At 43.9% G+C, this 57,671-nt stretch carries 43 protein-coding genes (1 of these 43 only partly in view); 16 read left to right on the top strand and 27 right to left on the bottom strand.

Annotated elements, in window-relative coordinates; genetic code table 11:
- Both JWH17_RS09355 and JWH17_RS09350 read left to right on the top strand, forming a co-directional pair.
- Positions 1-379: the 3' portion of a nitroreductase gene (locus JWH17_RS09355; protein ID WP_205222342.1), read on the top strand. Its footprint begins 290 nt before the window's first position; 379 of the gene's 669 nt are visible here — the last part of the coding sequence; the start codon falls outside the window, past its left edge; it ends in the stop codon at positions 377-379.
- Positions 380-815: 436 nt separating this feature from the next.
- Complete coding sequence (locus JWH17_RS09350) at positions 816-1,157, top strand: TraR/DksA family transcriptional regulator (protein ID WP_205222341.1); 342 nt, start codon at positions 816-818, stop codon at positions 1,155-1,157.
- Between the two features lie 72 nt (positions 1,158-1,229).
- Here the strand turns inward: JWH17_RS09350 and JWH17_RS09345 are convergent, their stop codons facing one another.
- From JWH17_RS09345 to JWH17_RS09315, 7 genes are all read right to left on the bottom strand, one after another.
- The gene (locus JWH17_RS09345) at positions 1,230-2,645 is read right to left on the bottom strand and encodes a cobyrinic acid a,c-diamide synthase CobB (RefSeq protein WP_205222340.1); all 1,416 of its coding nucleotides are present in this window, start codon (positions 2,643-2,645) and stop codon (positions 1,230-1,232) included.
- A 39-nt stretch (positions 2,646-2,684) separates the two neighbouring features.
- Positions 2,685-3,374 carry a lysophospholipid acyltransferase family protein gene (locus JWH17_RS09340; RefSeq protein WP_205222339.1) on the bottom strand — a complete coding sequence of 230 codons (690 nt, stop codon included), beginning with the start codon at positions 3,372-3,374 and terminating at the stop codon, positions 2,685-2,687.
- The gene (gene uvrB / locus JWH17_RS09335) at positions 3,367-5,412 is read right to left on the bottom strand and encodes an excinuclease ABC subunit UvrB (RefSeq protein ID WP_205222338.1); all 2,046 of its coding nucleotides are present in this window, start codon (positions 5,410-5,412) and stop codon (positions 3,367-3,369) included. Before uvrB ends, JWH17_RS09340 begins: the two co-directional genes overlap by 8 nt.
- 353 nt (positions 5,413-5,765) lie before the next feature.
- Positions 5,766-7,643 carry a bifunctional acetyl-CoA hydrolase/transferase family protein/GNAT family N-acetyltransferase gene (locus JWH17_RS09330; protein ID WP_205222337.1) on the bottom strand — a complete coding sequence of 626 codons (1,878 nt, stop codon included), beginning with the start codon at positions 7,641-7,643 and terminating at the stop codon, positions 5,766-5,768.
- A gap of 66 nt (positions 7,644-7,709) precedes the next feature.
- On the bottom strand, positions 7,710-9,827 hold the full coding sequence (locus JWH17_RS24340; protein ID WP_205222336.1) for an acetate--CoA ligase family protein: 2,118 nt from the start codon (positions 9,825-9,827) through the stop codon (positions 7,710-7,712).
- A gap of 12 nt (positions 9,828-9,839) precedes the next feature.
- Positions 9,840-10,490 carry a CBS domain-containing protein gene (locus JWH17_RS09320; RefSeq protein WP_205222335.1) on the bottom strand — a complete coding sequence of 217 codons (651 nt, stop codon included), beginning with the start codon at positions 10,488-10,490 and terminating at the stop codon, positions 9,840-9,842.
- Positions 10,491-10,514: 24 nt separating this feature from the next.
- The gene (locus tag JWH17_RS09315) at positions 10,515-11,498 is read right to left on the bottom strand and encodes a histone deacetylase family protein (RefSeq protein WP_205222334.1); all 984 of its coding nucleotides are present in this window, start codon (positions 11,496-11,498) and stop codon (positions 10,515-10,517) included.
- A 52-nt stretch (positions 11,499-11,550) separates the two neighbouring features.
- On the opposite strand from JWH17_RS09315, the gene JWH17_RS24595 reads away from it, so the two are divergent.
- Entirely contained in the window at positions 11,551-12,006 is a 456-nt protein-coding gene (locus tag JWH17_RS24595; RefSeq protein ID WP_205222333.1) for a thioredoxin family protein, read from the top strand.
- Positions 12,007-12,420: 414 nt separating this feature from the next.
- On the opposite strand, the gene JWH17_RS09305 is transcribed toward JWH17_RS24595, so the two are convergent.
- From JWH17_RS09305 to JWH17_RS09295, 3 genes are all read right to left on the bottom strand, one after another.
- Entirely contained in the window at positions 12,421-13,023 is a 603-nt protein-coding gene (locus JWH17_RS09305) for an acetate uptake transporter (RefSeq protein WP_205222332.1), read from the bottom strand.
- A gap of 968 nt (positions 13,024-13,991) precedes the next feature.
- Positions 13,992-14,657 carry a ferredoxin--NADP reductase gene (locus JWH17_RS09300; RefSeq protein WP_205222331.1) on the bottom strand — a complete coding sequence of 222 codons (666 nt, stop codon included), beginning with the start codon at positions 14,655-14,657 and terminating at the stop codon, positions 13,992-13,994.
- Positions 14,654-15,226 (bottom strand): cob(I)yrinic acid a,c-diamide adenosyltransferase, encoded by a 573-nt coding sequence (locus JWH17_RS09295; RefSeq protein ID WP_205222330.1) that lies wholly within the window; start codon positions 15,224-15,226, stop codon positions 14,654-14,656. The genes JWH17_RS09300 and JWH17_RS09295 overlap by 4 nt, the downstream gene beginning before the upstream one ends.
- Positions 15,227-16,381: 1,155 nt before the next feature.
- Between JWH17_RS09295 and JWH17_RS09290 the strand changes: the two genes are divergently transcribed.
- From JWH17_RS09290 to JWH17_RS09280, 3 genes are all read left to right on the top strand, one after another.
- Entirely contained in the window at positions 16,382-17,461 is a 1,080-nt protein-coding gene (locus tag JWH17_RS09290) for a CoA transferase subunit A (RefSeq protein WP_232371006.1), read from the top strand.
- Positions 17,462-17,525: 64 nt separating this feature from the next.
- A complete protein-coding gene (locus JWH17_RS09285; protein ID WP_205222329.1) occupies positions 17,526-18,311 on the top strand; it encodes a CoA-transferase subunit beta in 786 nt (261 codons plus the stop codon).
- 303 nt (positions 18,312-18,614) lie between these two features.
- Positions 18,615-19,124 carry an NUDIX domain-containing protein gene (locus JWH17_RS09280; RefSeq protein ID WP_205222328.1) on the top strand — a complete coding sequence of 170 codons (510 nt, stop codon included), beginning with the start codon at positions 18,615-18,617 and terminating at the stop codon, positions 19,122-19,124.
- A 20-nt stretch (positions 19,125-19,144) separates the two neighbouring features.
- Here the strand turns inward: JWH17_RS09280 and JWH17_RS09275 are convergent, their stop codons facing one another.
- The 3 genes from JWH17_RS09275 to JWH17_RS09265 all read right to left on the bottom strand — a co-directional run bounded on the left by JWH17_RS09275 (position 19,145) and on the right by JWH17_RS09265 (position 24,713).
- Positions 19,145-20,038, bottom strand: coding sequence for a carbon-nitrogen hydrolase family protein (locus JWH17_RS09275; protein WP_205222327.1), 894 nt, complete (start codon positions 20,036-20,038; stop codon positions 19,145-19,147).
- Positions 20,039-20,236: 198 nt separating this feature from the next.
- Complete coding sequence (locus tag JWH17_RS09270; RefSeq protein WP_205222326.1) at positions 20,237-23,533, bottom strand: hypothetical protein; 3,297 nt, start codon at positions 23,531-23,533, stop codon at positions 20,237-20,239.
- A 991-nt stretch (positions 23,534-24,524) separates the two neighbouring features.
- A complete protein-coding gene (locus JWH17_RS09265; protein ID WP_205222325.1) occupies positions 24,525-24,713 on the bottom strand; it encodes a hypothetical protein in 189 nt (62 codons plus the stop codon).
- Positions 24,714-25,684: 971 nt separating this feature from the next.
- Between JWH17_RS09265 and JWH17_RS09260 the strand changes: the two genes are divergently transcribed.
- The 7 genes from JWH17_RS09260 to JWH17_RS09230 all read left to right on the top strand — a co-directional run bounded on the left by JWH17_RS09260 (position 25,685) and on the right by JWH17_RS09230 (position 34,648).
- Positions 25,685-26,701 (top strand): CoA transferase subunit A, encoded by a 1,017-nt coding sequence (locus JWH17_RS09260; protein ID WP_205222324.1) that lies wholly within the window; start codon positions 25,685-25,687, stop codon positions 26,699-26,701.
- Positions 26,702-26,751: 50 nt separating this feature from the next.
- Entirely contained in the window at positions 26,752-27,591 is an 840-nt protein-coding gene (locus JWH17_RS09255; protein WP_205222323.1) for a CoA-transferase subunit beta, read from the top strand.
- A gap of 228 nt (positions 27,592-27,819) precedes the next feature.
- Entirely contained in the window at positions 27,820-28,224 is a 405-nt protein-coding gene (gene mce / locus JWH17_RS09250; RefSeq protein WP_205222322.1) for a methylmalonyl-CoA epimerase, read from the top strand.
- Between the two features lie 168 nt (positions 28,225-28,392).
- Positions 28,393-30,546 carry a methylmalonyl-CoA mutase gene (scpA, locus tag JWH17_RS09245; protein ID WP_205222321.1) on the top strand — a complete coding sequence of 718 codons (2,154 nt, stop codon included), beginning with the start codon at positions 28,393-28,395 and terminating at the stop codon, positions 30,544-30,546.
- Between the two features lie 92 nt (positions 30,547-30,638).
- Positions 30,639-31,628 (top strand): methylmalonyl Co-A mutase-associated GTPase MeaB, encoded by a 990-nt coding sequence (meaB, locus tag JWH17_RS09240; protein WP_205222320.1) that lies wholly within the window; start codon positions 30,639-30,641, stop codon positions 31,626-31,628.
- 296 nt (positions 31,629-31,924) lie between these two features.
- Positions 31,925-34,231, top strand: a complete 2,307-nt coding sequence (gene mrcB, locus JWH17_RS09235) for a penicillin-binding protein 1B (RefSeq protein WP_205222319.1) — start codon at positions 31,925-31,927, stop codon at positions 34,229-34,231.
- 6 nt (positions 34,232-34,237) lie between these two features.
- On the top strand, positions 34,238-34,648 hold the full coding sequence (locus JWH17_RS09230; RefSeq protein ID WP_205222318.1) for a tetratricopeptide repeat protein: 411 nt from the start codon (positions 34,238-34,240) through the stop codon (positions 34,646-34,648).
- Positions 34,649-35,157: 509 nt separating this feature from the next.
- On the opposite strand, the gene JWH17_RS09225 is transcribed toward JWH17_RS09230, so the two are convergent.
- From JWH17_RS09225 to JWH17_RS09160, 14 genes are all read right to left on the bottom strand, one after another.
- The gene (locus tag JWH17_RS09225) at positions 35,158-35,604 is read right to left on the bottom strand and encodes a CBS domain-containing protein (RefSeq protein WP_205222317.1); all 447 of its coding nucleotides are present in this window, start codon (positions 35,602-35,604) and stop codon (positions 35,158-35,160) included.
- Between the two features lie 82 nt (positions 35,605-35,686).
- Positions 35,687-37,105 (bottom strand): NADH-quinone oxidoreductase subunit N, encoded by a 1,419-nt coding sequence (locus JWH17_RS09220; protein ID WP_205222316.1) that lies wholly within the window; start codon positions 37,103-37,105, stop codon positions 35,687-35,689.
- 15 nt (positions 37,106-37,120) lie between these two features.
- Positions 37,121-38,653, bottom strand: coding sequence for a complex I subunit 4 family protein (locus JWH17_RS09215; RefSeq protein WP_205222315.1), 1,533 nt, complete (start codon positions 38,651-38,653; stop codon positions 37,121-37,123).
- 12 nt (positions 38,654-38,665) lie between these two features.
- Positions 38,666-40,579: an NADH-quinone oxidoreductase subunit L gene (gene nuoL, locus JWH17_RS09210; protein ID WP_205222314.1), complete on the bottom strand. Its 1,914-nt coding sequence runs from the start codon at positions 40,577-40,579 to the stop codon at positions 38,666-38,668.
- Positions 40,580-40,583: 4 nt separating this feature from the next.
- Positions 40,584-40,880: an NADH-quinone oxidoreductase subunit NuoK gene (gene nuoK / locus JWH17_RS09205; protein ID WP_205222313.1), complete on the bottom strand. Its 297-nt coding sequence runs from the start codon at positions 40,878-40,880 to the stop codon at positions 40,584-40,586.
- Positions 40,877-41,386 carry an NADH-quinone oxidoreductase subunit J family protein gene (locus JWH17_RS09200; RefSeq protein ID WP_205222312.1) on the bottom strand — a complete coding sequence of 170 codons (510 nt, stop codon included), beginning with the start codon at positions 41,384-41,386 and terminating at the stop codon, positions 40,877-40,879. The genes nuoK and JWH17_RS09200 overlap by 4 nt, the downstream gene beginning before the upstream one ends.
- Positions 41,387-41,390: 4 nt before the next feature.
- Positions 41,391-41,915, bottom strand: a complete 525-nt coding sequence (locus tag JWH17_RS09195; RefSeq protein ID WP_205222311.1) for a NuoI/complex I 23 kDa subunit family protein — start codon at positions 41,913-41,915, stop codon at positions 41,391-41,393.
- Positions 41,916-41,927: 12 nt separating this feature from the next.
- The gene (locus JWH17_RS09190) at positions 41,928-43,214 is read right to left on the bottom strand and encodes a complex I subunit 1/NuoH family protein (protein ID WP_205222310.1); all 1,287 of its coding nucleotides are present in this window, start codon (positions 43,212-43,214) and stop codon (positions 41,928-41,930) included.
- A gap of 11 nt (positions 43,215-43,225) precedes the next feature.
- Positions 43,226-44,764: an NADH-quinone oxidoreductase subunit G gene (locus JWH17_RS09185; RefSeq protein ID WP_205222309.1), complete on the bottom strand. Its 1,539-nt coding sequence runs from the start codon at positions 44,762-44,764 to the stop codon at positions 43,226-43,228.
- A gap of 44 nt (positions 44,765-44,808) precedes the next feature.
- Positions 44,809-46,053: an NADH-quinone oxidoreductase subunit NuoF gene (gene nuoF, locus JWH17_RS09180; RefSeq protein ID WP_205222308.1), complete on the bottom strand. Its 1,245-nt coding sequence runs from the start codon at positions 46,051-46,053 to the stop codon at positions 44,809-44,811.
- Between the two features lie 12 nt (positions 46,054-46,065).
- On the bottom strand, positions 46,066-46,572 hold the full coding sequence (locus JWH17_RS09175; RefSeq protein ID WP_205222307.1) for an NADH-quinone oxidoreductase subunit NuoE family protein: 507 nt from the start codon (positions 46,570-46,572) through the stop codon (positions 46,066-46,068).
- Positions 46,569-48,284 carry an NADH-quinone oxidoreductase subunit D gene (locus JWH17_RS09170; protein WP_205222306.1) on the bottom strand — a complete coding sequence of 572 codons (1,716 nt, stop codon included), beginning with the start codon at positions 48,282-48,284 and terminating at the stop codon, positions 46,569-46,571. Before JWH17_RS09170 ends, JWH17_RS09175 begins: the two co-directional genes overlap by 4 nt.
- A 1-nt stretch (position 48,285) precedes the next feature.
- A complete protein-coding gene (locus JWH17_RS09165) occupies positions 48,286-48,798 on the bottom strand; it encodes an NADH-quinone oxidoreductase subunit B (protein WP_205222305.1) in 513 nt (170 codons plus the stop codon).
- The gene (locus JWH17_RS09160) at positions 48,789-49,148 is read right to left on the bottom strand and encodes an NADH-quinone oxidoreductase subunit A (RefSeq protein ID WP_205222304.1); all 360 of its coding nucleotides are present in this window, start codon (positions 49,146-49,148) and stop codon (positions 48,789-48,791) included. Before JWH17_RS09160 ends, JWH17_RS09165 begins: the two co-directional genes overlap by 10 nt.
- A 1,215-nt stretch (positions 49,149-50,363) precedes the next feature.
- Here JWH17_RS09160 and glgB point away from each other — a divergent pair.
- From glgB to JWH17_RS09145, 3 genes are all read left to right on the top strand, one after another.
- Positions 50,364-52,292, top strand: coding sequence for a 1,4-alpha-glucan branching protein GlgB (glgB, locus tag JWH17_RS09155; protein WP_205222303.1), 1,929 nt, complete (start codon positions 50,364-50,366; stop codon positions 52,290-52,292).
- Positions 52,293-52,337: 45 nt separating this feature from the next.
- Positions 52,338-55,916: an OmpA family protein gene (locus JWH17_RS09150; protein ID WP_205222302.1), complete on the top strand. Its 3,579-nt coding sequence runs from the start codon at positions 52,338-52,340 to the stop codon at positions 55,914-55,916.
- Positions 55,917-56,260: 344 nt separating this feature from the next.
- The gene (locus tag JWH17_RS09145) at positions 56,261-57,565 is read left to right on the top strand and encodes a CDP-alcohol phosphatidyltransferase family protein (RefSeq protein ID WP_205222301.1); all 1,305 of its coding nucleotides are present in this window, start codon (positions 56,261-56,263) and stop codon (positions 57,563-57,565) included.
- Positions 57,566-57,671 lie beyond the last annotated feature (106 nt).

Raw genomic sequence — 57,671 nt, 5'->3', positions numbered from 1 at the left:
ACTCTACGATGCCCTGAATATAAAACGGCAGGATAAAGTCGCCCGCCTTACCCAATGGGCTGCAAATTACCAGGCATTTGGTGCACCTGTGATTCTTTTTTTCTTTCTGGATCCGGTTATGAAAAAAGGTTCTTTTCTTGATTACGGCATGTTCATCCAGTCTATTATGCTAGCAGCCGTTGAAGAAGGCCTTGCGACTTGCGCTCAAGCCGCATTGGGCCAATTTCCGAAATTAGTGAAAACATCACTGGGATATGACCAAAAAACGATTCTTATTGGTGGAATGGCTCTTGGATACGAGAATAAAGAAGCGCTGGTCAATAATTACAGAACACCGCGCGAAGAGGTTGAGGTGTTTACCCGTTTTTTTGACGAATAACAGGACCAGCAAACACATAATGATGATCCAACATTCTTCCTAATCGCATTGTGTTTTTGTTGCTGTTAGTCTTTCGAAAAAAGAAGCTATTCATAACTCTATTTTAACGGCTGTAATAACAATCCCATACCCACGCTCCTCTTTTCTACAAATTTCTCCGCCAGACTCAGGAATGATGCAATCCATTTTTTCTGCCATATATGGGACACAGAGAAAGGTAAACAGCTCGCCTACATGCATTTTGCCCAGACGTGCCCGCACGTCATCAAAGCCCCATCAACAGTCTTTTCTATAATCTATATCTATCCGAACACGTTTTCTCATAATTTTACCGATAAAGAGTCTATTGAATGGATGAACTTTCCGGCTGAAATCAGTATAATCACCCCTTTGGATAACAAGCTGGTTACAATCTCACTTTTTATGCCCTGATAGTATGAATAATATAGACCTACCTCATTACAAAAAAGTCCTTCTCCAAAAGCAAAAAGATATCCTTGCCATGCAGCAAACAGCAAACGATTCAACCCGCCCGGTTGATCTTGATCAATCCAGTGTCGGCAGACTGTCAAGGATGGATGCGATGCAGTCTCAGGCCATGGCACTGGAAAACAAACGCCGTCGGGAAATTGAACTCACCCGTATTGATGCGGCCCTTGAGCGGATAGAAGAAGGAGAATACGGTTACTGTGCTGCCTGTGATGAAGAAATTGCCCAACGTCGCTTAAATCTTGATCCGGCAAATCCCTTTTGTGTACAGTGTGCTTCCAAAATGTAACAACAAGCACCTGCACAATCCACGTTTCCACAATGTTCATAAGAAACCAGAGCTTTTCAGCTCATTGCTCTTTCACCCAACGAACTTTTGTTGCTGATATTTGCGTGCCGCTTTAAGTAGCCCTTCAGCCCAAAGCGGAGTTCCAGGAGCAAGCACATGGGTATACATGGCCAACACATTATGTTTCTTTAAACCGTCTCGTCCGTTAATAAACCCTGTTCCCCTTTCCATCTTGAGTACCAGATCATCATCAGTGCCGTCCCACTGCTCAACAGTTGAATACCTGAACTCGTGACCTTTAATCTCCGTACCAACAGGATAAAAACTATTGTCGCCTTCAACCGTAAATGCTGAATACCCATGGGCCTGCGGTTTAACTGACAGCCCGAATTCAACAGGAAAGACTCCGGTTAAGGGATATTTTTTTCCTTCCATACAGATTGATCTTCCTAAATAAATGAGCCCACCGCACTCTGCATAAACGGGAAGCCCACTTTCTGCTGCCATACGGATAGACTCACGAAAAGATCTATTTTCCGCGAGCTGCCTCGCACTGGTCTCAGGAAACCCGCCTCCAATATACAAGCCGTCGAGGTTGTCGGGCAGAGTTTTACTGGAGATGGCATCAATGGTTACCAACTTCGCTCCTTGATTTTTCAACATCTCAAGATTCTCTTCATAATAAAACTGAAATGCCATGTCCCGCAGCACCCCAATGACGACATCTTTTTGGGTGCGTACATCCGGGGATACTCCTGCTACAGGCCTCCTAGGTATTCGACGCATGGCTGCAGTAAGCTCCTCCAGATCAAAGTTAGAGCGAACCAAATCTGCCAAAGTGCAGACTGCCTCGTCAGCATTTTCATATTCTTGAAGCGGCGTCACCCCCAGGTGTCGCATGGGGAAAACATCGTGTTTCAACCTTGGCATGATGCCCAGCACAGACAGGGGAGTATATTTTTCAATGGTTTGTCGAATAATAGATTCGTGGCGTGGGGTAGCAATTTGATTAAGAATGACCCCGGCAAAACGGACATTATCATCAAAAGCGCAACAACCAAGTACCAAAGCTCCGATGGTTCGGGTCGTTTTGGAACAGTTCACCACCAAAAGTACTGGTTGATCCAGCTGTTTAGCAAGAGTTGCGGTGGAAAACTGCCCTTCTGCATTGACCCCGTCGTATAAACCTCGATTGCCTTCAATGATTGCATAATCACTCTGCCCTAGATGAGTATGAAAGCTATGCAGCACACTCTCAGCAGACATAAGATAAGGGTCCAGGTTGTAACACGGGGTCTTAGCTGCAGCTGTCAACCAGCCGGCGTCAATGTAATCAGGGCCTTTTTTGAACGGGACAACAGTAGATCCCTGGTCCAGCAGGGCACGAGTCAAGCCGACGCTGACCATTGATTTTCCGGAACCACCGCTTAAACCGGCAACAATAAGACTCTTTACTTCACGGCATTGTGCAGTGGCAGAAGATCGCATAATAAGACATTAGATAAAGGTAAAGTTGATCTGAAAAAATCATGATGACGGTGTTTCCTTACCGTCGTGGGAGTGTTGCCCGGTCTCGCCCCAGGCGAGATCATACAAATCGTTGAGTTGTTTTTCCAACATTTGACGATATTCTTCAACCTGCTCTCCGTTAATATCTGCGGGAATACTTACAGGTTCTCCATAGCGCACAAAAATTGTGGAAAAAGGAAGGGGGACCACTGTGCGGTCCCAGCTTTTAAAGGCAAAGTAACGGCTGGCTGACCAGACAATCGGCAAAATGGGAGCACCGGACTTACTTGCCACCAAAATACAACCAGCCTGGGCCTTCCTTGCCGGTCCCTGCGAGCCATCAGCCACAATAGCCGCATTATGCCCCCTCTGCACCTCTGCAATAAGAGCTCGCAACGCCCTTATTCCAAACCGATTGGAAGAGCCTCGGACAGGAATATGTCCCATGAGTCTGGCGACTTCAGCAATATATTCACCGTCGCGACTGGCACTTACCATGGCAGCCGCCGGAAACTTTCTGAGATAATAAAATAAATAGGCAAAGGAATAGTGCCAAAACACTGCCACTGCAGCTCTTGCCGCAGCGCATTTTTCAAGGTGCTCAGTCCCTGTAACGCGCACTCTGCAGGTTCCGAACCACACCTTGGTCAACCCTACAAAAATCCTAGGCACTACCCGTACTGATATTCTGTACCAAAAATCAGCCAACTTCAATCTCCAGCATTTTCAAGGCATTAATCTGATCTCTATAGGCTGCCGCCGCCTCAAATTCTAATTTTTCTGCGGCTTCAAGCATTTTCTTTTCCAATTGAACTATCTCTGCTTGCAGTTCGTCCACTGTATGATACACGGTGGACGACTCGGCGGTAACAAGCTTATCGCTAATTATACCCTCTATATCTTCTTCCCATCCCGACGCTTTCAAGTGCTCTACAATGGAATCCTTGATACCGGAAATAACGGTTGTCGGTTCTATACCATGCGCCTTATTGTATGCGTCTTGGATAGATCTGCGCCGGTTTGTTTCATCAATGGTATACTGCATGGACCGAGTCACTTTATCAGCATATAAAATGACCTGTCCCTGAGCATTTCGGGCTGCACGCCCACAGGTTTGCACCAGAGAACGTTCGGAACGAAGAAATCCCTCTTTGTCGGCATCAAGAACAGCGACCAGCGAAACCTCCGGAATATCAAGTCCCTCGCGAAGCAAGTTGATCCCGACAAGCACATCAAACTCTCTGTTGCGCAAAGCTTTTATCAACTCAACCCTTTCAAGGGTTTTGATATCAGAGTGTAAATACCTCACCCTGACCCCTAATTCATCGTAATATTCAGTCAGGTCTTCCGCCATTTTCTTGGTCAAGGTCGTCACCAGGACAGCCTCGTTACGACTGCCGCGTAATCGAACTTCTTCCAACAGGTCATCAACCTGGGTAGAAGCCGGACGCACTTCAATATGGGGATCAAGTAATCCTGTCGGCCGAATTAATTGTTCAACAATCCTGTCTTGGGCATGGTCAAGCTCATAGTCTCCCGGTGTGGCCGATACATAGACCACCTGATGGACCCTTTTCTCAAACTCGTTAAACTGCAAGGGCCGATTATCAAGTGCTGAGGGCAAGCGAAAACCAAAGTTGACCAGAGTTTGTTTCCTTGACCTGTCGCCATTATACATACCACGAATCTGCGGTACCGCAATATGCGACTCATCAATAATCATAAGATAATCATCGGGAAAGTAATCAAGCAGGTTGGGAGGCGGGGTCCCAGGCGCGTTACCTGTCAGGTGTCGACTATAGTTTTCGATGCCATTGCAATAACCAAGCTCTGCAATCATTTCCAGGTCAAACATGGTTCGTTGTTCCAGCCGCTGCTCTTCTACCAGTTGATTATCATGATGCAGCTCCTCCAAGCGAAATCGAAGTTCCTCTTTGATAGACCGCATGGCAGTGGTCAGATTGTCCTGGCTGGTAACAAAGTGGCTACCAGGGAAAACAGTTGTTTCATGTACATCTTCCACCACCACTCCTCGTAAGGGGTCGATAATGGAAATGGCCTCAACAGTATCCCCAAAAAACTCTACCCTGACAGCAAAATTATCTTCATGTACAGGAAAAATATCAATTACATCGCCACGAACCCTGAAGGTTCCCCGGTGGAAGGAAATATCATTCCGTTCATACAACATAAAAACCAGCCGCCTTTGCACTTCCTCCATAGGGTAATCTTCCCCCACTTCAAGAAAAAGGTGCATGTTCTTGTACTCATCAGGCGAACCAAGACCATAAATACAGGATACAGATGCCACAATCAATACATCCCGACGGGTTAGCAGCGATCGAGTGGCTGAGTGACGCATCTTATCAATAGCATCATTTATGGACGAGTCTTTCTCTATGTAAGTGTCTGAAGCAGGGATATAGGCTTCCGGTTGATAGTAATCATAGTAGGAAACAAAATACTCCACTGCATTATTGGGAAAAAGCTCACGAAACTCGGAGAAAAGCTGGGCGGCAAGGGTCTTATTAGGAGCAAGTACCAGTGCCGGTCGCTGGATAGCGGCAACCACCTGCGCCATGGTAAAGGTTTTGCCGGAGCCGGTTACTCCGAGCAAAACCTGGTCCCGAACCCCTTCATTGATTCCGGTCACTAATTTTTCAATGGCTGCCGGCTGATCACCGGAAGGAGTAAAGTCGGTAACAAGCTCAAAAGGTGTATCAGTATTGTAATGCTGGCTACTCACGGTATCCGTTGCCTTATGCTTCAGTGCGTAAAAAGAAAGGGAGGAAGATACAAGCTATTTGCGAGAAAGGCAACTGGCCCGGCCTGGATTTCTCGTCAGTTCAGGCGGCGTCAGGTTCATTTTTTTAGCAATGAATAGGTAAGCGAAGACTCCGGGTAAGCGAAGACTCCGTCAGCTGCTTATATTTATTGCCGAAACACTGAAAAAAATAATGCCGGATGGCCTGAACTATGACGAACATTGTGAAAATAAGCAACTCAATGTAACGTCGAATAACACACTGTGCATGAAAATTCAGGCCACGTTGTTGATTGTGTATTCTCTCCTGCCCGAAACCACCACAAGGATCACATTCAAAATTCCATATCAAAACTATAAACACCTTCTTCAATCTTGCTCTCGACCCTCAACCCTGAATTGTTAAAAACATTCTGCATCCGCTTATTGTCAAGTAAGACTTCGGCTGTAAAACCAGCAATACCGTTTCTTTTTGCAATTTTGATAAGGTGTTGAAAGAAAAAGGTACCTAATCCCTTGTTTTGCCAGTTATCACGTACAATAAAGGCCACCTCGGCCATATTCGTTTTTTCATTAAGGTAATACCTGCCGACGGCAACAATCTGATCACCACTTGCTTCGGGAATGGTGCCGACGATACACACATCACGACGGTGATCAATGTAGACAAAATCCTGAATGTGGCGGTGGGTAAAACGTTGGTTACTCATGAACCGGTAATAGATGGTTTCCTGGGAAAGATTATAAACCAAATCGCGCATATGGGGCTCGTCTGTAGGCCGGATGGAACGAATAGCGACATTGGTGCCGTCAGGCATCAGGTAGGCTGCTATCATGGCCTCCTCACCGGGCACGAAGAAACGGCTGCCGAAGCGGGCCAAATCAGGCCGAAGATATTTGGCATCAACCGCCTCTTTAAACAGTTGCTCCCTGTAATCCGGATGAGCAATAGAAATCAATGCCATCACTCTTTCCTGGATAGATTTGCCGTGAAGATAGGCAACACCATATTCGGTCGCTATATAATGAACAGTACCACGGGTTATGACCACCCCTGATCCAGGGCGGAGGGTGGTGACTATCCGCGAACCGGTACCGTATTCATCAAGAGAAGGTAGACAAATAATGGCTCGCCCCGCCTCAGATTTAGAGGCCCCGCGGTTGAAATCAATCTGGCCACCAATACCGGAATAGAAACTGCCACCCACGGAATCAGAGCAAACCTGGCCGGTTAAATCCACCTCCAGGGCCATATTCACCGCCACCATTCGTTTTTGCTTACCAATCACGGCGGGGTCGTTAATATATTCGGTCGGTCGAAAACTAAACAAAGGATTATCATGGATAAAATCATAGAGTTTCTTTGATCCCATACAAAAACTGGCCGTGATTTTCCCTTTATCTATGGTTTTCCTTGCCCCGGTAACAGCACCGGATTCGATAAGCGGGATGATAGTATCTGAAATCATTTCCGTATGAAATCCGATATCTTTTCGTTCATGGAGAAACTCCATGACCACCTGTGGAATTCGTCCGTACCCGGGTACACGGCCAAGACCAAGCTCGATGGTGGAACCATTGGGAATTAACGCTGCTACTTCCCTGGCTATCTTCCTGCTTATTTCGTTGGGTGGGTCTATCTGGCGTTCAAGGATTGGGTGGTCCACAGGGACTAAAATATCCAGATCATAAACATCTACCAAGGTATCGCCGTGGGTCCATGGCATATTTGGATTCACCTCTGCAATAACCAGAGAGGCATTGTCAGCAGCACTGCGAACAATATCCACCGATATTCCCAAACTGACCTTACCTGTCTTATCAGGCGGCGTTACCTGAATAAGCGCAATATCTATGGGCATGATTCCGGTATTCAACAAATCGGGAATATCAGACATTAGAATAGGGGTATAATCACCGAGCCCTTCTTGAATAACTTCGCGAATATTAGAGCTGATAAAAAAGGCGTTAATAGCAAAACATTCGGTCATTTTCTTTTCGGCATAGGGAGCGTTTCCCTTGGTGATGAGTTGAATAATCTCAACATTAGCCAATTGCCCTGCCCGCCTGGTCATGGCAGTAATGAGCATTTGCGGCGCGCCGCATCCTGTCCCTATAAAAACCCTCTGTCCCGGCCGCAAATGAGCAAGCGCCTTGGTTGGAGTCGAGATCATATCGCTGTATTTTTCTTGCCAATCGGTATCGTATTCCATGGTGTTCCTAGGAGTAAAAGGAAGAATTCGCTGCGTTCTATCCCGAATTGCTCATCCGGGTCGGGGTTACCAGCTTGTTTTGGGGCGCAATGGTACAGAAGTCGCAAAGGTCATTCTTGCATCTGCAACAACAGGTTCATTGCCGAGTTCCCCGACAATGAGCGGATTGATGTCAATTTCATTTATCTGTGGAAAGTCGGTAGCCAGCTGACTTATTCGCTGCAAACACACAGCAATGGCATTAATGTCCACCTCCTTGATACCTCGCTTCCCTTTTAGCAGTTCGTAGGAACGTGTGGCTTTCAGCATCTGCACCGCCTCTTCTTCGGTAATAGGTGCAAGGTGAAAGGCCACGTCTTTCATCATTTCCACGAAAATACCACCAAGACCAAACATAAGCATGGGCCCAAACTGAGGATCACGGGTCATACCGAGAATCACTTCCATTCCGCTTTCAGCCATTTTTTCCACATATATGCCTTCAATATGTGCTTCCGGTGCATGCTTTTTAATCCGTAACATCATCAATTCAAAGGCATCAGCAACGGCTTGACCGGAGCCGACGTTTAGCTTCACCCCTCCCATATCAGATTTGTGGACAATGTTGGGAGAAACAATTTTCATTGCAACCGGAAAGCCGATAAATTTGGCAATTTCCACCGCTTGCTCAGGACTGACGGTTAACCTCCCTTCCAGGGTATAAAAGCCGTAGGCTTTTAAAATATCTTTAGACTTGACCTCGCCCAAACGCAATCTACCGGTTCGCTGCCTTCTGGTAATAATCCTTTCCACACGGCGTCGATTAACTGGAAACCTAACCACATGCCTGGCTGGTCTGTTTTTCCAAGCCCCATAGTTATACATTGTCCTCAGTGCAGCCACAGCACGTTCCGGTGTGTCGTAGAAGGGCAGTCTTCCTGCTGCCATTTCCGTTCTGCTAGGCATCATATCATCACCGCCAAGAAACGAGGCAAGTACCGGCTTGCTGAAATCCTGGGTTGCAGCGATAATTCGCGCTGTATCTTTAGGGTGCTTCAAATACTGTGGTGCAAGTAGAAAAAGAATCGCATCTACACTTTCATCTTTTAATGCCTCTGTTAACAGGTTGGCATAATCGTCAGGCTCGGCATCAGCAGAGACATCAATGGGATTATTCACCTTGGCTGCGGCAGGAAGAATATGTTGAATGGTTGTTTTCAGATTACTGCTTATTCCAGCAACTTCGAGCCCTTCCTTCTCCACAGCATCAGCGGCGATGGTTCCTGGTCCCCCAGCATTAGTTATGATAAAAACACGGTTGCCTTTCGGGCAGGGTTGCATGGCCAAAGCTGCAGAATAATCAAACAAGGCCTCAAATGTGTCTGCACGGCAAATGCCGGCACGTTTAAAGGCCGCCCCATAGGCTGTATCTTTGCCACTGACCACACCAGTGTGAATGGATGCAGCCCTTTTCCCGGCAGCAGTTGTGCCTGCTTTTAAAATAACCACCGGTTTTTTGGTACTAGCCGCTTCTGCGGCCTTAACAAAACCATCGCCATCGCTGATATCCTCAAGATAACCGACGATGACTTTTGTCTGTTCATCTTCGGTAAGCGCCTCCAGCACTTCCACTTCGGTTATATCGGCTTTATTCCCAATGGATATTGATTTCGAGACACCTAATTCCCGGCTTTCGGCAAGGTCCATCATGGAGGTACACAATGCACCTGATTGGGAAAAAATGGCCATGCTTCCCGGTTTAGGTCCCCGCTTAGAAAAAGACGCATTGAGATTATTTTCAGTATTGATCAGGCCCAGACAGTTCGGCCCCAGAAGACGCACATTCCCCCGCCGACAAACCTGTACCAGTTCTTCTTCCAGCTCCTTCCCCTTGACCCCACTCTCCTTAAACCCGGATGCAACCACGACCACTGCGGTCACCTTCTTGTACACAGCCGACCTTGCCGAATCAGGTACCTGTTCTGCAGGTACAGCTATGACAGCCATATCTATTGCGTCGGGGTAGTCGTTAATTTCAGGATACACTTTGAGTCCCAACAACTCCCCTCCCGCTTGATTTACCGGGATAATCGGCCCCTCAAATCCACCGTTGACAATATTTTTCAGAACCTCATATCCAACCTTTCCGACAGTTTTAGATGCTCCAATGACTGCTATTGACTGAGGATAGAATAGTCTTTCCACAACAGACCTCTTTTAGAGTTTAGGGACATGAATGGTGAATCCGGCTGCTTCTATAGCCTTATGTACAGCACGAATATTGTAGGTATTTATGCGAAGATAAATCATTGGTGGTTCCTGTTCGGTCCCTTTAGCCCTGATAAGACGGGTAAAAGCAACATGGGTCTTCTCCATCGCCTTGACTATTTTACTTAACGCCTCTGCATCACCGTCATCCTCAATGGATACCAGTGCGGATCCTTTTTCTCCCAGCCCAAAAAGAAATCGATAGGCCTTCATTAAATCCATCGCCGAAAAAATACCTATGACCTGGCGACTATCGTTAAGCACAGGAAGTGCGCCGACATTCTCAGCCTGAAGAAGCAAAAGAGCTCTATCAAGGGTTGACAGACGGTTCAGTGAGAGACAATCAACGGACATAACCACTGAAACCGGCGTATTATTTACTTTTTGTTCAACATTCCGGCGTTCCTTGCTTCGTGCTACAGTGGACGGGGTCGCAGAACGCAAATCTCGGTCAGTCAGCATGCCCAGCAATACTCCATTGTCGTCCACCACAGGAATATGGCGAAATTTATGGGTATTGAGTATCTCGATCGCTTCGGGAACCGTTTGCTCAGGCCCGATGGTAATGGGAGTTGGTGTCATGTAATAATGGACAAACATTGTATTATTTACTCCTCTAATCCTTTACAAGCCTGGGTTATGTTCCTGCCGATACCTGACAATTCCCTGAAGGAACAAGGCGGCACAACTCCCTAATTTTTCGATATTGTACCCACCCTCCAGCAAAGAGAGCAATCTCCCCTGAGTAAAAGTGTGAGCTAACTCTGCGACAAACATTCCTAGTTCCAAATATATATCGGTTGAAAAAGCGAGGCCTGACATATCATCGTCGACATGGGCATCAAAGCCTGCGCCGACAATTAGAGCCTCCGGTTGAAATCGTTCAAGAAAAGAAACAATGGCGGCAAAGGTTTCTCTCACCTGCTCATCGCCTGCTCCAGGAAGGAGGGGCAAGTTGAGCAAGGTTCCCTTCCCTGCTCCGAGCCCATTCTCCTCCGGCCATCCTGTTCCGGGATAACTGAAACTGGGATGTTCATGAATGGAAATATAGGCGGCATCCGGATCTTCCTCAAAAGCAGTCTGAATACCATTGCCGTGATGGGCATCAAAGTCAAGAATACAGATCCGTTTACGATGATATTGCTCCTGCCAGTAGCGAGCAGCGATCACGCAGTTATTAAAAAAACAAAACCCAAAAGGCATATTGGGTTCTGCATGGTGACCGGGAGGTCGGTTCAACCCAAATACGACGGTCCCACTATCTGCCTCAACCTTATCTACCCCTACAAGTCCGGCTCCTGCAGAAAGGGTTGCAATATCATAGGATTCATATCCAACCTGATTATCAGGATGATCGATATAAGTCTTCCCCTTTAACACAGCCTCCTCAAAGCGAAACAACCAACCTTCGGTATGAAAAACAAGTAATTGCGAACGGGTGGCCGGCCGTGGTGACATGCTTTTTAAAAAAGGCTGTAAGGGACTCTCCTGCAGTGCATCTGCGATGACCTGTAACCTTTCTGGTATTTCAGGGTGTTCCCCACCGCCGGTATCATGTTTACTGTAAGCCGGGTCACTGATAAGAGTGACAGAGATGTCATTTCCCATATGGTTAATTGTTTGTTAATGTCCTGAAAGCAATTTACTGGAAGAAAACAATATGAGACTCTTTCTCATGTTATCATGTTATATTATTACCGCAACCTGTATAAAGCACAAACAATTCTTTAAACACCCAATCCAAATGACACTGAAAAAAACACGGGGCCGCCTCTTCAAATCCGCCCTCTGTCCAAGATGTCGCCACACAGAAAAAGTCCTCAACCAAATTAGCGAACAGAAGAAAAATCTGGAAATTTATTCGGTTGATGTAGCGCGTCACCCCCTGTTGAGCTTGCAAAGTAAAGTGCTAATGATCCCAACCATCATCCTAGACAACAAAAAACGATTATCTGGCTTTTTTTCTTACAGAAGAGCAGATCCGGTCCTTCCTGCTAGAAAACACGTAATATGTCAGAATACAAATACTATTCTTTCTCATTGTTGTAAGTCGGCACCCTCCTCTCAAAAGAAAATAGACGATCTACAATTTATTACTTCGTTACAGACTGCTTAACAACAACGGTTGTCCATGGCAAATTAATATAAGAACCCACAGTTACGTCTTCTTTACACAACACTTTTTCGCATTTTTTAAAGAGCCCTGTATCGTTCAATCACGCCGAGGTTTGTATAGGTGGCAGACAGTTACTCCTATAATAACCTATAACAACAAGAAAACTATTCTACTTCAGCAGCCTTTTCTGCTAAATCCCAAGAGCCAGTTTTTTGAAAAAAAAAACGCCTCTACTACAAGAAATACTGTAGTAGAGGCGACAAGCAACAAAGCCATTCCCCTTTATTACTCTTCTTGGGGACACTGTAAATAAGCAGTGAACTGCATGGATTTGCCTAAATTCTTCACAACATTTTCAACAAAGAAAAAAGACTCTCTGCACATCCATAAGTTCACTATTAGATCAGCGTGCCATCATCCTTTTTTTGCCCATGCCTTGCCAACAGGTAAGACATCTCTACCAAAAACCTGCAAAAATATTACATGTGCCATCATATAATATGCTCCCATGGCACAAAGAACCAAGTCAAGAGCGACAAATGTTTTAATGCTTTTCATTCCGGCCAAAATTTCCAAATCAAGGCCTATAAAGCCGATAAGAAGTGTTGTGAACGTAAATATCATTGCCGTATGAACCGCAAATGAACCGATCCATAAAATTACCGTATAACAGGTATACGCTACCAAGAACCAACCAAGATCCCCTGCTCCAATTTTAAGGTGTGCACCAACCCAGCTATTTGGAGCGCCTTGTAAATCTAATAACAGAAAAATGAATGCAAGGGCGATCCAGAACGCACCGTAGGATGAGAAGGCACTGTAGCCAAAATTATTTCCGGCTTTAAATTCCTGAAGACCTGCCAGAAGTTGGGCACCACCACCAAAAGCAAGTGCACAACAAAAAATTACTCCTGTTCCGCATAAGCCAAGATTGTGAAATTGAAGCAATAAAGTCGTAGTAGCAAAGCCTGCCAGTCCAACAACTGCGGGATTTCCTTGGGGTGTTGCATCAGCCATTTCGTTCTCCTTGATGATGTGGTTACCTTTTCTCACTTATGTGAGTTTTTTTTGCTATCGTTAATCCTTATGAGATTACGAGTAGCGTTAATTTCCTTAAACAATTGCTTAAGATCGAGACAACAAATCCTCCCTTCATAAAGTGTTAATTGTTTTTAGATCTATCCAACATTACATATAGCAATATCGATTCTTTTTTATGCAAAGTATTGACTTCTCCACAGACTCTCTCGCCGAGAGTGTAGCCAAGGTTCCGCGAAAGGCAATAATGCAAAATAGCAGGATGGAGCAAAATCTAGAAAAATGCTGCAAAGAAGCAACACCATGCATGCAGGCAGTGTACCATTGATATAAAGAGAGTCTGCTGCAGATTGAATAATTGTATAAACTCTCCATACAATCATGAAGCAGCCAATATCAATCAAGCTGAGATGATAAATAGAAATCTGTTGAACAACAGGTGTTCATGGTTTGGACTTTTAATGACCGTTGAGGCAGAAAAAGTGCCAAAGTGTACGATACCGGATCAAAGATCTCGGCGGATGATGAATACAAAAACGTTGAAGAATACATCCTACAGAACCCTCCTTGATGAAGTGTTGTTGATAGGACAGGAACCTATAAAAATGGGACGGGACAAAAACCGAAAAACCGGAATAATCAACAGGTAATTTTTTTTTGGTATAGAATCTTTTGAGACTCCAAAATTAACCTATGAGCATCCCGACTTACTCTGAATTTTATCCCCCTTAAAGGCGCCTATGCGTCATTGGTACATTTTCTATACCAAACCAAACCCGATACAGTCAAGGGTTGTTTTGTATTTATCCAATATAATAATAAAAGAAAAAATCAATACGGAGCATCGATAACAGGTTAACCGAGTCTTTTACCGTCACCAAAAGGAGACATTTACGTTTCCCCTGAAAAACGCATCAGCGAAGGAATAATTAAATTTCTATCTGTGTTTAGTAAAACCCTTCGCTATATATGTTTGCATCAGGAAAACGGGTATCAATGACGTGAGTAACATCTTTTATCATATCCCATTTACCGCACAAGTAGAATTCATATTGACCAACCGGCAAAATATCTTTGATAAAACCAGTCACGTGCCCATCATAGCATGTGCTGCTGTTTTTCATGCAAGCTTCAACAGATAAACATTTTATATAATGAAGCGCAGTTCCTTCAAAAAGGCTATTATAATGAAGACTCTCTTGATTGCGTACACCGTATAGCAAAAAAGCAGCATTCATACCACTGGCTATCATCGAGCAAAAAGGAGCTATCCCAGTACCTGTTGCTACAAGCACTCGTTGTTTTTGAGTCGGCCTTTCGACCAAATATCCACCAGGTCCGGTCATTTTCAATTCCGTACCAATGGGAATTCCAGCAAGTTGCTTACTGACCACCCCTCCCTTCATTTCTTTAACAAGAAATACCAAGCAACTGTCATTTTCCGGCGAGACTATAGTATAATCACGCTCTTCCCCGCCCATATGAAAAATTACATGCTGGCCGCTGCGAAAAAAGAAATCCTCAGGCTTATTGAAAGTTACTTCATAGGTGTCCTGAGATAACCACCTACGTTTTTCCAGAGTTACTACAAAATTAGACCTGCCTTTTTTCATGGTTGTCGCCATACTTGATCAGGTCTACCTTCAGCCTTATTAGCAAACCTGGCAACAACAAACAAATAGTCTGAAAGGCGGTTGAGGTAGACTAAAATAACCTGTAATGCACTATCAATTTTACTTCCTTTTTCCTCTTCAACCAGTTGCGTAACTTTTCGTTCACACCTTCTACAAACAGTGCGGCCAATATGTGCCCAGGAAGCACCTGGAGTTCCTCCAGGAAGGATGAATTCCTTAAGTGGTGTCAATTCTGCTGTTAACTCATCTATTTTATTTTCCAAATCTTTGACGACGGACTCTTCAAGTTCTTCTAAAAAATCAATGGCAGAAGACTCCGGAGTAGTAGCAAGCCAAGCACCTGCTTGAAATAATCGGGCCTGAATATGCAACAACTCATTTTTTATGCTTTCGGTATTCTCTGGTAGATGGGAATGAATTGCGCCAATAACAGAATTCAACTCATCCAGATCACCATAGGAATCGATGCGCAAACTATACTTCGCAACACGTTCACCAGAAAATAAACTTGTCTTTCCTTTATCCCCACCACCGGTATACACCTTCATTTCTCTCTCCTTGTTTCGTGTTGTCTCCTGCTCGCCCACTCTCGCAATTTACTCACATAGCATCTTTTATATTTACAACGCCTGTTTTTTGCATTTACCACACATCCGAGGTGATATTCACCAGGAATCACCTACAATCTTCATTTTTCTAAATTGTTATCTGCCTTTTACACTCTCTTTTTGTCCCTAAAAAGACCTTCCTAGCTTCTAATAAAAAATATTATTCAACATTACAACAAGTTAACTAAAAATTATCGAAAATATAAGCCGAAAAACCAACCCAATTCAAATAAACTGAACAGATGCATAAGCAATTTAGATACACGAGCCATTGGTTTTTAACTTCTTAATATAAGGTACAATGACGAAATAAAAGTATGAGAGAAAACAATAGGTTCTTTATTTTTAAGTTGACAAAAACCTTAACTTAAAATAGGAGGATTCTAGCAGGTAGATTAAGCCCAATGGGAGTGTAAGGTTTTTTGGGTCTTTGTCAGAGTTGCAGAACGCCTGCCTGTCTTTTTTACAATTTTTGACTATCAAAACAGTAAATTATGCAGCGGGTGGTTTTTGAGGTGTTTTTTGGCAATACCTGGCGTCATATCCGAGGACATAATTTCATTTTCCCAAAAGCCTCTTTTACCCATAATAAAAAGGGCTTTGAGAAAATGAAATTATTGTTTAGCTGTTCCTCAGAAGTAGATTCGTTCTGCAAATATGACAAAAATCCGTTTTGTTTTTTCTCTGCTTATTCTGTACTGATACTGCAATATTATATTAATTCACAACTAATCTGCTGACCTGTTTTTTATAGGATTATAAATAACAATCAGCAGGTTGGAGTATTCGATTGAAGAATTTATAAAATCAGGTATAAGATTGTTCGTAGAACGATTCTGTGATCAATGTCCGTTACCGGATGCGACGCTAGTCGGAGAGCATTTAGTTTTGCTTCACTCGACCAGTTTATTAAAACGAATTTCAATATCGTTTGTATTATTTTATATTTTTTGCTGCAGCATTAGAATTTTGAGAGGAGATCATAACCCGATTATTGTTGCGAAGCTGCTGTTAACCTCGCTAACTGCATAATCGGTTTTGATGTAAAAATAAGGCATGGGTAAAATCTTATTAATTTAGCAGCGTAAGGAGATCATGATGACGGAGACAGCAAGTTCCTTGATCAAGAACGTCAGCCAACTCGGAGAAGAAGAGCTCAAAAAACGCGATGTCCCATTTGAGTACTGGGGGCCTACTCCAAAAGAAGCACGGAAAGCAGCAGTCGGTAAGAAAAAAGGGCTGCACGATAAAAGAACAACCCTTAAAGAAGCTGTCTCAAAGTATGTTAAAGATGGCATGAACATTGGTCTCGGCGGCTTCGTAAACACCAGAACACCGGTTGCTGCCGTTCATGAAATCATTCGCCAGGGCTGCAAAGACATTACTCTTTCCATGCAGTCCAACTCAATCTGTGCCGAATTGTTAGCAGCTGCCATGATTCTGGATCCGGATCACGTCTCTGTGAAACGTGTTGAAATGGCTTGGTGGGGATATGAGGTAATTGGTATTGCACCAATTTTCCGTTATCTTGTTAGCCGTGGAGAAATCCTTGTCGATGATTACACCAACTATGGTATGTCAGCACGTTTTAAAGCTGGATCCTTAGGTCTTCCGTTTATACCTACCCGTGACCATGGTGGTAGTGATATGGAACTGGTAAACCGTGGTAAAATGATTAAATGCCCATTCACCAACGAAAATATTTACTTGGTGCCGGCATGCAACCCTGATGTTGCCCTGATCCATACCCAGGTTGCCGATATGCACGGTAATGCACGAATTTTCGGTGCACTCTGTACATGTCCTGAAATTGCAATGGCCGCTAACCACACAATTCTGACAGTTGAACAGGTTATCCCTAACGAAAACATCCGCAAATATCCTAACTTGACAGAAATCCCATACATGATCGTAGATGCAGTTGTCGAGCAACCATTAGGCGCATATCCAGGTGCAGTTTATGGGTATAACTGGTTTGACATGCCGGAGATCCTTGAATTCAGAAAGGGATGTGATGAATTCAGAAAAACAGGAAACAAAGACGGCATGCAAGCTTACTTTGACAAATATATCTTCGGTTGTGAAACGTTTGACGACTTTCTCGCCACACGTCCTTACAGCAAAATTAAGGAGATGAAACAAAACGACGGTGTTCAGCCGATTCTGATCGACTAACGCGCAACATACAACAAAAACACAAGATTTATCTAATAGCTTGTAACCTTAAGGAGGATGTATAATGCCTGATTATGGTCCATTTGAAATGATTGCGTACGCCGGTTCGAAGGTCTTAGAGGATGAAACCGTAGTTTTTGTTGGTACAGGACTACCAATCATCGCTTCTCTGCATGCTCAGTTGACGCATGCCCCGCAACTGCAAATGATTTTCGAGGCGGGGTCTCTTGGTGCTCAACTTGATCAGGGCTTACCGCTTTCTGTTGGTGATACGAAAGCATTCCGTAAAGCTCTTTATGCCAAAGGTTTATGCGGTGCTTTTGAGTTAACCCAACGCGGATATTCCGATTACGCTTTTATCGGCGGTGCGGAAATCGATATGTACGGTAACCTGAACTCTACATTCCAGGGTGGAACCTACAGTGAATCCAAAGTTCGCTTCCCTGGTAGTGGTGGTGCTGGTGCGATGTCTGCAAACTGTGAAAAAACCATTGCTATTATGGCACTGGAAAAACGTAGATTTACAGAAAAACTGCAATTTGTCACCAGTATCGGATACGGTGACGGCTCTCCTGATTACAGGGAAAAAGCTGGTGTATACGGTTCCGGACCTTACCGCGTCATCACCAATGAAGCGCTCTTTGGCTATGACAAAGATACTCGCAGAATGATGTTACTTGAGGTTCTGCCAGGATTAACACCTGCGGATATTCAAGAAAAGGTCGGTTTTGAACTGCTCATTTCACCAGATCTTAAAGAAATGGCAGAGCCTACAGAAGAAGATTTGCGGTTGCTTCGAGACGAGTGCGATCCAGATGGTTATTTCCTGAAGCGTGTTGTTAAAAAATAATTCCACTCAGTTTAACACTGAAACTCTGGCGTAAAGTAAAACGGCTGAAAGACAATATGTCTTTCAGCCGTTTTTTATTGTATGTGTGCAATTTCATGCCTTAGGTCATGAAAAGTAAAAACGGGTTGAACACACTTAATTTAGATGTCTTTGTCAAATATCCTTTTCTTTGACAATGCGCTATTCGAATAATTGCTTACAAGCCTTTTTTAATCTTCCCTCCACCCTGAATTTGTATAAATGAATAATGACTCCTCGTTTGAAAAAATCGTAAATCGACACTCTCTTTTTTCTGGAAAATATATGCAACTTGAACGGCTGGATGTCCACCTTCCGGATGGAAGGGAAGCCACCCGTGAAATAGTGCGGGTACGGGATGCTGTTGCGGTTTTACTGTTAGACGATGACCAGAATATTCATCTTGTTAGACAAACGCGCCCTGCAATAGAGAGGACACTTATCTCAATTCCAGCCGGGTTGATTGATGAAGGCGAAAGTGAGGAAGAGGCAGCTAGGCGAGAATGCGAAGAAGAAACAGGGTATGTTCCCCAACGTTTGCATAAAATCGTTAAATATGCTCATGCCGAAGGATATTCTACCGGGTTTATCACTCTCTTTCTTGGGCTCGATCCAATACATTCCGGAAATACCAAACAGGATGCATCGGAATATATTGAGCAGGTCAAAATGCCGTTTCAGGAACTGTATGAAAAGGTATCCAATAATGAAATAATAGATTCAAAAACGCTGCTGAGTGTTTTGTTTGTGCATCAGCAGTATCAGCAATTCCTGCACTCCAACTCAAAATATTGATTTTAAGCGAAAAATTTGATCTAATAGCCGGGTGGCAAATTCTTAAACTGACGACGCGGATTCCCCCCTGCATCCAGGTAATATTCAGTGTTGCCTTCCTGGGCAGCATCAAGGTCGGCGACCGGAAGCCGGACAACCTGAACAGCGAAGAGGTCTTTTCCTTCATGACGGTATAGTGTTCTGCGGAAAGGTTCATAATAGGGTGTTACGGCAAGGGATCCTCCATAAAAACCTGTGTTACAAATAACCACATTGCAGAAAACGGTCTTTGAAAGCGACTCTGCCAAATGGCTAAATGATTCAATATCACGATTATAGGCAAGAACGAAAAGGTGGTGAATTTTTCCCCGATAAACCATGTATCTTTCAACATCCATAAAATCATAACAGATACAGACACCAATGCGCCCGAATTGACCGGCATCAAACATCCAAATGGTCTGATCGGCTTTAAAATCAAACCCTGATTGTCCGATGCCAAGCTGTTCTGCAGGGGCCATGTACGTTTTCCCGAAATAAAACGTACTGCAACGTTTACTAGTCCGGTTCTTCGGCCACTCTTGTGGAACTATAACCAGGGCCTGATTCCCTACGATCTTATTTCCATGGTCAAGGGTATAATCCATACCGGCAATCACGATTGAACCAAGTTCTCTGCACATGTCCAGCAATCGACTACGAAAGCAAAGTGGCACTGCCAACTCGGGAAGAATAGTAAATTGCGGAGGTTCATCCATCTCAGACAGAATATGGAACCCATGCCGAATCTCTTTCCAGACATGATCTGACTCAGCAGGAGTCATTTTTGGATAATTCTTCCACGCAACCTGAGCATTGGTTGTCGTCTGTATCAGTCCTATCGTGAGAAAATCAGACAGTGAACTTCTCGTGTTTCCAGTCTGTATTTCCGACATATTCTCCCCCAAAAAAATGGTCGATGATCACGGAGATCGTAAACTCCCCGGCATATAATTATCTCGAAACTGTAACTGATCGAAGGTGCCCTAAGTAGGATTGATCGTTGCTTAAGCAAATAAGTGAACAAAGAGATCGTCCGTGCAGCCTAACTATCGGTAAAACGAGACTATTCATAGATAGTGTGCGCTGATCAGTTATCCAAAGTCAGTTGCCCAGTCCGGACGAGTAAAATGTTCCAGTTTCACCGGTACCAATTGCCGTGGCACCCGATGCTGAAGGGTCATCTGGTACTCTTCCAATACCTGTCTGGCTTTTTGAACACAGGATTGGAAACGAGCCAAATCAAGTATTTGAGGTGGATCTTGTGCCGTATCGTCATCATATTTTCCCTGCTGACAAGCATCCACTAGAGCTGTCTCCAACTGACGTGGCAAAAGACACGCTTCTAGAATCGCATGTGTCCAGGACGAGAAAGGAACATTTCGCATTCTAGTACTTACCAAGGGGAGGTACTGCCATTCATGCCCCCTTACATTCCACATCGCCGGCCAGTCAAATGAATGGGTCACCAGCCCCAGAAGCAACAGGCCGAATCCACGAATCATAGGAAGTTCCGGGTTAACATTATCAGCAGTTTGTAAATCAAACATATAGCGATAATCAGTAATTTGTTCCGCCTCCCTCAGTCCTATTGAAAACGTCTTCTCACGTATCTGATCGCGCCAATGGTCCCATGTTAATATTGTCTCCCCCTCTTCGATCCACTTGGTAGGTACAAGAAAATTCAAAGGATGAAGGGGGTAGCAGTCACTGTTTCCACCCTGAAGAAACGATTTTACCTTTTCAGCTATCTGGTCGGCTATTTCAAGGGCTGTCCATTCTGTGACCCGTGGGTCAAAAGCATTTTCTCGATACTTTTGATTACTCCACTCCCCCCACCGGGCAAGTGTCATCCATGCATCGTCACTGTCTTTATGTACGATCGAACATACCTTTTTTTCGCCAGAGCTAGCCGCTAAACCACGCTCTTTTTCATAGCGGAGAGGACTAGTCCCTTGAAGTAACTCATAGAACCATCCAGCACAATTATTCCGATAAAAAGTTCCTTCTGCCAAGCAGGCATCAATCATTGTTTTTACTCCCACTGCTCGTACAGCTTCTCGGGGATAGCGAAACAACATTTGTCGGCCACAGGGAACATCTATTTCAAATTTGCCTACAGCAGCTTTCCATATCGGCCCAGGATTCGTCCTTTGGGGGCTATTGAGCCTGGTTTCAGCCCACCACGCCCATACTGAAAGTGGAACAGACGTCTCTGCAGCCCATTTTTCAGGAAGGGAGGTCCAGTCAATACCACCACATTTGGCTACACGTTGCTCCATCAACTTGAAATCGTCGTCTGTAACCAGTTCGTTGTCCGCGTTTCGGAGATACATAAGAGCACTGCCTAGCCCACATTGCAGCAAATGCAGAGAATGAAGTTCATAAAATGTTGACTCTGCATCTACCGGCAGGGTGACCGGCTGCAGCAAAAGGGTTTTTAAATACGAATATGCTGCTTGACGCCGATAAATAAGATGATCTTTTTGCGACATGTTCAAAGAGCATTGCACAGCCTGATTTGCCATCAGTCGATAAACCATTGCCCACACATAACCTGCACCCAGGCGATCATGTCTGTATAACGCCTCTAACTCTTTATGAATCAGGGTCAGATCGGTCTGTCCTGAAAAACGGCAATACTCCAGCAGGTAAATCCACAGATTTAATTTCATGGGGTTATTGCGGACTGCTCTTAACAGCATCAAAAATATGCGCATCTTATTTTTGAACTGTCTTCCCATATTCTTGGCAGCGATGAGTTGGTGCTCTTGATTAAGCTCAGCAATCTTTTGCTGTACCTGTTGGATATCAACACGTACGGTTTCTGCGTCCTCGGCTTCCGGCCGCAGGCTTTTTAAACGCTTGTGAAGTGATGTTTCACGTAAACGTGCCTCAAAAAGCTGGCGTTCAAACAGACACAGATTCGCCTGATTCCCTATAATTTCCTGTGGGACAGACCAGGCGAGCTTATGAGCAATATTGTCAACCTGAAAATCGTCATTGATGACAGAGCCGGTGCTGTGACCAAGCAGGAGATTCTCCATTTCATCAATATAATGCATTTTTTCCCTTTGCTGCAGAAGGTCAAAATTCAGGTCTGTAAGGTTGGTCAACAATCTCAGGGTTCTGGTTATCGCTGGTAGTGGATTGGAATTATCTAAAAGCGTCTCTTTTGCTGCTTGTTTCCTATATTCCTCCAGTAATTTTCGTTCATTAGGAGTTGCTTGGCCATGCTCCCAATATCTGGAAAATGACCTGGGCTCAACAGATTGCCAGTCTGGTACAATTCTAGAGCCGTGCTTTTCACAGAGTGTCTGGTAATCTTCGACCCAATTAACAAGGCCTGAGAAGGTACGGGAGAGAAAGCAGTGGTTGTAGCCAAAACGAAAGTGAGCTATATTTTTTCCCTGTATGCCAGGCTGCAATGTTGAGCCGGAAAAAATTTGGTGGTCTGTTATCGAACTGTCCACAACCATCAGAGCTATATTTTTGAGAAAATCGGCAACAGCCAACCCCTCAGGTATGGAATCTATGCTATTTTCTACCCGTGAGAGCTCAAATTCTGCATGCTTCTTTTGGTCCCAATCATCCAGGTCAAGTCTGAAATCCAAGAGTTGGGAGGCAAGTTGATGAATCTGGGGTTTGAATTCGGTTGAAAAGTTGGCAAGATTATCCAGAATAGTTGAAAGGTTACCTTCTGAGAGAGTTGTATTAAACGACAGTTGTGCCCGGTATACCCTATGATTATCATCAGAGGGCCAGTAACCGTCCAGCAAATAGGGCAGTTGTTGCCTACCCTCAAAATAACGCTCCTGTTCAAATACCTTACGCTCAGAATCCTCAAGGTCTTCAGGATCTAGCAAGCCGGCCATTGCTCTTGCTGTAAGAAAAATATGACGTTGATACAGTGACCAGGTTAAACTTGAATTGCGATAGAGGTATCCATCAGAGTGCCTGTAGCGACCATTCTTGCTGACAATAATATTTTTTTTTTCCTCCTCCCACGTTGACCTATAGAGACGGCCACCATAGCTCCAGGGTGGCATCTGCCAATCTAATCCCGGTCCGATAACATTTACAAAGGCAATCCAGGCAACCTGGTCGCGGATGGAAATATCAAATATGTGCCCATTTGACTCCCTCTTTTTGTCATGCGACGGTAGAGGTAAAGGACGAATTGGACTGGCTCTGTACGTTAACCTTTTGAACTGTGCGCCAATGGCATCTAATTCTGCCTGCAGGTTTGCTTCAAAACAAGCCAGCCGACTTTCGTCTGTCCAGCAATGAGTGGCCTGCAGATATTGCTGGTACTTCAACCATGCCCAGTACAGATTTTCAGGACATGCCAGTAATGTCTCGAGCGGAAGGTGTGTGTGTGATGTTACCATGGGATTGCCTCCACCGTTGTACCTATTTGGAATCATGACTTCCATTTCCCTCAAACACAAGATTATGTCAACAGGTTGTCAATAAAAATGGCAGTATACAGTTCAATTAATACAACCAATTTAAAAAAATTAGTTGTCAGACGAACAGTGTTTTTCACAGGTCTGATAATCAATTCAGCCCCGACAAAGCCTAGCTCAGACTTGAAAGTGATCCGCAGGAGTGTTCAAAGGTTCTCTGCGTCGAAGGTACAGTGTCTGGAAAGTAGCTTACGATTATAGAGAAAATATTTTCGCCAAATAATAGAAACACAGAAGAAATACTGGTGATGTGGCCGTGAGTAGAGAATGTTTTCCTGCAATAACCCACCAAACTAGACAACATGTTTAGCATGACAGCTTGAGTTGGCAAGCAAGGAACGAGACGACGAAACCAGCGATCCCGGCAGAAAAAGACTAGCAGGTACTCGTATTGACAATTGGAACAGTCAGTGTACACTATTAAATCCCTATTGCAGATCTCTATACTTCAAGCAGTCCCTGACTACATCGGAGATAACCGGGCCATAGACCCCATACTCCCTTGCAATTCGATCATCACGCACGTGCTCGAAACTTTCGAATGGATCTTAGAGCAGGCGATACAACGGTGACTCGGCCGGCTGGCAGGGGCGATAAAATACGGGTGTGTGCTGGTAAACTCTATGTTCTCCCATGCAAATATAGAAACATAATCCGCACCACCTCTCCCCGAAGCCGTCATAATGACCAACTACAAAAAAAGTTCCTTTTTCAATAAGCTCCTCAAATCCGACATGAATTTTTGAAATAACGGTTCCGGCATTTCCAGGCTGCAACAGTTAGTTTTTAGAATCATTGTAGAAAGCAAAGCAATGAGGTTTTCCGCAACTATGACTAAGAGCCCTATTTTCATAAAGGCTCAAAAACTGGTTATCGGCACAACGCCCAAATTGAGCACTATAGCGATTGACGGTTACTCTAACCTCTCTAGTTTTGCCTTCTCCTTTTCAACCCAGCAGGCCTCACAGATTGGATTTCTGTCATCATCACTTCTTTCTACCATAATATGAGGATGTAATAAGGGCAGTTCTTCTCCACATTCATTACAGGTGACTATTAACCCTTGCAGTTTGCCTTTTGACGAATGGTTCTGCTTTTTCATACAAACCTCCTTTTCTCCTTTTTAACAGTTTTCCATCGAAACTTTAAAAGATAAGAAGCAAGCTTCCGAAGTCATGGAAAAGAGGACCCAAAAAATATTTCACAGTATATTTCGTTCCTTATATCTTTTTATAATTATCATTACAAATCAGGGAGCTCACCGTCAAGCAATTTTCTAATTTTATAATAAAAAAGAATATTTACCTAATTTCCGGCAAGGAAATGAACCCAGTCCTTTGACAATAAAAATCATGGAACAGGATCGTATCACTCACAATTTGCAGTGCTCATAAATTTGTTTGTTTTCAAATTACAATTTATTATGGTCAAACCATTTTATTTTTGCACCAAACGAACTTTTCGAACAAATTGAACTCTTTCATAAATAATATAGATAAAGAGTCGTAAAAACGCATATCTTCCTATAATAACGTTGATTGGCGAAGAAAAAAAATGAGAGAAAACAGTAGCTTCTTTATTTTTAAGTTGACAAAAAGCTCGACTTAAAATAGGAAAATCCTAGCTGGCAAATTAAACTTAACGGGGGTAAGTTTTTTCCTGCCAATACTATATCGATACTGTAATTCTATAAAATCAAAAACAACTCTCCTAGCCTGTTTTATGTTAAACTGGATACTCGTAGAAGGAGCTATACCGAAACCAACTTATTGGTTCGATTAACCTCGTAAAAAAGAGTAAAAAACCATTTTAAAAATTGTCAACTACTTAGCAGATCAGCTACTTAAACCAAAAAGGAGCAATCGTAAAAAAGTGTTTGAAAGTTTGACAAAAATAGTCTTGCAAAGAATTCAACGAGTTCCACTAGCCACGACTTTAAAAAAAGCCATGATATAACTAGCTGCTTTGGCAGCTAGTTATATCATGGCTTTTTTTTGTGCAAAAAGTACTGAGAAACATTTTGTTTCTCCGGATTAACAAGAAAGCTTGTGATGGACAGGAAGAGATAGAAAATTGGAAAATTACGCTGAAATGTACTGGACAGGTTTATCTCCCGATGAAGCAAGGGAAGCGCTTGTCAACAAAGACAAGTCCATGAAGGACAAGCGAATGACGCTGAAAGAAGCGGTAAGCCAATTTATAAAAGACGGCGATAACGTAGGTGTTGGAGGCTTTGTAAATATCCGTCAACCCATCGCTATCACCCATGAAATGGTACGTCATGGTTTCAAAGATCTAACCCTTTCCTGGCAGTCCGCCGGTATGGCCCCTGACTATCTCGCCGGCGCAATGATGCTCAACCCCGACCACTTTTCTATCAAGCGCATTGAGCTTGCTTACTGGGCTCACGAAGCATTTGGCCTATCTCCGATGTTCCGTTTTCTTGCTGAGCGCGGCATGCTAGAAATTGAAGACTGGAGTAACTACAATATGTCAGCAAGGTTCAAGGCTGGTTCCATGGGCCTACCCTTCATTCCAACCCGTGGTCCTCTTGGCGGTGACATTCCATCTAGTTGCAGAACCAAAATTATAGATTGCCCTTTTACCGGTCGCCCAATTGCTCTCCTGCCGGCGAGCAATCCTGATGTTGCAATTATTCACGTTCAGGTAGCCGACCAATACGGTAATTGTATTATTCGTGGTACTGACGCAACCTGTGCTGAAATTGCCATGGCATCAGCGCATACCATCGTCACCTGTGAGCAACTCGTCTCCCATGAACTGATTACACAAACTCCGAAAGATGTTGGTATTCCATTTGTTGCCGTTGATGCAGTTGTTGAAGTGCCATTTGGAGCATACCCAGGTGCGTGTCGTCGTCACTATTACTTTAATGGTGATCATATTAGTGCATTCCACGCCGGAGCTACTGAAATGTGCAAAGGTGGTGCACCTGATACTTTAAAGACCTATTACGATGAATATATCTACAACACAAAAACTTTTGAAGATTTCATCGCGAAGTTTCCGGTTAAAAAATTGATAGCAGATCAAAAAGCAGAGTCTTTCAACTGTGAACGATTGGCCTGAAAATCGAAATTAACCGAAAATTATTGTTAAAATAATAGACTAGGAATCACATGACAGCTTCTAAAGATTACACCGCTCAAGAAATAATCGTTGTGGCTGGTGCTAAAGTATTAGAAGATAATAAAATAGTATTTGTTGGAACCGGCCTTCCTATGGTCGCTTCACTGCTGGCCAAACAAACCCACGCTCCAGGCCTCATCCCGGTTTTTGAAGCTGGTGCGGTCGGTCCTCCGTTAAATGTCGGATTACCAATTTCTGTTGGTGATTCAAAAACATTTACCGGAGCGTCGTTTGTTGGTGGCCTGAATGCTGCGTTTGAACTCACTCAACGAGGATTTGCTGATTTCGGTTTTATTAGTGGTGCTGAAGTTGATAAGTATGGTAATCTCAATTCTACCATGATCGGTGACTTCCCTGCAGGATACCAGACGCCAAAAGTAAGGCTACCCGGTAGTGGTGGAGCAAGTGATATGGCTGCATCCTGTGAACGAACTATTTTGATCGTTCCCCATGACAAACGTAAATTCACTGAAAAACTGCAATATGTAACCAGTCCCGGTCACCTTGATGGATCTCCTGGTGCTCGTTTCGATGCAGGATTGCAGGGCAAAGGACCTTATCGACTCATCAGTACAAAAGGTATCTTTGATTTTGAAGAAGAATCAAAAAGAATGCGTCTGATACACTATTTCCCGGGTGAAACAATTGAATCTGTTCAAGCGGCAACTGGTTTTGAGCTGCTAGTAGCGCCTGATGCAAGTGAATTTGCACCACCAACAGAAGAAGAAGTAAGGATGATTCGTGAAGACATTGACCCTAATGGTGCATTTGTAAAACGAGCAAAAAAGAAAGTAAATAAGAATATCAATTTAACAGCACAACAAATGTAGCACTGCTTTTTCCGGTTTAACTACCCTGCAAAGTACTTTTCAGAGGTGAAACTGCTTTAGCCTGGTAGTAGTACCACCCGATATATTCTATTTTATTTGTGAAATATCACGGAAGTATCCATTCAAATATATAGTAATATTATGCTTATTTGAAAGTGATTCTTCTAAAAAGGAAAAATTATTCTGCATCAATAAAGTATGTAGAAGGTAAAAACAGGGAGAAATAACATGAAAATAGAAAAAATTGATCACCTTGGTATCGCGGTTCCTAGCATTGAAGATGGAAAAAACTTCTGGTCAGATGTGCTTGGACTTGAGTTGGAAGGGGCAGAAACAGTTGAAGAGCAAAAGGTCACAACAGCATTTTTCCCTGTAGGAGAAAGTGAAGTAGAACTGCTTGAATCTACATCTCCGGATGGACCGGTTGCTAAATTTATAGAAAAAAAGGGCGCTGGATTTCAACACGTAGCATTCCGTGTAGCAGATATTAATGAAGCACTTGATGAACTGAAAGAAAAAGGAATTAAATTAATTGATCAAACCCCTCGTATTGGAGCTGGTGGAGCACAGATTGCATTCCTGCACCCAAAGGCGACTGGTGGAATACTGGTAGAACTTTGCCAAAGAGATTAAAAATATTAAAGCCTCTCACCTCGCGGCAACGAGATGAGAGGCTCCTTTTTGCTTAATTTCCCTTTTTTTTCTGAACTGAAAAGTAAACATTAACTTTTTAGCGTAGAAAAATCAGTTTGTTTTAAGCTTTAACTAACGGGAACCATCCCACAAACAAGGAGTAAGGACATGGCACAAAACCCTAATTACAACGAATGGGTGGAAATGGCGACCAAGCAGATGAAAGGCAAATCGCCTGATACCCTGACTTGGAAATCACCTGAAGGTATTGATGTAAAATGCCTCTATACTGCCGCAGATATAGAAGGAATGGATACTGTTGGCTCCCTGCCTGGTATGGCTCCCTATACCCGTGGACCAATGGCAACCATGTATGCTGGACGTCCTTGGACAATCCGTCAGTACGCAGGATTCTCCACTGCTAAGGAATCAAATGCTTTTTATCGTCGTAACCTGGCAGCCGGTCAGAAAGGTCTCTCTGTAGCCTTTGACCTTGCAACCCATCGTGGTTACGACTCAGACAACCCACGCGTTGCCGGTGATATTGGTAAAGCAGGTGTTGCGATTGACTCTATCGAAGATATGAAAATCCTCTTTGATGGCATCCCGCTTGATAAGATGTCAGTTTCCATGACCATGAACGGAGCTGTTATTCCTATCCTCGGTATGTGGATTGCTGCAGCCGAAGAATCAGGAGTAAAACAGGAACAACTGAACGGAACCATTCAAAACGATATTCTCAAAGAATACCTGACCCGTAATACCTATATCTATCCTCCTGCACCTTCTATGAGGATTGTTTCTGATATTATGGCGTTTGCTTCTAAAAATATGCCGCGATACAATACCATCAGTATCAGTGGTTACCATATCATGGAAGCAGGAGCAGACTCTGTTCTTCAAACTGCCTTTACCCTCGCAGATGGTATTGAATACGTTCGTGCAGCTATTGCATCCGGTATGGATATTGATACCTTTGCACCTCGTCTTTCTTTCTTCTTCGGCATCGGCATGAACTTCTTCATGGATATCGCGATGCTGAGAGCTGCTCGCTTCTTATGGCATCGATCCATGCAACAGTTTAATCCAAAGAATCCTAAGTCTTCCATGCTCCGTACACATTGCCAGACATCTGGTTGGAGTTTGACAGAACAGGATCCATACAACAACATTATTCGGACAACCCTGGAAGCAATGTCTGCTACCCTTGGTGGTACCCAGTCACTGCATACCAACTCCTACGACGAAGCTGTTTGTCTGCCTACAGACTTCTCAGCACGTATTGCACGTAACACCCAGATCATCATTCAGGAAGAAACTCACACCTGTAAAGTTGCTGATCCACTTGGTGGCTCCTACTATATTGAGTATCTGACCAACCAGATTGTTGAGAAAGCTCAGGAAATCCTCGACGAAATTGAAGAAATCGGTGGAATGTCTAAAGCCATCGAATCCGGTATGCCGAAAATGCGTATCGAAGAATCAGCTGCCCGTCGTCAGGCACGTATTGACCAAGGCTCTGACGTTATTGTTGGTGTTAACAAGTATCGCCTCGAAAACGAAAAACTTGACTTCGATATCCTTGAAGTGCCTGATTCTGTCCGCATTGAGCAGATCGAACGTATTAAAGAGATTAAATCAACCCGTAACGAAGCTGAAACCCAAGCATGCCTTGAAGCAATTACCAAAGCTGCTGAAGGTAATGGTAACCTGCTTGAGGTTGCAGTTGCTGCCGCTAAAGCTAGGGCAACAGTTGGAGAAATTTCTGACGCTATGGAAAAAGTATTTGGACGTTATGTTGCAACAACCCAGTGTGTATCCGGTGCCTATTCTTCAGAATACAGTGAAGCTAACGCAGAGAGTGCTACTGTTATCGAAGATTTCCGTAAGCGTACCGAAAACTTCCTCGAAAAAACCGGTCGTCGCCCACGTATACTTGTAACCAAAATGGGACAGGATGGACATGACAGGGGTATTAAAGTTGTCGCCTCTTCTTTTGCTGATCTCGGATTTGATGTAGATATCAGCCCAATGTTCCAAACACCTGACGAAGCTGCAAAGATGGCCATTGAAAACGATGTCCATATCGTTGGCGCTTCCAGTCTCGCAGCCGGCCATAAAACCCTTGTACCTGAGCTCATTGAAAAACTCAAAGCACAGGGTGCTGGAGAAATTGGTGTGGTAGCCGGTGGTGTTATCCCACCTAGCGATTATGATTTCCTCTACGACAATGGCTGTAAAGCTATTTTTGGTCCAGGTACCCCTATTACCACTTCAGCTGGTAAGGTAATGGATCTGCTTGAAGCCCAATACATCAAGTAATCAGTATATAAACGACTGATTCAACAGACGGGCAGTGACTCCAGCCTGCCCGTCTGCCTACCCTCCAAAAATTTTTCCCTGAGAGTACCATCATGTACAAAGATCCCAGCTACTTTATTCAAGGTGTTCTCGATAATAACCGCCTGACGCTTGCACGTACTATTACACTCATAGAGAGTACACTGCAGACTCATCAGGATATTGCCAGAAATGTCATTAGTGAACTGCTGCCCCATACAGGTAAGGCAGTCAGGCTGGGTATTACTGGTGTTCCAGGTGCAGGAAAAAGCACGTTTATAGAAAGTTTTGGTAACATGCTCACCGGACGTGGGTATCGTGTTGCCGTATTGGCTATCGATCCCAGCAGTACCCGAAGCGGAGGTTCTATTCTAGGCGATAAAACCAGAATGGAAAAACTTGCCATCAATGACATGGCTTTTATTCGCCCCTCACCATCAGGCGGTAGTCTTGGTGGTGTCGCCCGAAAAACTCGTGAAACCATGCTCCTGTGCGAAGCCGCAGGTTTTGATGTAATCATTGTTGAAACAGTAGGTGTCGGTCAATCCGAGACTACTGTTGCGTCAATGGTCGATTTTTTTATGGTTTTGCAAATCTCAGGCGCCGGGGATGAACTTCAGGGCATTAAAAAAGGTGTTCTTGAAGTTGCAGATGCTATTGTAGTCAACAAGGCAGACGGTGATAATGTCACCCGAGCAAAACTGGCAAAAAAACAATATGAAACAGCTCTCCACTTGGTAACGCCATCTTCACCTAACTGGTCTCCACCAGTAATGACCTGCAGTGCCCTAGAAGAAATAGGCCTTGAGGAGGCTTGGGAAACCATAAAACAACATAAAAAAATTATGTCAGCCACTGGTGAGCTTGATGAAAAACGTAAAGATCAGGCAATGTCCTGGATGTGGTTTCTCGTTAAAGAAGGACTTGAAAATTGGTTCTATAACAACGAAGAGATAAAAAAAGTATTACCCACTATCACCGCTGCTGTCGAAAGTGGTAAAAAAGCTCCGACGCGGGCAGCCGATGAGCTTGTTTCCGTTCTCGGCTCAGACCTTCTTTTCTAGCAATTTAACAGTATCCTTTTTGTCTGCAGACAAGCAAAAGAGCGACTGTCGGTGCACCAATGAAGCATCTATTCCTTTTTGGTGCACCTTTTTCGGTAAAAGAATCAAATAAGCTCTCTCTCGTCTTGATCTTATCTTTACTGTCAAAAGTGTACAAACGCCCCACCTCTACTTCTCCCCTTTCCCCTGAGACATCGACATCGGTCTATTTGCTTAATTGCATAATGTAGCATATGACTACTCTTCGAATTTCGCTTTTTACTCTTTAAATATTTTCACCTTTTTATACGCTGTCTATGAAAAAAAGATTAACGATTTGGACGCTCCTCCTTTCTATAACCGCGGCAGTTGCAGGTATCAGTGCAATAGTACTGTATGATCGCGTAACCACGCTAAACAAAGAAATAACCAGACGTTTTGATAAAGACCGTTGGCAAATACCAGCCAGGGTATTTGCGCGACCTCTTGAACTCTACCCAGGAAAAAACATATCTTTAGCAGATCTCATTACAGAACTTCGCCAGGGAGGATACCGGCACAAAAATCCCCCCCTGTCAGCAGGAGAATACGCTACTCAAGGCAATCTCGTGTTTCTGAAAACAAGAGAATTCAATTTTTTGGATGGAAACCAGGGCAGCAAAGAATGCGCTATTCAATTTGATAAAAATACAATAGCAAAAACCTACGATATCACAACGCAGCAACCGATAGATGAATGCCGTTTAGATCCGATTACTATAGGAAGCTTCTTACCTGAAACAGGAGAGGACCGAATTCTCCTCAAATACGAAGATCTCCCTCAACAATTTATTGACACTCTGCTTGCTGTAGAAGATAAAACTTTTTTTTCCCACATTGGCATAGATCCAAAAGGCATTTTACGAGCACTGTATCTCAACTTTCGTGCTGGAAAAGCAGTGGCAGGAGGTTCTACCCTCACACAACAATTGGTGAAAAATTATTTTTTATCCAATGAACGCACCTTACGCAGAAAGTTAGACGAGGCCATAATGGCCTTGATCCTTGAACAAAAATACGACAAAGAGGAGATACTCGCAGCCTACTGCAATGAAATATTTCTTGGCCAAAAAGGTAAAAGAGCACTCCATGGTTTTGCACTGGCAAGTCAATTTTATTTTCACAAAAAACTCACTCAACTTAATCTCGCTGAAACCTCAATGCTGGTTGGCATTATAAAAGGACCATCTATTTATAATCCAATACAATTTCTTGAACGCTCACAAACCCGGAAAAATATTGTTTTACAAATTTTATTTAATGATAACATCATCGATGAGCAACAGTACCGCCAAGCCTTAGATTATGGTTTTCCAACCATTAATAAAAATGCACTCAGCCAGGGTTCCAATTATGTTTCTTTTATAGATTTTGTACAACGGCGACTCAGGCAGTCCTATTCTAAACAGGATTTAACAAGCCAGGGGTTATTAATTTTTTCCACCTTGGATCCTGTTATCCACACCAAAGCACACTCGCAGTTCCAGGCTACGGTAACCGAAAAGAACAAGAGTAAGAAAAAACGGTTACAAGGAGCGTACGTTATAGGTAACCGCCACACTGGTGAAGTAGTATCACTCATGGGGGGAATACATCCTAGAATTGGAGATTTTAACCGAGCGATTGATGCGCAACGCCAAATCGGCTCACTGATTAAACCTGCAGTGTATCTCACGGCACTCAATTCAGGCTACAGCCTAGCGTCCATAATTAGTGATCATAGCGTCACGTTGGAAGATCCCTCGGGAAAGAGCTGGCAGCCACAAAATTACGATAAAACAGAACATGGCAATGTCATGCTCTATCAAGGCTTAGCTTATTCATTAAACCTTGCCACTGTTAACCTTGGACTACAGGTCGGTTTAACCAATGTAGTTGATACAGTGAAAAAGTTGGGAGTCACCAAAAACATCGCACTTTATCCCAGCATTTTACTGGGAAGTATTGAACTTTCTCCTCTACAAGTTATGCAAATGTATCAATCAATTGCTGCTTCAGGTTTTCAAACACCGCTAAGGGCTATTCGAGGAGTATTAAATCAGGAAAAGGTTCCTATCCAAAGGAACCGCCTATCTGTGGAACAGCATTTTACTACTTCTGAAATGTTTCTCCTTCAATTCGCATTGCAAGAAGCAGTAAGAGTTGGAACCGGTAAGGGGCTACATAACCACTTCCCTGAATATCAAAGGGTAGCGGGTAAAACAGGAACCACAGATGGGTATCGCGACAGTTGGTTTGCAGGTTTTACAGGAGAGATGCTAGGTGTAGTATGGCTGGGATATGATGATAACACCAGCACTGGACTGACAGGAGCTTCGGGCGCCATGGATGCCTGGGGCAGCATTATTAAAACCTTGCCGTATAGCAAAGTTGAACCGGATACGCCGAGTAACATCCATTGGCGAAAAATAACACCTCCCAAGGTTAAACCATCAACCAACTCAGTAAACCAATCTCTATATTTGCCCATGTTAGGTAAAGGAAATACCAATCACACCCCTTCACAAAAAAAGGGTAAGGGATCAAACAGTCTACAGGACAGTGTTGAATCTCTTTTTGATTCAATCTTACAAATATTCAACTGAAAACAGATGATGCAATTACCTGCCACCAACATTTCTTTTATATTAATGGCTTTCACTGCGCTACTTGTAACAGGCTGCGCTGACATGCAACAAGGCGTACCACAAGCTGTTCCGCAAAAAGAAATTTCATACTCAGTTACTGCCAAAAACTATACAAGTTTGTCTTTAGTAAAAAAATCGAAAAAAGCACTGAAGGCAGGTGATTTTGATTTAGCCGAGTCGCTACTTGAACGAGCGATTAGAAAAAATCCTTACAATGGATGGCTCTGGTTGGATCTTGCCATAGTTAGCTACGAGCGTGGTGACTATGATCAAACTTTGCAGTTATGCAAAAAATCCATAAGCCTCGCACAAAATGATAGGGATCTACAAAAGAAAAACCAACAGCTTATGCAACAGGCCTACAAAAAAGAATAGCCAAAGCATGAAAAAATCTATTTTCCATAAAACCAGGGCGTATGGATTTAACTGGGGAGGCTGATCGTTTTTTCATACAGAGGGAAGGCACTTCTTTTTGATGTTATTTTGGTAACAACCCACTTGGTTGATAATCTTTGATCTATTATATCAAAAACCTGCTTTGCTTACAGGCTCCTCATATTTTGGGGATGCGATTTTTCGCAAGTAAAGAAAGACTCCGATCACCTATTATGCAGGAGATCGGGACCTTGTGAAGCAGAAGCGACGACTAATGGGAGCCCCAGTAGGGTAACCGCTGAGTTACTTTTTTGAAGAGGAGACGGCTTAGCCTTCGATCTGTCTCCCGGTTTAAAAGACAAATATAATAAGTCGGCTGAAATTGCGGGAATTACCTGGCTGAGTATTGTACGAGATCACCATAAAGAAAAAAGGGAAAGTTTCCTATGAAACTTTCCCTTTGCATTTTAGACTGCTTGCACAATGAATCAGCCTGAAATCTTTTTAGATCATGCTGGATATTTACCGGAAATATAATCCTTAAGGTAATGGTTCTCTACTTCCTTATCTTTAATCAATGCTTTTACAACATCACCAATGGATACCAGTCCTTTGAGTTGATCCTTGTCCATAATAGGGATGTGACGGATACGATTTTCGGTCATAATCGCCTGAATATAGTCAATGTCATCGTCTTCTGAGGCAGCGATAATATCTTTGGTCATCACTCGACTGACTTTCTGTAAGGCGCAATTTTCATCAGTACATCCTTCCTGAATGGCTTTCAAGATGTCATTTGGAGCTACGATTCCTTGAATATTATCATTTTCATCAACCACGAGCAGAGAACCGATTCTTTCAGCGAAAAATTTGTCCGACGCTGCCATCAGGGTAGAATCCTGATTAATGGTGTGCACGACTGTGCCCTTAGCCTTAAGTATATCTTTAACTTTCATGTTCGATACTCCTTTTGAATAAGACTTCGATCAGCAGCGATAGGCGCAGTGCTTCGAAGTATTTGCTTTCGATGAGAGCAATTTAAATAATTACCGGATACAAACCAATTACAAATACACAGGCCGCTAAAATAAAGGTGCCGACCGGAGCATATCTATTGGATGTGGTATCTTCAAAGCTATCAGTGGCTTCATGAAAGTACATATTAATTACTAATCGCAGATAATACCACATTGAAAGAATACTGCTGATAATACCGAAAACAGCTAAGGCGATCTGTCCTGCATCAATGGCACTGGTAATGATGAAAAATTTGCCCATGAAACCGGCTGTTGGCGGTATTCCAGCCATTGAAAGCAGGAATATGGTAATAGCTGCTGCTGAAAATGGCCTAACCCGTGCTAGACCTTTAAAGTCATCAAAACTTTGCCTCTTTTCACCATCACCACCGAGGTAAGAAAGTGCAGCAAATATACCAAGGGTACCAACTGCATAGGCCGCCAGGTAGTAGAGAATAACATTACCGGAAAAATTCTCAGCACTCACTGCTACAAGCGCAATAAGCAGGTAGCCGGTATGTACAATACCGGATGCAGCAAGCATTCTTTTCAAGGTATCCTGACCGATAGCGATGAGGTTACCGACAAACATGGTGAATATGGAAAAGTAAAACAGGTAAGTAACCCAGCTACTGCGAAGAGTTTCGTCAGCAACTAAAAAATTGGCGAATACAGCAAAAATTGCTGTCTTAAGCCCAGTAGCCATATACCCCGTGATTGGTGCGGAAGCACCGTCATAAACATCAATAACCCATGCGTGGAAGGGAAAAGCAGCTGCTTTGAATAAAAAGGCAACAATTACAAAAAAAGACCCTGCTACCAGTGCTGGATTATTAAAAAAACCTTTTTCAGCAACGAATTGACCGATACTGGAGAACTGGGTTGAATGCGCGCCACCATATATGAGCGCAGCTCCCATTGTAAAAAAGGCTCCAGCAAAAGCACCAAGCATGAGGTACTTCATGACAGCTTCTGCAGCGGTTTTATTCTTTCGGTCATAGCCGACTAGAATATATATCGCGAGTGACATTATCTCAAGTGCCACAAATACGGAGATAAGTTCTTGAACCATTGTCAACAACAGCATGCCGCACGCTGAAAAAGTAACAAGACTGTAAAACTCGGTGGTACAGAAATTGTTCTGTTTAAAATAAGTCTGGGCACTCATGGCAGTGAAAAACCCACACCCAAGAATTATAAGTCCTGCGACCCTGGTGAAATTACTTATAACAAGCATGTTGTTAAAAACGGTTTCATAAGGGGCCACGTGTCCGGTAATACAGTTAGACAGCTGCACGAGAAAAGCGACACCAAAAATCCCCATGCAACCAAATGCAGCCTGTTCGATAGTGACCTTTTCGTATGCTGCCGCCAGCATTAACGAAATGGCGCCCGCTGTAATAAGTATGAGCGGCATTAGTAACATAAAATCGTTTGTCATGATTAGCCCCTGGCCTTAATTCTTCTTTTCTACTGTATGCCCTTCTGCTGGTTGGGCGTGAGTACTTTGAGCTATTTGTATTGTGTCTGCCTTGGTTAAAGCAGCTATATGCTGCTGGGCGGCAGGTTCAATTTTACTGAGAAAGGGTTGGGGGTAAAGCCCCATGATAACGATAAGAACAATAACGGGTAAAAAGGTGAGTCCTTCTGTAATGCTCAAATCAGTGAACCCTTCGGTTCGCTCATTGGTTGTTTCATAAAATACACGTTGAAACATCCACAACATGTAACAAACTCCAATAATAAGAGTAGTTCCGGCTAGAACTCCTATCAACACATTAAACTTGATAGCACCTAAAATAATGAGGAATTCACCAATAAAACCGGAGGTTCCAGGAAGGCCAACAGAGGCGAGCATGGCAATCGCAAAGAAAAAGGCAAAAACAGGAGCTTTATACGCTATCCCGCCAAGATCTTCAATTTTACGGGTTTTCATTTTGTCTTCAAGTATACCGACAAAAAGGAACAGGACACCGGTACTCGTTGCATGGGCAACGATTTGATATATACTACCGGTCAATGCCTGAACATTGAGACAGAAAACACCAAGGGCAATGACTCCCATATGCGATGCAGATGAAAAAGCCAACATTCGTTTCACATCTTTTTGGGCAATGGCAGTTATACCACAATACATCATGCCAATCACACCAGAGTAGGCAAGCAGTAAGGCAAAGCGGGCAAACTCACCATCAAACACAGGTACAACAAAACGTATAACCGCGTAGACACCAATTTTAGCCATAATAGCAGACAAGACAAATGTCGTGGCAGTAGGTGCTTCGGTATATGCGTCCGGCAACCAGGTATGAAAAGGAAAAAGAGGAATTTTGATTGCAAAAGCAATCATGAATCCGAAAAAAGCAAGTACAGCTACAGGGCCTGCAAGTTGGAGTTGAGACATCTGCGAGATCGCAAAATTCCACTCACCAAACTGCGAGTGATAGGTAACTCCAACATAAACAATTGAAGCCAGCATCAGCAGGGATCCGGCAATGGTATAAATAGTGATTTTTAAGGTTGCTTTAATCCTTTTTTCTCCACCATACATACCAAGCATGAAGAATATAGGAAGGAGCATAATTTCCCAGAAAATGTAAAACAACACCATATCGGCGGCACATAAGGCACCGGCCATGGCCCCTTGTACTATTAAAAGGTTGGCGTAATACCCTTTCTCTTTCGTGGTAAAGAGAAGATATACCATCGGCATAAGAACGGCTCCTGCAAGGAGGACAAACAAGCTAATGCCGTCAAGACCTAAATGATAATTGATGCCAAACGATGGGATCCAAGGCACATTTTCAACGAACTGCAGGGCGGCCTGTTCTTTAAACTTAAAGAAAATGTCTAGACCGAGAATCAGACTCGCAAAGGAGATTACCAATCCGGTTAATCGAGCTAGACCTTTTCCAGCCGGCGTAAGCAGCAGAATTAGTCCTGCAACTATCGGCAGGAATATCATTACTGATAGAACGTGTTCAAACATTGTTACACCTACCTAGTTCAGCGATTGTGACAGTAACAGGCTCATCAAGCTCAGCCCAACGATCATGTAAATGGCGTATACCCTAACATATCCAACCTGAAAGACTTTGAATGCAGTCCCTATTACCATGTACAGCTTAGAAACGAGCGTTACAGGTGCATCAGTAACCGATGGTTCAATAGTCTTACGAATAGCATTACCAATCTTTTTGTATGGCTGAACAAAAATTCCGTCATACAGTTCGTCAACATAAAATTTATGGTAGGCAAATTTGCTAAAACCTGAGAATACTGGTTCTTCAGCACCAACAGCGAAACGTTTGTAGGCAATGCGGATACCGATTACAAAAGCAGCAACACTGGCACCTATTGCAAGAATCTCGACAAACAGACTTGCATGCGGGTGATGTTCTACCAAACTAGGAGCCAACCAGTGTGTAACTTGTTGATGACCTCCGAAAATGGCAGGCAGGTTTAAGAAGCCAGCAAGTAAAGCACCCACAGCAAGAATAATAAGTGGAACCGTCATCACAGCGGGGGCCTCATGACAATGATCGTATGCTTCTTGGTCACGGGGTTCACCGTGAAAAACGACAAAGATCATACGGAAGGTGTAATAGGCTGTCATACCTGCTACAAGAACTCCGACAGCCCATATTCCCACATGACCTGTGGCAAGAGCGGAATATAAAATTTCATCCTTACTGAAAAAGCCTGCAAAAGGCGGGCATCCGGCAAGAGCAAGTGCCCCAATCACCATGGTTATATAGGTTTTGGGCATCTTGTTTTTCAAACCACCCATTTTCCAAATGTTTTGCTCATGATGCATGGCGTAGATGACTGCACCAGCACCTAGAAAAAGAAGCGCTTTGAAAAATGCGTGGGTAAAAACATGAAAAATACCAGCAGAGTAGGCGGCTACACCTACACCGGCAAACATGTAGCCTAACTGGCTGACGGTTGAGTAAGCCAGTACTTTTTTAATATCATCCTGAAACATACCGAAAATTGCGGCAACGAGTGCAGTAATAATACCGACCCAAGCTACAATTTCACCGGCGACAGGTACGTGCGCATAAAGGAAGCTAAATCTAGCAACCATGTATACACCAGCCGTAACCATGGTCGCAGCATGGATGAGTGCAGATACAGGAGTAGGACCAGCCATAGCGTCAGGCAGCCACACATACAGTGGAATCTGTGCAGATTTACCGGTAGCTCCTACGAAAAGGAGTAAACAGACAGCTAAGGCTATTCCGGGAGTAAGGCTATGTGCATTAGCTTTGAGTGAAAAATAGTCAAAACCACCAGCACCGATTGCCCAGAAAAGGAAGGCCATCCCAAGCACAAACCCAAGGTCACCGATACGGTTGACAATAAACGCCTTATTTCCTGCAAGTACGTTGTCAGTACCTTCGGAGTAATAACTGATCAGCAGGTAGGAGCAGAGGCCAACCCCTTCCCAACCAACGAACATCACGACAGGGTTGTCACCAAGAACAAGGATCAACATACTGCCAAGGAAAAGGTTAAGGTAGGCAAAAAACTTACCTATATTTTTGTCCCCTTCCATATAACCAATGGAGTAAATGTGGATCAATGAACCGATAAGCGTTACAAATACCAGCATCAGCGAGCTAAGCGGATCAGCCAGAAATCCCATTGTAATATCCAGGTCGCCAACCTGGAACCAGGTAAATGCTTTCTGGCTAAGGTAGCGAGCCTCTTCCGGCATGCCTTTGAGTGTGAGAAATACTCGTAAAGCGAGGACAAACGCAAGCAAAGGACCAATGCAGGCTACCAGCCCGTAAAATTTTTCGTTTAATGGTTTACGATTGCAAGTCCCGATGTGAAAGAAGCCGAGAACAGCTGCACCTATCAGCGGGAGAAGCGGAATGTATCCGAGAAATGTTACATTATGTTCCATGAAATCACCCTTTTAACAGGCTGAATACATTGGTATCCAACTGGCCTTTATGCTTATGCAGCAGAATAACGACAGCAAGTGCAAGAGCGGCTTCGGCAGCAGCTACAGCCATTACTATCAGTGCGAGAACGTGACCATCCATAGTTTCATGCAACCTGGAAAAGGTAACAAAAGCGAGGTTAGCTGCATTCAGCATAAGCTCAATAGACATGAATACGGTAAAAACATTCCTGCGAGATATGACACCGACAATTCCGATACAAAAGAGCAGGATACTCACAGTGAGATAACTCTGAATCATTTGACCATCCTCCTTTTTCCTGCAAGCACAACGGCACCGACAAGGGACACAAGTAGAAGAATAGAAACGATCTCAAAGGGTAGCAGCCACTCTCGAAAAAGAATAAGCCCTACTTCTTTAATTCCGCCAAATCCTTCAACAGTGATAGTTTTTTCAGCACCTGGAAAACTTTTAATAACTCTGGTCAGGAATAACCCGATCGGAGCTACGATAATCGCACCGCCAATCAGATATTTAAACCTGCCCTCTTCAACAGGTAAATCTTCTTCCTGAATATTCAGGAACATTATAATGAAGAGGATCAATGACATGATCGCACCAGCATAAACAATGAGTTGGATGGCAAAAATTAATTTTGCAGACAGCAGCGCATAAAGCCCTGCCATGGCAATGAGTGTTACGATAAAACTCATTGCTCCATTCATTGGATGCTTAAATAAGACCAACCCTGCTGCTCCTGTTACAGCAATTACCGTAAAAAGAATGAAAAGCCCATCGGCAAACATGATATCAAGCGCCTCCTTTCTTGTACTCTTCTTCGCTAAATGCACCAGGGGTCGAGCGAAGTTGGTCAATAGTCATTTTCATCTCTTCACGGTTAGTAGCTGTGACCGAGAAAATACCTGTATCCATTCTAATTGCGTCCATTGGGCAGGCTTCTACGCAATATCCGCAGTATATACATTCCAAAAGATCAATATCGAACTTGAGCGGAACTTTTTCAGTTCGACCGTCAGTTCGCTCACCAGCTTCGATCTGGATGCACTGGGCAGGACAGTTCGTCTGGCACATGTAACAAGCTACACACTTAATCGTGCCGTCTTCGTGAGTAGTCAACCTGTGACGTCCTCTCCAGCGCGGTGTGATCTCAGGTTTCACTTCTGGATAATGCCTTACATATAGTTTGGAATTATCAAGGAAGTTGGTTATGAAATGCCGGAATGTGCAGGCCATACCCTTAAAAACCTCTATGAGATAGAGCCGTTCCTGCCAGCTCCTGCCGTAACGCACTATGGTTTTAACTTTAATGCTCATGGCTACTCCCTATTAGCTCAACGCAACGACGATAGCGCTGGTTACAAAAATATTCAGAAGAGAGAGCGGCAACAGTACATTCCATCCCAACTTCTGTAACTGATCATAACGAAAACGTGGCAACGTCCATCGCACCCAGACATAAACGAACAACATAAAGGTGGTTTTTGCGAGGAAAGTACAGATCTGGAGACAAGCAACAAGAATATTGTCAGCTGCTCCGCCTGATGCAAAAACAAGATAGAGAAAGAAAATGGCCTCCAACAGGATCACCGCTCCCCATACAATCTTGATATATACATTAGCTTCCCTTACCCGAGGATCATTTTCCCGTTCGTAATGACTGACATTGTTTTTACGAATCCAGGCAGCAACAAATTTGGCTATAATCGGGGTAGCGATCATCAATAGCAATGTTACTGGTACGGCATATTTCAGAAGGGTAGCTGTGTTAAACCAGGGAATTTGATATCCGCCGAAGTATAGCGTGACAATGATAGCGCTCGAAGCGAACATAGCCACATACTCACCCATGAAAAAGATAGTGAATTTCAACCCACTATACTCAACATGATAACCAGCTACGATTTCACTCTCACCTTCAGCAAGGTCAAAAGGTGTTCGATTTGCTTCGGCAAAGGCAGCAACCATAAAAATGACTACCCCTATTGGTTGGAGAATGACGCCCCACATCGGTATAAAACCAAACAAGAGCTGACCCTGAAATTGAGCCATTTCATTCAGGCTTACTGTCCCATACACCACGAGCAAACTGATGATGGCTAGTCCCATTGGAATTTCATAGCTGATTACCTGGGCAGCAGAACGAAGACCACCAAGCATACCGTATTTGTTATGCGAAGACCAACCGGCAAGGATGATTCCGTACACAGCAAAACTTGCAATGGCAAGAAACCAAAGTATACCAAGGTCCGTTGGGATAGCTTGCATAAGGTATTCTTTGTCCCCCAGCACCAGAGTATCTGCAAAAGGCACTACGGCAAAAGAAACAAGAGCGGTCACACAAACAATAATAGGTGCAAGTACAAAATAAAATTTATGTTTGATATGTGCCGGAATTACGTCTTCTTTGAAAAATAATTTTACAGCATCCGCAAGGTTCTGGATAAGTCCACCAGCACGGAAACCAAGAATATTAGCGCGGTTAGGTCCAGATCGGTCCTGGATAAAAGAAGCGCCTCGCCGTTCCATCCACACAGAGACAGCTACAAAACAGAGCGGTACAAATGCTCCTATAGCTACTCGTATGATAATTAGAAGTATATCCTGCAGCGTCATTAGAGCCCTCTTTAACTATTAAGTGCCAATCCCTGCTCAGGGATTTGTTCAGGTTCAACATCCTTGAGTGCGGGAACACTCGCCTTCATTCCAGCCCAAGCTGCGGAGTTTTCATTTACGTCTCCACCAATTCGGCTGACAATGTTCACTATATCATCAAAGGGCTCGTTTTTAACGACCGCCTTGTTAAACATCTGCAGGATGTTGTCTGTATTGATAACGCTACCGCTGTACTCGGAGTAAGACGCTGCCGGTATAGCAATTTCTGCTTTCTCTGTAAGAGCATCCTGTGTTGTTGCGACCATAGCAAACTTACAATCACCTATGAGTTCATCAAGCGCCGCTGCATCATAGCTCTTTGCAAGATCATTGTTGAAGTTAACAAGGAGGTCCGCTTCTTTCATCGCTGATTCAAAAGCTTCCTTGGTGGTATCAACTCCCAACAATTCAAGCCCGGCTCTGTTGGCGGCCTTATCATCCTGGATGAGGAAGTCATCGCCATCACCCTCTAGGATATAACCATCGCTAAAGCCGCTAACCGTGGCGCCTTTTGCCTCACCAAGTTTTTTAATGGCGTACATTTGCTCCAGAGAGCAGTTCGGAGAAACAAGAAAAACCGGTTTATTGGAACTGGAAATAGAATTTTTCAGTGAATCAACTGCACTACTTATAATCGATTCAGCGTTATTAGCCTTGGCAACAAGCAACCTATCCTGATTTTCTTTCTTGTAGGTCATCCTGCCTTCATCACACATGAAGTAGCCATTGACCTGCTCGTTCACAAATGGTCGGTATCGATAGATAATATCGTCTTTATACTTTTCCTTATGATGATCGATAAAGATGTTGCAACCCTTACTGCAACCGTGGCAAATCCCCTTATCTCTGGTCAGGAACCATACCCGTTGCTTAAAACGGAAATCACTGCTGGTCATAGCACCAACAGGACAAAGATCTACAACATTCAGCGCATACCTATTGTTTAATGGACGGCCTGGAAAAGTAGTAACTCTAGCATCATCTGTTCTGTTAACGATGCCGAGTTCACCTGTTTTTGTAATTTGGCGGGTGAAACGAACACAGCGTGCACAAAGGATACAACGTTCCTGATCATGGATAACTCCACAGCCAAAATCAAGTTTTTTTGATTTTTGAACTTGTGGAACGGTCATACGACTCTCTTGACCGTCGTATTTCTGGTAATAATCCTGAAGGGCACATTCACCAGCCTGGTCACAGATCGGACAATCTGTTGGATGGTTAATGAGCTCAAGCTCCATCACATCGTGCTGAATCTTTTTGATGTGTTCAGCATCCAGTTGTACCTTCATTCCCTCAGCTGCGGGCGTTTTGCATGCCGGTACCAAAGGAGGTCTACCGTCTTCGATCCCTACCAGACACATACGACAATTGCCGTCTGCGCCAAGAGCAGGATGATAGCATAGATGGGGGATTTCTATGCCGACGGCACCAACAGCGTCGATCAGGTTTTTCCCTGCCTCGACTTCAACTTCCTGTCCATTTACGGACAGTTTTACCATTTCTGCCATGGTTCTTTACCTATCCCTATTACTTTGCTTTGACATTGAAAACTTCATTGAACATAGGCTTCGAATTCATGCCGGAACTTGTCTAGAAAGGCCCGCACAGGCATGGTACATGCTGCCGAAAGCACGCATACAGTTTTCATTTCGATATTGTCACAGAGTTCTCTAAGTAAGTTAACATCATCAAGAGTACCATCACCGTTAATGATCTTTTTAACTATCTTAAGCATCCAGCCAAGTCCTTCACGGCAGGGTGTACATTGACCACAGCTCTCATGGTGATAAAAATCAATTAAATTTTTCACCAATTTCACAACATCGACGTCTTCATCGAGTACAACCATGCCACCGGAACCGAACATGGTTTTATGTTCAGCCATTGATTCATAGTCCATGGTGACCGTTTCCAACTCTTCAGGGAGCAGTACCGGTGTTGAACTACCTCCGGGAATAACGCCCTTGAGTTTTTTGCCGCCCTTCACTCCGCCGGCAACCTTTTCAATCACCTCAAGAATCGGTAACCCAAGGGGCAATTCATACATGCCTGGCTTTTCCACCAGCCCTGATATACCGAAAAGGTGGGTCCCCGGGCTTTTTTCGGTGCCATAAGCCTTGTATGCATCAGCACCGTTAGATACTATATAAGGAACAGAGGCTATACTCTGCACATTATTGATAATAGTTGGGCATCCATAAAGTCCCTCAACGGCAGGAAATGGTGGTTTACTTCTTGGCTGTCCTTTTTTCCCTTCAATGGATTCAAGGAGCGCTGTTTCTTCACCACATATATAGGCACCTGCCCCACGATGCACAGTAACATCAACCCGGTAATCGTTGCCTGCAACTTTGTCGCCAAGATAACCGGCCTCATATGCCTCATCAATCGCAGCCTGAAGCACCTTTACCTGAGTAGTATACTCTCCACGAATATAGATGTAGGCGTCATGACTGCCAATGGCATAACAGGAAATGATAATACCTTCGATCAACATATGCGGGTCACGAACCAGAATATAGCGATCTTTAAAGGTCCCAGGTTCGGATTCATCGGAGTTGACGGCAAGATAAACTGGCTTTTCTGTTTGTTTAGGCAAAAATGTCCATTTCAAACCTGTAGGAAAACCAGCACCACCACGGCCTCGGAGACCGCTATTTTTGACCTCGTCTGTCACCTCTCCGGGTTCCATACTGAATGCTTTATCCAGTACCGAATAGGCTCCATTCTTAAGTGCCACCTCAATTTTATTACAATTTTCTACGTCGAATCTGGCACTGAGTAGTTTTACTTCCATGACAGTCCTCTCCTATTTCAGGGTGGCCAAAAGTGCCTTCATTTTTTCCACGTCCATATCTTCGTGGAACTCACCGTTGACCTGTACCACAGGAGCGGTTCCGCAATGGCCAAGACATTCAACTTCTTCGAGGCTGAATTTCCCATCCTTACTAACATCACCTGGTTTGATCCCAAGTTCCTGATAAAGATAGTCAACTATCTGCTGCTTCCCAAGAAGGTAGCAGGAGAGTGTTCTACAGACACAGATATGATATTCACCAACAGGGTGGAGGTTATACATTGTATAAAACGTTGCTACCTCAAAGACTTTACTGGCAAAGGTACCAATCCTGTCGGCAATATAACCAATGGCTTCAGCGCTTATCCATCCTTCCTGTTCCTGCGTCAACCAGAGGGCAGGAAGTATCATTGATTCACGAGTTGGATAGCGCTTGACGAGCCTTTCAAATTCCGCATCTCGCTCTGCGTCGAACTGAAACGGCGTCCCAGTTTCAATTAATTGTGATCTATCGCTCATCTGTCCAACTCTCCACCGATAATATTGATGCTACTCAGATTGATAACCGCATCGGCAATCATTTCACCTTCAACCATTTCATGGAATCCACCCATGGTATAAAAACATGGTGGACGCACCTTACATTTATAGGGCTTTCCTGAGCCGTCAGACACAAAATGAAAACCAAGCTCACCGTTGGCAGCTTCAAAAGAGTCGTACCATTCACCAGCCGGGGTTTTCACACCTTCAAATATCAGTTTAAAGTGTCCGGCAAGACCTTCGATATTGTCATAGACTTTATCTTTGGCAGGTAGGGTCACTTTATTATCATGGATATTGACAGGACCTGCGGGGATCATTTTCATGGCTTGGCGAATGACGGAAATACTTTGGAATATTTCTTCAAACCGGACCATTATACGATCATATATATCGCCATTACTTCCAACGGGGATTGAAAAATCAAAAGCTTCGTAATTATAATACGGATTATCTTTACGCAGGTCGAAAGGTACACCTGATGCCCTAAGATTAGGACCGGTAAAGCCATAAGAAAGAGCAGTTTCAGGAGAAATACAGCAGATGTTTTGCGAACGATCGTGGACGATACGATTCTTAGCTACCAAGGTCAAGGAGTCAGCAACACCCTTTTCAATAGCTTTGAGCTGGTTTTCCATATCGATTTCCCAGCCTTCGTAGAAATCACGATACATTCCGCCAACTCGAGTAAAGGAACTGGTCAATCGTGCTCCGCACAGTCGGCTGATAAGATCATAGGCAGCTTCTTTTTCATTGTACAGATACCAGTAGTTGGTCAAACCACCCATATCGACAAAAAGAGCAGCAAGACAAACCAAGTGATCAAGAGCCCTGTAAAATTCCGAAAGAACAACTCTCATGAACTGTGCTCTTTCAGTTATTTCTATGCCCATCCATGACTCAACAGCCTTAACAAATGCCACATTGTTCATCAGTGATGAACAATAATTAAGCCGGTCTGTAAGGGGAATAATCTGATTATAGGTTCTGTCTTCAGCTGTTTTTTCAAAACCGCGGTGGAGATAACCAATTTCATTAACATTGGCGACAACTGTCTCACCGTCAAGCGCCGAAAGAATACGGATGGCACCATGCGTTGCGGGATGCGAAGGTCCGATATTAAGAAACATAATTTCGGTATTGATATCCTTAAGGGTCAATTCATCAATACCTTTTGTGGCAAGGCGCGCCTTAATTTCTTTTTCCAGACTATCAGATTCATAACAGACCTGGCGGGCGTCTATCTTATAGTCTTTTCTCAATGGGTGCCCTTCAAACTGCCAGTGATTGAGAATTCGGCGCAAATCAGGGTGCCCCTGAAAATTAATGCCGTACTGGTCATAGGTTTCACGCTCACCCCAGTTGGCGGAATCCCATATGTGACTGGCTGTAGGTATGCCAACCTCAGGATCATTAACAGGTATACGAACCTGTACAACCAAATTTTCTTTCCAGTTTCTTATGGTGTACACCACGTAAAACCGAATGTTTGATTTTTGCGGATAATCCAAATAATCTATTGCAGTAACATCAAGCAGCAGACCAAAGTCCAAAGTCGGATCTTTTTTCAGCTTGGTTAATGTTTTTTCCAGCTCATCTGGCTGTACTGTAAGGACTACCGAATCGATGCTAGTTTCACAAGGAACCTCTGGAAAAGCCCCCTGAATGAGTTCGAGTGCCTTCGTATTCATATCAGTCGAGAATCCCTTTAAAATCTTTATGGCGATCTTCCAATACGCTTTCACCTTTGATTTGGTCCTGAATCTTCATAAGAGCATCAAGAACCGCCTCTGGCCGTGGAGGGCAACCGGAGATGTACACGTCGACGGGAATAATCTCATCAATTCCCTGCACAGTACAGTAGTTGTCATAGACACCACCGGAACTGGCACATGCACCCATTGCCACTACCCACTTGGGTTCAGGCATCTGTTCGTAAATTCTTTTCAGAATTGGAGCCTGCTTATAACTGATAGTTCCACAGACAAGCATCAGGTCAGCCTGTCGTGGTGAGAAACGAACAACCTCCGCTCCCCACCTTGAAATATCATGCTGACTGGCTGCAGCACTCATAAACTCGATGGCGCAACAGGCTGTTCCAAAAACCATAGGCCATAGTGAATACTGTCGGCCCCAGTTGACAACTACATCAAGTTGTGTTGTCAGTACCGAATCGCCCAGTTTTGCTTCTAATCCTAACGCCAATTGAGCACCCCTTTCTTTAAGATGTAGATAAGCCCTGTCAGGAGCAGCACCATAAAGACCAGCATTTCAGTAAACCCAAACCAACCAAGTTCACGAACGCTGACGGCCCACGGATACATGAACACTGCTTCTATGTCGAACAGGAGAAAAAGAATCGCTAGTAGATAAAACTTGACGCTGAACTTTTGTTCAGCAAGTCCGATCATACGCTTGATACCGCTTTCATACGGATCGTTCTTCATCTCGCCTTTAGCACGTGGCCCCAACACAGTCATTGCGACCATGAAAAGCGGGATAAATACGGCAATCCCTATGAGAGCAATTGCCGAGAGAACCAGTTCAGTTGTCATCGCTTCAACCTCTCAACTCTGATTAGTAATTTTCAGCCGCTTGAGCTGTAACCAGCTCCAATTGTTGGACTAAAAAAGAATAAAAATGAACCGCTATTCATTAACTTCACTCCGCCATTCTGTCAAGAAAAAACAATTAATTCATAAAAATATGGACTCCCTCAGATCCCCACAGTCCAAAAAGAATATATGCAAATTGTGCAAAGCCAGTCAGTTTTTCCTGCTTAATATCTCTTACGTTCTATCTCTCTCTCCTCCACCCCTCTTTGACCGCAGAATAATTGACAGGCACAAACAACCAAACAAACAACCAGGCGTACGATTGCACATTTCGCACACGTGCTATCTGTATGGCTCGACCTTTTTTTTACCTCTTGTAAAATTCATTTTACCTGTTGCACCTGGTAAAGAATAAAAGTTTGGTTCTGGCAACCAATCGACTCATGTTCTTCTGTAACTATTCCGCATCACCCCAACTCTCTACGATCTGCCTACCCAGTATACCGCTGCAGAGCTAATAGGTAGGCTTGTAAACATATGGAGCACTGCTGAACAGTGACATTTCGGAGCAGATTGACAGCTTTTAGCCAGGAGTACTGATCAGTGCAGGCGATGCCGGGTTCAAAATTTTTGACAATGAATCATGGGAGGCTATCGGAATCTTCATTTACCTTTTACTACCAAAATATTGCAGAAGATGGTATCGCATAAACTGACCGTTGGTAAGCATTTTGTTAATTTTAAATCTGATTGATTTTAATAGCATAGTTATGAAATCACTATTTTTTCCTGGAATAACAAAATGCTCTGGAGAAATTCGGGTTGATCCTTGCTTAACAGTTATGTTCTTCTTTTGTAAATACTCACTGAGGATGATAACCAACTGATTTAATCAAAATCTACAACTGGTTGCAGGCGCTTCATATTTGGGCCGGCTCGATTTTTCGCAAGCGAGCATAAAACTCCGGCAGCCTATCTATGCTGGAGATCGTGACCGTCCGAAGAGGTAAGCGACCTACGGGAGACTCCGTGGGGTGCTTTGACCAGTTACCTTCTTTTAATATTTTTCAACACGGGTTAATCATGATGGACGATTTGAAAACAAAATGGTAGTACGTTGACATTCTTTTAATGCATATGGTTAGTTGTCATACACTCTAAAATAGATCCAGGTATTAACTATTCACTTTTCTCCAAGGCTAGGCGCCTGCAACAATGAGCACAACATACCCTGTCGGCAAACCAGTACCTCGCAAATGGCTCACGCATTTTGATACACACCTGATAGGTGAAGGTACCCACGAAAAAGTCTACGAAAAACTGGGTGCCCACCTCATAACTACTGAGGATGAACATGGTGTTGTTTTCGCCGTATGGGCTCCCAATGCCAAACGCGTTGCTGTTATCGGAGATTTTAACAACTGGGACAGCTCATTCCATATAATGCACCCTTCTGACTCCGGAATATGGAGTTTATTTATACCCGGCTTAAGTGAATATACCGTTTATAAATTTCACATAACCACCCAGGATCTTCAAACTTTTGATAAAGCAGATCCCTACGGGTTTGCGATGGAAGAACGCCCCAAGACCGGTTCGGTAGTGGTTAATCTTGATAAATACCAGTGGCAGGATACCCACTGGATGCAATCAAGAAAACAGACACAAAATTTAGATAGGCCTATTTCCATTTATGAAGTTCAGCTAGGTTCATGGCGTAAACCTAGCGACGAGAAATACGGCAACAGATTTCTGACATATCGCGAACTAGCTGCACAACTCATTCCCTATGTTAAAGATCTAGGTTTTACTCACCTTGAAATTCTCCCCATTGCCGAATATCCGTACGATGGATCTTGGGGATATCAAGTGCTTGGTTTTTTCGCTCCAACGTCTCGCTTCGGAGCTCCAGAAGATTTCATGTTTTTGGTGGATCAATGTCATCAGGCCGGACTGGGGGTCATCCTTGATTGGGTTCCCGCCCATTTCCCCAAAGATGGATCAGGGCTCAATTTTTTTGACGGAACTCATCTTTATTCACACCAGCATCCTTTTCAAGGTGAACACCAGGACTGGGGGACCTTGATTTTTAATTACAGTCGAAATGAAGTTCGCTCTTTTCTCATCTCCAACGCCATTTTCTGGCTTGATAAATATCACATCGACGGACTCCGCGTAGATGCCGTGGCTTCCATGCTTTACCTGGATTATTCGCGTGATGATGGTCAATGGATACCCAATGAATACGGGGGCAGAGAAAATCTCGAGGCTATTCATTTCCTTAAAAAAACCAATGAAGTTGTTCATGGGGTATTCCCAGGTATATTGACTATTGCAGAAGAATCGACTTCCTGGCCCATGGTATCTCGCCCTACGTACCTTGGTGGACTTGGTTTTAGCCTCAAGTGGAACATGGGCTGGATGCATGACACGCTCGAATACATGGCCACCGATCCTCTTTACAGAAAATACCATCACAACCGAATGACGTTTGGTATGCTCTATGCCTTTCATGAAAATTTTATTTTGCCACTCAGTCATGATGAAGTGGTTCACGGTAAAAGTTCGCTGCTCGCAAAAATGCCGGGTGATGACTGGCAGCAATTTGCTGGACTCCGAGCTTATTATGGATTTATGTGGGGATACCCTGGTAAAAAATTACTTTTTATGGGTGGTGAATTTGGACAACGCCAGGAATGGAACTACGACACGGGGATAGAATGGAAGGCTCTGAAAGCTCCTCAGCATGCCGGTGTCCATAGATTCATGAGGGACCTTAACCTGGTCTATCAAAGTGAGCCTGCGTTGTATGAACAGGATTTTGATTGGACAGGTTTTTCATGGATTGACGCTAACGATTCAGACAACTCAGTGTTATCTTTTGTCCGATTTGCAAAAAATCCTGATGACTTTCTCATTATTATCTGTAATTTTACTCCTGTTGTTCGCACACAGTACAAAATAGGCGTACCAAAGCCAGGACGTTATTCGGAACTCATCAATTCCGATTTAGGCATATATAATGGTAGTGATGTATCCAATCCTCAGGAATTACATTCATCTCCTGAGGCTTGCCACAGCCTGGATAACTCATTAACTCTTACCCTGCCGCCCTTGACAACGCTTATTCTTAAACCATGTTGATCATCTTTTGTATTAACTGAAACAAACCCGTAACTGAAAAGGCCTATGAAAACACGTACGATTATCCTGACAGTAGTTGGTATTGTTGTTTACGTCATGGTCGCCAAATACCACGGCGAGCTGAAAAGAAACAACCCCCTCTCAAGCGAACATGCCGCAACCCCAGTAGAGCAGCATGCGCAGCTCACAGACCAACATCATACTGATGTAGCCCCGACATCGGATCAAGACTCGGAAGAGACTGCTCCAGCTTCCCTTACTGCCCATGATGAGCCCATCGCGCATGATCAGGCCCAACCGGCAATTGAAGCAGAGGCTGAAGATAAACAGCAGCAACCTGCTCCTGAGCAGGTTGCAGCTAAACAGGCAGAACAGCAGGCAGATATGGCTGTTGTAGCCAGTCAACAGAAGCTCAGTGATGAACTTGCTCAGAAAGAAAAGCAGATTCTTGAGTTGCTTGAAGCGCAGGAAATTGTAGCCAATAAATACCGGGAGTTGCTCAAGCAAACCGAACAAGCCAATGCTGCCATCAGCGCTTTGCGCAAAGGTAAACAGTCACTCAGTGCAGAACTGGAGAAAAATAAGGCAACCGCTGAAGAACTGGTTGCTGCTCAACTTGCGCTACAGGAAAACGAAAAGGCCGTTAGCGTAGCCAATGAGCGAATAGTAGCCCTTGCTGAAAAAAACAACGAACTTAAGAAAAAATATGAAGCATCAAGCACTGCCATCCAACAACTTAAAGCAGCCCTGGTTGATGCAGAGCTAACAAACACCAAATCCGACAAAATCGTCCAGGAAAATGAAGATCAGCTTGCTCAGCTTCAAGACCAGATTCAGGCACAGACCACCGAAATAGGACGGCTTAAAGCTAAATTAACCGATGCTACGTCCCAGCTTGCAATCACCCGTAACAACCTGAAAAAAGCCGATCTTAGGGCAGAAGCCATGTTTCGCTTTGGTCAGGAAAAAGAACAATCCCTTCTTCCTTTTGAAGAACAGATAGCGAGCCTGCAAACTTTCATCGATGAAAAACAAGCAGCTCTTACAGCAGCAGTCAATGAAGGTGAATCCCTGCAGCAGGCTCTGCGCAGCAAGACGCAAGAATTTGATGCACTGGTACTGGCCAATAGTGAGCAGGCTGCTCAAGTCTCCAGCCTGCTGGAAAAAGTCGCTGCATTAGAGTCTGATCTTGCGCTCAAAAATGAAGAGTTTACAGCCTCTATCGAACTCCTGAAACAGACAGAAGCTAAGCGTCAGGAAGGTATTGATAAAATTGCTGCACTCTCTGATGCAAACAGCGTAGCTCAAGCCGAAATTGAACAAGCAGCACAAGACAATAAAGAAGCGCAAGACAAAATTGCCGAACTTGAATCAGCAATAGCTCTTGCCGAGACAGAAGCACAGAGCAAAATAGTCGAACTTGAATCAGCCATTGTGCTGGCCGAAGCCGCAGTAACGGAAAGCCAGGACAAATTGAACAGTGTCAACGAAACTGTTGCATCACTTCAGGAACAACTGGCAATACAAACAACAGCGTCTGAGGAACTTGAAACACAGCTTCAAGAAATGACCAGTAATTTTACTGCCCTCAAAGAAGAAAATCTTACGCTCGCCGGCCAAATAGACAGCATGCTTGCCGACCAGCAAGCTGTAGATGGATTGAAACTACAGGTAGAAGAAGCAACTACTGCTATTGCTGCACTGGAGGCAGAAAAAGACGCCTTTGCGGCGGAAACCCAGACTCAAGTCGAGGAGTTGCAGATACAGAATCAAACACTGCAAGCGACGCTGGAAGAAAAAGAGGTGGCTCTGGCTGAAGCTAACGCGCAAATTGAGACATTAACCCCTCTTCCGGCATTGATTGAAGAATTGGAAAATGCTGCAGCTCTTCATGCAGAATCCATTGCCGCTAAAGATGCGACTCTCGCTGAACTCTCTGCACAGGTAGAAGAACTCACTGCATTGAAAGTGCAGCTTGAAGAAAGCCAGGCAAAAAACAGTGAGCTTACTACTTCTTTGGAACAGCAAACAGCGCAACTCTCTACCGTAAATCAGGAGCTGACTACAGCTCAGGAACAGCAGGCATCCCTAACAGAAGAACTTACAGCTGCTCAGGAACAGGCTACCGGCTTGGCGGGAGAACTCACTGCATTGAAAGTGCAGTTTGAAGAAAGCCAGGCAAAAAACAGTGAGCTTACTACTTCTTTGGAACAGCAAACAGCGCAACTCTCTACCGTAAATCAGGAGCTGACCGCAGCTCAGGAACAGCAGGCATCCTTAACAGAAGAACTTACAGCTGCTCAGGAACAGGCTACCGGCTTGGCGGGAGAACTTGCCACAGCCAAAGAACAACAGGCCTCATTGACAGAAGAACTCGCCGCTGCTCAGGAACAGGCTACCGGCTTAGCTGGGGAACTTGCCACAGCCAAAGAACAACAGGTAGCTTTGACAGAACAACTCACCACGGCCCAGGCCAAAGCAGGACAGGTTGAAACGCTTACAGCTACAGTCCAGGAAAAAAATGATGCCTTAACTGACGCACAAGAGCAGATAAAAGCATTGCAGGAAGAGGCTGCAAAAGTTGAACAACTTGACAAACAGATCGCTGAACTTACCGCAAAGGTTGAACAGACAGACGCTGCTAAAATAGCTGCAGAGAAGAAGGTAGCCTCCTTAGAGGCAGAAGCATCTACCCTGCAAGGAAACATCCAAGAGGTATCCAAATCTCTTGCTGCAAGCGATAATAAATTTGCATCAGTCAGTTCTAAACTGCAATCTTCTCTTGCCGAGATTGCTACCCTGACAACTGCTGTCAACGAAAAAAGCGCCACTGCCGAGCAACTTGCTCAAGAACAGGCTACGAGCCAAGAGACAATTGCTGCTCTAGAAAAGCAACTCGCAGCAGCCAAAGGTAAAAGCGAAGAACTCGTAGCAGCAGAAAAGACTGTTGCAGACCTGGAAGAATCTAACAGCATGTTGCAACAGCAACTAGCTGCCAGCAGTGAAGCTGCTGCTCAGCTTCAGGCGCAAGCAGAAGCACTGCAAAAAGAACTCGACGTCCTCAAAGACGAACGTAACCAACTCGCCAAGCAAAGTACTGATACCGATCAGGATGGTGTAATGGATGCGACTGATGCATGTCCAGACACTCCTGCTGGTGTAAAAGTTGATGATACCGGATGTGAGCCTGACAGCGACAAAGACGGAATTGTTGACCGTGCAGACCTGTGTAACGATTCTGCAGAGGGAAGCGTTGTTAACGAACTGGGATGCGAGCCGACCCAAAAAATCATCCTTAGCGGCGTTACATTCAAAACCGGAACTGCCGACCTGACACCAACATCCAAGGAAAACCTGGACATGGTTGCGGCAGCACTCCTTAAATTCCCAGCAATGCAACTTGAAGTTGCAGGGTACACAGACTCGGTCGGTAATGAGGAGAGAAACCTGCAGGTTTCAAACCTCCGTGCACAGGCTGTAGTCGATTACCTTGTTGAAAAAGAAATCGATGCAGAGCGACTTGTTGCAAAGGGCTATGGCATGGCTGATCCTATTGCAGACAATGCAACAGCCGAAGGACGTGCAAAAAACAGAAGGGTGGAATTACACCCGATAGCTGAATAATACTCTTACTTCTTTTACCTTGTAAAAGCCCGTTGCAGCTGGTTGCAACGGGCTTTTTTTTATTATTTACACCTTATCGATGAAAGATATCCAACCGCTCTAAATACGCTCTCTGCCCATGGACTAAACTCCAATTTAATGGTAAACAAGCATTCAGAAAATGATATTTCAGTCACTATTCGGCCGCACCCTGCGGAATCTGTTGTTTTTTCTGCGCACGATCAGGAGCATTGCGGCACAGTTACTGATCGAGATTAAGGCGAAATTACAGGCCATCAACTGAAGTTACTTTTCTCTTTTTAAACCGTACCTTTTGATAGAACTTACCCGTTTTCGAGTATAACATGGAACGATTACTTTTAATTGCTTTTGCTGCCGCACTTGGGGCTGCCTTTTATTACTGGTTTGCCAGAGCAGTCCACAAACAGTCCATGCAGCATTTTATCCACGCTAATCTCTGGCTAATGCATCCAAATGCAATTTGCTACTGGCGCACAGCGATTGCTCTAGTAGCTTATGTTCTCTATTTTTTTGCAGGATTTCAGGCTATTGCAATAATTATTTTCACCTTTGCCGCAATACTCGATGGTGTTGATGGGACAGTGGCCAGGGTGTGTAACCTCTCAACCACATGGGGAGAATGGCTTGACCCCATGTGCGACAAACTGACATACCTGCCACCATTGCTTGGCTTTGCCTATGCCGGGATTCTGTCAATCAAACTTGTCTGGACACTTGTAGCCATAGAACTCTTTGGCCAATTTTTAGCCAGACACATTCTCTCATACATGAAGTGTTCAGTAGCAGCTAATAATTTCGGAAAAATCAAAGCCATCATCTGCTTTACCTTGATGATTTTTTGTTCATTATTAGAAAAGAGTTCAGGGCTTTTTGTTGTTAATATAGGCGATGAGGTACTTATAGCCTGCATTATTCTTGCTGCTGCCTCGGTGGTTTTTAAATTTATCCCCAATCGCTTATATGCTGATATACTGTCTACCCTTAACTTTTTCTGTGGTGTAACCAGCCTGATTCTGACTCATAACAAGTTCTTTGCCTGGGCTATTTTTGTTATAATCCTAGGTCAGCTTTTTGATCTTTTTGATGGACGCATGGCGGAAAAACATGGTGGAACCAAGTATGGACCCTACTTGGATGACATTGCTGATTTTGTTAGTTTTGGTCTTGCACCAGCCTATGTCATTGTTCAATCAGGTGGGAATCTGGCATGGCTTTTTGCCACTTTATTTTTTGTCGGAGTTGCTTATCGGCTCGTTCGCTTTGTTACTGTTGATAAAAAACGGACAGATATTCCTGAAGGCGTTTTCAATGGATTACCAAGTCCGGCAGGTGCATTAATAGTTCTTGGTGCAGCTTTGGTTGCAGAGCCTATTTTGCTATGGATAATAGCGGCCGGTACAGTGGGGTTAATGATCAGTCACATTCGTTTTGCCCACTTTGCACGAGTCATCCTCAAACATATCCCCAAACCGTTATTCTTTCTCACCAGCGCAACAATTATTGTTGCCATCTCCTTTGTACTTAAAACAAAGAATGTAGAGATGTTTGGATATTTTATTCTTTTCTCTGTATCGCTCTATATTGTTGCGGGAAGAAAATGGCTTCATGATCCCATTCAAGAAAAATAACATCTCACATACCCCTTATTTAGCACCACCGCTCGTCTAAGGCACTAAAATGGGCTTTGCTTTTTAAATACTAAAAAAATAATTCTTCTGGATCAAATCCTCTCTT

This window comes from Desulfogranum marinum (genome assembly GCF_016918565.1).
Lineage (GTDB): Bacteria > Desulfobacterota > Desulfobulbia > Desulfobulbales > Desulfobulbaceae > Desulfogranum > Desulfogranum marinum.
This window is presented reverse-complemented; position numbering and strand designations above follow the sequence as displayed.

What these genes read in the sequence shown, in the direction of transcription:
- JWH17_RS09170 (WP_205222306.1), bottom strand. Translation starts at nt 48,284, where the DNA reads ATGAATACGAAGGCACTCGAACTCATTCAGGGGGCTTTTCCAGAGGTT.
- JWH17_RS09330 (WP_205222337.1), bottom strand. Translation starts at nt 7,643, where the DNA reads ATGGAATACGATACCGATTGGCAAGAAAAATACAGCGATATGATCTCG.
- JWH17_RS09350 (WP_205222341.1), top strand. Translation starts at nt 816, where the DNA reads ATGAATAATATAGACCTACCTCATTACAAAAAAGTCCTTCTCCAAAAG.
- JWH17_RS09150 (WP_205222302.1), top strand. Translation starts at nt 52,338, where the DNA reads ATGAAAACACGTACGATTATCCTGACAGTAGTTGGTATTGTTGTTTAC.
- JWH17_RS09255 (WP_205222323.1), top strand. Translation starts at nt 26,752, where the DNA reads ATGACAGCTTCTAAAGATTACACCGCTCAAGAAATAATCGTTGTGGCT.
- scpA (WP_205222321.1), top strand. Translation starts at nt 28,393, where the DNA reads ATGGCACAAAACCCTAATTACAACGAATGGGTGGAAATGGCGACCAAG.
- JWH17_RS09285 (WP_205222329.1), top strand. Translation starts at nt 17,526, where the DNA reads ATGCCTGATTATGGTCCATTTGAAATGATTGCGTACGCCGGTTCGAAG.
- mrcB (WP_205222319.1), top strand. Translation starts at nt 31,925, where the DNA reads ATGAAAAAAAGATTAACGATTTGGACGCTCCTCCTTTCTATAACCGCG.
- nuoK (WP_205222313.1), bottom strand. Translation starts at nt 40,880, where the DNA reads ATGATTCAGAGTTATCTCACTGTGAGTATCCTGCTCTTTTGTATCGGA.
- JWH17_RS09185 (WP_205222309.1), bottom strand. Translation starts at nt 44,764, where the DNA reads ATGGCAGAAATGGTAAAACTGTCCGTAAATGGACAGGAAGTTGAAGTC.
- JWH17_RS09315 (WP_205222334.1), bottom strand. Translation starts at nt 11,498, where the DNA reads ATGGGAAATGACATCTCTGTCACTCTTATCAGTGACCCGGCTTACAGT.
- JWH17_RS09230 (WP_205222318.1), top strand. Translation starts at nt 34,238, where the DNA reads ATGATGCAATTACCTGCCACCAACATTTCTTTTATATTAATGGCTTTC.
- mce (WP_205222322.1), top strand. Translation starts at nt 27,820, where the DNA reads ATGAAAATAGAAAAAATTGATCACCTTGGTATCGCGGTTCCTAGCATT.
- JWH17_RS09320 (WP_205222335.1), bottom strand. Translation starts at nt 10,490, where the DNA reads ATGTTTGTCCATTATTACATGACACCAACTCCCATTACCATCGGGCCT.
- JWH17_RS09290 (WP_232371006.1), top strand. Translation starts at nt 16,382, where the DNA reads ATGATGACGGAGACAGCAAGTTCCTTGATCAAGAACGTCAGCCAACTC.
- JWH17_RS09275 (WP_205222327.1), bottom strand. Translation starts at nt 20,038, where the DNA reads ATGTCGGAAATACAGACTGGAAACACGAGAAGTTCACTGTCTGATTTT.
- JWH17_RS09215 (WP_205222315.1), bottom strand. Translation starts at nt 38,653, where the DNA reads ATGTTTGAACACGTTCTATCAGTAATGATATTCCTGCCGATAGTTGCA.
- JWH17_RS09175 (WP_205222307.1), bottom strand. Translation starts at nt 46,572, where the DNA reads ATGAGCGATAGATCACAATTAATTGAAACTGGGACGCCGTTTCAGTTC.
- JWH17_RS09200 (WP_205222312.1), bottom strand. Translation starts at nt 41,386, where the DNA reads ATGTTTGCCGATGGGCTTTTCATTCTTTTTACGGTAATTGCTGTAACA.
- JWH17_RS09225 (WP_205222317.1), bottom strand. Translation starts at nt 35,604, where the DNA reads ATGAAAGTTAAAGATATACTTAAGGCTAAGGGCACAGTCGTGCACACC.
- JWH17_RS09190 (WP_205222310.1), bottom strand. Translation starts at nt 43,214, where the DNA reads ATGACGCTGCAGGATATACTTCTAATTATCATACGAGTAGCTATAGGA.
- JWH17_RS09295 (WP_205222330.1), bottom strand. Translation starts at nt 15,226, where the DNA reads ATGAAGGTGTATACCGGTGGTGGGGATAAAGGAAAGACAAGTTTATTT.
- meaB (WP_205222320.1), top strand. Translation starts at nt 30,639, where the DNA reads ATGTACAAAGATCCCAGCTACTTTATTCAAGGTGTTCTCGATAATAAC.
- JWH17_RS09300 (WP_205222331.1), bottom strand. Translation starts at nt 14,657, where the DNA reads ATGAAAAAAGGCAGGTCTAATTTTGTAGTAACTCTGGAAAAACGTAGG.
- JWH17_RS09265 (WP_205222325.1), bottom strand. Translation starts at nt 24,713, where the DNA reads ATGAAAAAGCAGAACCATTCGTCAAAAGGCAAACTGCAAGGGTTAATA.
- glgB (WP_205222303.1), top strand. Translation starts at nt 50,364, where the DNA reads ATGAGCACAACATACCCTGTCGGCAAACCAGTACCTCGCAAATGGCTC.
- JWH17_RS09280 (WP_205222328.1), top strand. Translation starts at nt 18,615, where the DNA reads ATGCAACTTGAACGGCTGGATGTCCACCTTCCGGATGGAAGGGAAGCC.
- nuoF (WP_205222308.1), bottom strand. Translation starts at nt 46,053, where the DNA reads ATGGAAGTAAAACTACTCAGTGCCAGATTCGACGTAGAAAATTGTAAT.
- JWH17_RS09160 (WP_205222304.1), bottom strand. Translation starts at nt 49,148, where the DNA reads ATGACAACTGAACTGGTTCTCTCGGCAATTGCTCTCATAGGGATTGCC.
- JWH17_RS09145 (WP_205222301.1), top strand. Translation starts at nt 56,261, where the DNA reads ATGGAACGATTACTTTTAATTGCTTTTGCTGCCGCACTTGGGGCTGCC.
- JWH17_RS09305 (WP_205222332.1), bottom strand. Translation starts at nt 13,023, where the DNA reads ATGGCTGATGCAACACCCCAAGGAAATCCCGCAGTTGTTGGACTGGCA.
- JWH17_RS09195 (WP_205222311.1), bottom strand. Translation starts at nt 41,915, where the DNA reads ATGAGCATTAAAGTTAAAACCATAGTGCGTTACGGCAGGAGCTGGCAG.
- JWH17_RS09345 (WP_205222340.1), bottom strand. Translation starts at nt 2,645, where the DNA reads ATGCGATCTTCTGCCACTGCACAATGCCGTGAAGTAAAGAGTCTTATT.
- JWH17_RS09270 (WP_205222326.1), bottom strand. Translation starts at nt 23,533, where the DNA reads ATGGTAACATCACACACACACCTTCCGCTCGAGACATTACTGGCATGT.
- nuoL (WP_205222314.1), bottom strand. Translation starts at nt 40,579, where the DNA reads ATGGAACATAATGTAACATTTCTCGGATACATTCCGCTTCTCCCGCTG.
- JWH17_RS24595 (WP_205222333.1), top strand. Translation starts at nt 11,551, where the DNA reads ATGAGACTCTTTCTCATGTTATCATGTTATATTATTACCGCAACCTGT.
- JWH17_RS09220 (WP_205222316.1), bottom strand. Translation starts at nt 37,105, where the DNA reads ATGACAAACGATTTTATGTTACTAATGCCGCTCATACTTATTACAGCG.